Origin of the sequence: Streptomyces resistomycificus, assembly GCF_001514265.1 — a bacterium.
In the GTDB taxonomy this organism is placed as follows: Bacteria; Actinomycetota; Actinomycetes; order Streptomycetales; family Streptomycetaceae; genus Streptomyces; species Streptomyces resistomycificus.
In genome coordinates this window covers 284,426-329,369 of record NZ_KQ948995.1, presented here as the reverse complement: position 1 = coordinate 329,369, position 44,944 = coordinate 284,426, and the positions used below count along the sequence as shown (strand labels likewise).

The 44,944-nt window shown below is 69.9% G+C and carries 42 protein-coding genes (1 of these 42 only partly in view); 34 read left to right on the top strand and 8 right to left on the bottom strand.

The features are described 5' to 3' along the window. Nucleotides 1–106 precede the first annotated feature (106 nt). From AQJ84_RS26025 to AQJ84_RS26015, 3 genes are all read left to right on the top strand, one after another. On the top strand, nt 107–808 hold the full coding sequence (locus AQJ84_RS26025) for an HAD family hydrolase (RefSeq protein WP_053192766.1): 702 nt from the start codon (nt 107–109) through the stop codon (nt 806–808). Nucleotides 809–1,217: 409 nt separating this feature from the next. Continuing rightward, on the top strand, nt 1,218–2,822 hold the full coding sequence (locus AQJ84_RS26020) for an ABC transporter substrate-binding protein (RefSeq protein ID WP_053192764.1): 1,605 nt from the start codon (nt 1,218–1,220) through the stop codon (nt 2,820–2,822). Between the two features lie 66 nt (nt 2,823–2,888). After that, a complete protein-coding gene (locus AQJ84_RS26015; protein ID WP_030038366.1) occupies nt 2,889–4,466 on the top strand; it encodes an ABC transporter substrate-binding protein in 1,578 nt (525 codons plus the stop codon). A gap of 68 nt (nt 4,467–4,534) precedes the next feature. Here the strand turns inward: AQJ84_RS26015 and AQJ84_RS26010 are convergent, their stop codons facing one another. Both AQJ84_RS26010 and AQJ84_RS26005 read right to left on the bottom strand, forming a co-directional pair. After that, on the bottom strand, nt 4,535–5,206 hold the full coding sequence (locus AQJ84_RS26010) for a response regulator (protein ID WP_030038367.1): 672 nt from the start codon (nt 5,204–5,206) through the stop codon (nt 4,535–4,537). A 14-nt stretch (nt 5,207–5,220) separates the two neighbouring features. Continuing rightward, complete coding sequence (locus AQJ84_RS26005; protein ID WP_030038368.1) at nt 5,221–6,198, bottom strand: RecB family exonuclease; 978 nt, start codon at nt 6,196–6,198, stop codon at nt 5,221–5,223. Between the two features lie 173 nt (nt 6,199–6,371). On the opposite strand from AQJ84_RS26005, the gene AQJ84_RS26000 reads away from it, so the two are divergent. From AQJ84_RS26000 to AQJ84_RS25990, 3 genes are all read left to right on the top strand, one after another. After that, the gene (locus tag AQJ84_RS26000; protein WP_079022739.1) at nt 6,372–7,961 is read left to right on the top strand and encodes a site-2 protease family protein; all 1,590 of its coding nucleotides are present in this window, start codon (nt 6,372–6,374) and stop codon (nt 7,959–7,961) included. A gap of 68 nt (nt 7,962–8,029) precedes the next feature. Further along, nucleotides 8,030–8,932 (top strand): tRNA (adenine-N1)-methyltransferase, encoded by a 903-nt coding sequence (locus AQJ84_RS25995; protein WP_030038370.1) that lies wholly within the window; start codon nt 8,030–8,032, stop codon nt 8,930–8,932. A gap of 257 nt (nt 8,933–9,189) precedes the next feature. Beyond that, nucleotides 9,190–9,768, top strand: a complete 579-nt coding sequence (locus AQJ84_RS25990) for a hypothetical protein (RefSeq protein WP_030038371.1) — start codon at nt 9,190–9,192, stop codon at nt 9,766–9,768. 66 nt (nt 9,769–9,834) lie between these two features. Here the strand turns inward: AQJ84_RS25990 and AQJ84_RS25985 are convergent, their stop codons facing one another. Next, the gene (locus AQJ84_RS25985) at nt 9,835–10,140 is read right to left on the bottom strand and encodes a ferredoxin (protein ID WP_030038372.1); all 306 of its coding nucleotides are present in this window, start codon (nt 10,138–10,140) and stop codon (nt 9,835–9,837) included. Nucleotides 10,141–10,385: 245 nt separating this feature from the next. Here AQJ84_RS25985 and arc point away from each other — a divergent pair, with 245 nt between their 5' ends. From arc to prcA, 6 genes are all read left to right on the top strand, one after another. Further along, nucleotides 10,386–12,152, top strand: coding sequence for a proteasome ATPase (arc, locus tag AQJ84_RS25980; protein WP_053192762.1), 1,767 nt, complete (start codon nt 10,386–10,388; stop codon nt 12,150–12,152). Nucleotides 12,153–12,385: 233 nt separating this feature from the next. Beyond that, nucleotides 12,386–13,897, top strand: a complete 1,512-nt coding sequence (gene dop / locus AQJ84_RS25975) for a depupylase/deamidase Dop (RefSeq protein ID WP_374935432.1) — start codon at nt 12,386–12,388, stop codon at nt 13,895–13,897. Between the two features lie 156 nt (nt 13,898–14,053). Further along, nucleotides 14,054–14,269: a ubiquitin-like protein Pup gene (locus tag AQJ84_RS25970; protein ID WP_030038375.1), complete on the top strand. Its 216-nt coding sequence runs from the start codon at nt 14,054–14,056 to the stop codon at nt 14,267–14,269. 78 nt (nt 14,270–14,347) lie between these two features. After that, complete coding sequence (locus tag AQJ84_RS41280; protein WP_374935431.1) at nt 14,348–14,572, top strand: endonuclease domain-containing protein; 225 nt, start codon at nt 14,348–14,350, stop codon at nt 14,570–14,572. Further along, the gene (gene prcB, locus AQJ84_RS25965) at nt 14,553–15,398 is read left to right on the top strand and encodes a proteasome subunit beta (RefSeq protein ID WP_053192760.1); all 846 of its coding nucleotides are present in this window, start codon (nt 14,553–14,555) and stop codon (nt 15,396–15,398) included. The genes AQJ84_RS41280 and prcB overlap by 20 nt, the downstream gene beginning before the upstream one ends. Before the next feature lie 62 nt (nt 15,399–15,460). Next, the gene (gene prcA / locus AQJ84_RS25960) at nt 15,461–16,198 is read left to right on the top strand and encodes a proteasome subunit alpha (protein ID WP_030038378.1); all 738 of its coding nucleotides are present in this window, start codon (nt 15,461–15,463) and stop codon (nt 16,196–16,198) included. A gap of 68 nt (nt 16,199–16,266) precedes the next feature. On the opposite strand, the gene AQJ84_RS25955 is transcribed toward prcA, so the two are convergent. Then, nucleotides 16,267–17,283, bottom strand: coding sequence for a LacI family DNA-binding transcriptional regulator (locus AQJ84_RS25955; protein ID WP_030038379.1), 1,017 nt, complete (start codon nt 17,281–17,283; stop codon nt 16,267–16,269). Nucleotides 17,284–17,400: 117 nt separating this feature from the next. Between AQJ84_RS25955 and AQJ84_RS25950 the strand changes: the two genes are divergently transcribed. The 17 genes from AQJ84_RS25950 to AQJ84_RS25870 all read left to right on the top strand — a co-directional run bounded on the left by AQJ84_RS25950 (nt 17,401) and on the right by AQJ84_RS25870 (nt 34,865). Further along, the gene (locus AQJ84_RS25950) at nt 17,401–18,660 is read left to right on the top strand and encodes an MFS transporter (RefSeq protein WP_030038380.1); all 1,260 of its coding nucleotides are present in this window, start codon (nt 17,401–17,403) and stop codon (nt 18,658–18,660) included. Between the two features lie 9 nt (nt 18,661–18,669). Continuing rightward, nucleotides 18,670–20,031, top strand: a complete 1,362-nt coding sequence (gene pafA, locus AQJ84_RS25945) for a Pup--protein ligase (protein WP_053192758.1) — start codon at nt 18,670–18,672, stop codon at nt 20,029–20,031. 126 nt (nt 20,032–20,157) lie between these two features. Continuing rightward, nucleotides 20,158–21,159 carry an FKBP-type peptidyl-prolyl cis-trans isomerase gene (locus tag AQJ84_RS25940; protein ID WP_030038383.1) on the top strand — a complete coding sequence of 334 codons (1,002 nt, stop codon included), beginning with the start codon at nt 20,158–20,160 and terminating at the stop codon, nt 21,157–21,159. Nucleotides 21,160–21,219: 60 nt separating this feature from the next. Further along, on the top strand, nt 21,220–21,591 hold the full coding sequence (locus tag AQJ84_RS25935) for an FKBP-type peptidyl-prolyl cis-trans isomerase (RefSeq protein WP_030038384.1): 372 nt from the start codon (nt 21,220–21,222) through the stop codon (nt 21,589–21,591). Nucleotides 21,592–21,719: 128 nt separating this feature from the next. Then, nucleotides 21,720–22,697 (top strand): helix-turn-helix transcriptional regulator, encoded by a 978-nt coding sequence (locus AQJ84_RS25930; protein WP_030038385.1) that lies wholly within the window; start codon nt 21,720–21,722, stop codon nt 22,695–22,697. A 15-nt stretch (nt 22,698–22,712) separates the two neighbouring features. Further along, complete coding sequence (locus AQJ84_RS25925) at nt 22,713–23,768, top strand: helix-turn-helix transcriptional regulator (RefSeq protein ID WP_030038386.1); 1,056 nt, start codon at nt 22,713–22,715, stop codon at nt 23,766–23,768. A gap of 26 nt (nt 23,769–23,794) precedes the next feature. Beyond that, nucleotides 23,795–24,109, top strand: a complete 315-nt coding sequence (locus tag AQJ84_RS25920) for a hypothetical protein (protein WP_051869588.1) — start codon at nt 23,795–23,797, stop codon at nt 24,107–24,109. A 10-nt stretch (nt 24,110–24,119) separates the two neighbouring features. After that, complete coding sequence (locus tag AQJ84_RS25915; protein WP_030038388.1) at nt 24,120–24,314, top strand: hypothetical protein; 195 nt, start codon at nt 24,120–24,122, stop codon at nt 24,312–24,314. A gap of 261 nt (nt 24,315–24,575) precedes the next feature. Next, on the top strand, nt 24,576–24,866 hold the full coding sequence (tatA, locus tag AQJ84_RS25910; protein ID WP_030038389.1) for a Sec-independent protein translocase subunit TatA: 291 nt from the start codon (nt 24,576–24,578) through the stop codon (nt 24,864–24,866). Between the two features lie 47 nt (nt 24,867–24,913). Then, nucleotides 24,914–25,867, top strand: a complete 954-nt coding sequence (gene tatC, locus AQJ84_RS25905) for a twin-arginine translocase subunit TatC (protein WP_030038390.1) — start codon at nt 24,914–24,916, stop codon at nt 25,865–25,867. A 31-nt stretch (nt 25,868–25,898) separates the two neighbouring features. Beyond that, nucleotides 25,899–26,789, top strand: coding sequence for a diacylglycerol kinase (locus tag AQJ84_RS25900; RefSeq protein WP_030038391.1), 891 nt, complete (start codon nt 25,899–25,901; stop codon nt 26,787–26,789). A gap of 40 nt (nt 26,790–26,829) precedes the next feature. After that, complete coding sequence (locus AQJ84_RS25895; RefSeq protein WP_030038392.1) at nt 26,830–29,691, top strand: DEAD/DEAH box helicase; 2,862 nt, start codon at nt 26,830–26,832, stop codon at nt 29,689–29,691. A 611-nt stretch (nt 29,692–30,302) separates the two neighbouring features. Further along, a complete protein-coding gene (locus tag AQJ84_RS25890) occupies nt 30,303–31,889 on the top strand; it encodes a sensor histidine kinase (protein ID WP_198536390.1) in 1,587 nt (528 codons plus the stop codon). Beyond that, nucleotides 31,886–32,293, top strand: a complete 408-nt coding sequence (locus AQJ84_RS25885; protein WP_030038393.1) for a roadblock/LC7 domain-containing protein — start codon at nt 31,886–31,888, stop codon at nt 32,291–32,293. The genes AQJ84_RS25890 and AQJ84_RS25885 overlap by 4 nt, the downstream gene beginning before the upstream one ends. Beyond that, nucleotides 32,290–32,706, top strand: a complete 417-nt coding sequence (locus tag AQJ84_RS25880; protein WP_030038394.1) for a DUF742 domain-containing protein — start codon at nt 32,290–32,292, stop codon at nt 32,704–32,706. The genes AQJ84_RS25885 and AQJ84_RS25880 overlap by 4 nt, the downstream gene beginning before the upstream one ends. Then, nucleotides 32,687–33,307, top strand: coding sequence for a GTP-binding protein (locus tag AQJ84_RS25875; RefSeq protein ID WP_030038395.1), 621 nt, complete (start codon nt 32,687–32,689; stop codon nt 33,305–33,307). Before AQJ84_RS25880 ends, AQJ84_RS25875 begins: the two co-directional genes overlap by 20 nt. A 73-nt stretch (nt 33,308–33,380) precedes the next feature. Continuing rightward, the gene (locus tag AQJ84_RS25870; protein WP_053192754.1) at nt 33,381–34,865 is read left to right on the top strand and encodes a cytochrome P450; all 1,485 of its coding nucleotides are present in this window, start codon (nt 33,381–33,383) and stop codon (nt 34,863–34,865) included. Here the strand turns inward: AQJ84_RS25870 and AQJ84_RS25865 are convergent. The 3 genes from AQJ84_RS25865 to AQJ84_RS25855 all read right to left on the bottom strand — a co-directional run bounded on the left by AQJ84_RS25865 (nt 34,859) and on the right by AQJ84_RS25855 (nt 37,728). Continuing rightward, on the bottom strand, nt 34,859–35,809 hold the full coding sequence (locus tag AQJ84_RS25865; RefSeq protein WP_030038398.1) for an RluA family pseudouridine synthase: 951 nt from the start codon (nt 35,807–35,809) through the stop codon (nt 34,859–34,861). The genes AQJ84_RS25870 and AQJ84_RS25865 overlap by 7 nt on opposite strands. 21 nt (nt 35,810–35,830) lie before the next feature. Continuing rightward, nucleotides 35,831–36,676 carry a siderophore-interacting protein gene (locus AQJ84_RS25860; protein ID WP_030038399.1) on the bottom strand — a complete coding sequence of 282 codons (846 nt, stop codon included), beginning with the start codon at nt 36,674–36,676 and terminating at the stop codon, nt 35,831–35,833. Nucleotides 36,677–36,798: 122 nt separating this feature from the next. Next, nucleotides 36,799–37,728 carry a 5'-3' exonuclease gene (locus AQJ84_RS25855; RefSeq protein ID WP_225877140.1) on the bottom strand — a complete coding sequence of 310 codons (930 nt, stop codon included), beginning with the start codon at nt 37,726–37,728 and terminating at the stop codon, nt 36,799–36,801. A 194-nt stretch (nt 37,729–37,922) separates the two neighbouring features. On the opposite strand from AQJ84_RS25855, the gene AQJ84_RS25850 reads away from it, so the two are divergent. The 4 genes from AQJ84_RS25850 (at nt 37,923) to AQJ84_RS25835 (ending at nt 43,305) form a co-directional block, all read left to right on the top strand. Beyond that, a complete protein-coding gene (locus AQJ84_RS25850; RefSeq protein WP_053192752.1) occupies nt 37,923–39,023 on the top strand; it encodes a quaternary amine ABC transporter ATP-binding protein in 1,101 nt (366 codons plus the stop codon). Continuing rightward, the gene (locus AQJ84_RS25845; RefSeq protein ID WP_030038402.1) at nt 39,016–41,631 is read left to right on the top strand and encodes an ABC transporter permease/substrate binding protein; all 2,616 of its coding nucleotides are present in this window, start codon (nt 39,016–39,018) and stop codon (nt 41,629–41,631) included. Before AQJ84_RS25850 ends, AQJ84_RS25845 begins: the two co-directional genes overlap by 8 nt. A 391-nt stretch (nt 41,632–42,022) precedes the next feature. Continuing rightward, nucleotides 42,023–42,595 (top strand): helix-turn-helix domain-containing protein, encoded by a 573-nt coding sequence (locus AQJ84_RS25840; protein WP_030038403.1) that lies wholly within the window; start codon nt 42,023–42,025, stop codon nt 42,593–42,595. Beyond that, nucleotides 42,592–43,305 carry a helical backbone metal receptor gene (locus AQJ84_RS25835; protein ID WP_030038404.1) on the top strand — a complete coding sequence of 238 codons (714 nt, stop codon included), beginning with the start codon at nt 42,592–42,594 and terminating at the stop codon, nt 43,303–43,305. Before AQJ84_RS25840 ends, AQJ84_RS25835 begins: the two co-directional genes overlap by 4 nt. On the opposite strand, the gene AQJ84_RS25830 is transcribed toward AQJ84_RS25835, so the two are convergent. After that, nucleotides 43,217–44,389 (bottom strand): TDT family transporter, encoded by a 1,173-nt coding sequence (locus AQJ84_RS25830; RefSeq protein ID WP_053192750.1) that lies wholly within the window; start codon nt 44,387–44,389, stop codon nt 43,217–43,219. The two genes, AQJ84_RS25835 and AQJ84_RS25830, sit on opposite strands and share 89 nt — an antisense overlap. 70 nt (nt 44,390–44,459) lie before the next feature. Here AQJ84_RS25830 and AQJ84_RS25825 point away from each other — a divergent pair, with 70 nt between their 5' ends. Then, nucleotides 44,460–44,944 carry the 5' portion of a LysR family transcriptional regulator gene (locus AQJ84_RS25825; protein WP_030038408.1) on the top strand. Its footprint extends 451 nt past the window's final position, so only the first 485 of its 936 coding nucleotides appear in the window; it begins with the start codon at nt 44,460–44,462; its stop codon lies off the right edge, out of view.

The window sequence follows — 44,944 nt, the reverse complement described above, 5'->3', positions numbered from 1 at the left end:
GGTCGACAGGCACGCTGATCGGGCACGTCGTATACTGGTCGGTCCACCGCAGGCCGGTTCCCTTCATGGGAGCCGGCCTGATCGTCCCTCAAGGAGGTGCGCCCGGATGACCAGTACGATCCCTGCGCCAGACACCCGTACGGCCGAAGGTTCAGCGCTCCAGGCCGTGCTCCTCGACATGGACGGAACCCTGGTGGACACCGAGGGCTTCTGGTGGGACGTCGAGGTCGAGGTCTTCGCCGGACTCGGCCACACGCTCGACGACTCCTGGCGCCATGTCGTGGTCGGCGGCCCCATGAGCCGCAGCGCGGGGTTCCTGATCGAGGCCACCGGCGCCGACATCCCCCTCGCCGAGCTCACCGTCCTGCTGAACCAGGGCTTCGAGGCCCGGATCGACCGTGCCCTGCCGCTGATGCCGGGAGCGGCCCGGCTGCTCGCCGAACTGGCCGCGCACGAGATCCCCACGGCCCTGGTCTCCGCCTCGCACCGGCGCATCATCGACCGTGTGCTCACCTCGCTCGGCCCGCAGTACTTCGCCCTGTCCGTGGCCGGCGACGAGGTGGGGCGCACCAAGCCGTTCCCCGACCCGTATCTGTTCGCCGCCGCCGGGCTCGGCGCGGATCCGGCCAGGTGCGCCGTCGTCGAGGACACCTCCACCGGTGTCGCGTCGGCGGAGGCGGCGGGCTGCCACGTGGTGGCGGTGCCGTCGGTGGCGCCGATCGCCCCGGCCGCCCGGCGGACCGTCGTGACCTCGCTCGAAGAGGTCGACCTGGCATTTCTGCGCGGCCTGATGACGGAAATGCGCTAGGCGTTCACCCAGCGTGCGGAGCTGATAGGACGTTAATTCCCCGACGGTAATTCGGCCGTACCGGATGGCCGAATTCCGGCACCGAGGCGGACCGTTGAGAATGTGACGTTGCCCACTCGCTCGAGGGCTGACGGCGGCTGGGGCGCCAGGCCGTCACCCCCGCGAGGGCTGTCAGGGCGTGCCCTTGTGTCCTGATTCGTGAAACCGTGCACCAAACCTTCCGGCCTCGGGTTTTCGGTCTGTCCGCAGCCGGTTTCGCTGCGTGATGAGGTCTCAACTCCGGTGGCCGCGAACCGTCGTGCAGGTGCGGACTAATCTCCTAGCGAGAACATCGCCCTTACCCCGTGGCCCGCCGCAACACCCATGCATGCCGGGTACACGGACCCAACAGCTGTGGAGAAACTCGAGCATGAACCGCAAGACTTTGGTGCTGCCGGCCGTGATCGGTCTGCTCGCGCCGGTGCTCGCCGCCTGCGGCGGGTCCGACAGCGGGAGCGGCGGCGACGGCGCGATCGTCGTCGGCACCACGGACCGGTTCACCGCCTCGAAGGACGCCCCCGCGCCCCTCGACCCGGCGTACGCCTACGACGTCGGCAGCTGGAACATCCTGCGCCAGACCGTGCAGACCCTGATGATCCAGCCCAAGGGTGAGGGTGAGCCGGTCCCCGAGGCCGCCCAGAGCTGCGGTTTCACCGACTCCGGCAACGAGCGCTACGCCTGCAAGCTCCGTGACGGCCTGAAGTTCGCCAACGGCGACGCCATCACGGCCCAGGACGTGAAGTTCTCGATCGACCGTGCCCTCGACATCAAGTCCGACAGCGGTGTGTTCGCCCTGCTGTCGACCATCGACACCATCGAAACGCAGGGCGACAACGAAGTCATCTTCCATCTCAAGACCGCCGACGCCACCTTCCCGTTCAAGCTGTCGACCCCCGTCGCCGGCATCGTCAACCCCGACGACTACGAGAAGGGCAAGCTCCGCGAGGGCTTCGACGTGGACGGCTCGGGGCCGTACACGATGAGCGCCGAGGTCAAGGACGACGAGCTCGTCGACGCCGTGTTCACCAAGAACCCCAACTACAAGGGGACGCTCAAGGTGAACAACGAGAGGGTCGAAATGCGCTCCTTCGAGGGCGCCGACGCCATGGGCGCCGCCCTCGAGAAGGGCGACATCAACGTCATGACCCGCACCATGTCGCCGGAGCAGATCGACAAGCTGACCAGTGCCAACGGCGGAGACATCGACGTCGTGGAGACGGCCGGCCTGGAGATCCGCTACCTCGGCTTCGACACCGACGCCCCTTCGGTGAAGTCGAAGGCGGTGCGTCAGGCGATGGCCCAGATCATCAACCGCAGCGAACTCGTCTCCAAGGTGTACGGCTCCCAGGCCGAGCCGCTGTTCTCGATGGTCCCGGCCAGCATCACGGGTCACTCCAACTCGTTCTTCAACCGGTACGGCGACCCGAACGTCACCAAGGCCAAGGCCATGCTGTCCCAGGCCAACATCACCGCCCCGGTGAAGCTGACGCTGCACTACACGACCGACCACTACGGTCCGGCCACCAAGCAGGAGTTCGAGATCCTGCAGAAGCAGCTCAACGACAGCGGTCTGTTCGACGTCGACATCAAGGGCACCCCCTGGTCGACCTTCCGCTCCGCCGAGCAGAAGGGCGAGTACGACGTCTACGGCATGGGCTGGTTCCCCGACTTCCCGGACGCCGACAACTACCTGGCGCCGTTCCTGGACAAGGACAACACCATCGGCTCGCCGTACGTGAACAGCGAGATCCGCAACACCCTGATCCCGGAGTCCCGCCGTGAGGCGGACCGCCTGTCCGCGGCCACCAGCCTGACGGACATTCAGGACATCGTCGCCGACGACGTTCCGGTGCTGCCGCTGTGGCAGGGCAAGCAGTACGTGGCCGCCAGTGACGACGTCACCGGGACCGCGTACGCGCTCAACTCCTCCTCGACGCTTCAGCTGTGGGAGCTCGGCCGCGGTGTGAGCGGCTGACCCTCCCGTGCCCGGGGCCCGGGAGGGTGGCCCCGGGGTCCGAAATCGACGACAAGGCACCCGCAAGTGAACATGCGTAACCAGTGGCCGGTCCTGCCCATCGTGGCGGGGCTGGCCTCCGGCCTTCTGACCGGCTGTGGAACGGAGTCCGGCGGCTCCGGGGACAGCGGCTCCTCGGTGGTCATGGGGATGTCCGACGACGTCCTGGCCACCGACCCCGCCTCCGGCTACGACCCCGGATCCTGGCTCCTGTTCAACAACGTCTTCCAGTCGTTGCTGAGCTTCCCCAAGGGCGCCACGGAACCGCAGCCTGAGGCCGCCGAGGAGTGCTCCTTCACGGACACCCGGACCCAGGTCTACAAGTGCACCCTGAAGGACGGTCTCAAGTTCAGCAACGGTGACTCGCTGACGTCCCAGGACGTCAAGTTCTCCTTCGACCGCATGCTGAAGATCAACGACGACGCCGGTCCCGCGATCATGTTCCCGATGCTGGAGAAGGTCGAGACCCCGGACGAGAAGACGGTCGTCTTCCGTCTGAACACGCCCGACGCCACCTTCCCGAGCAAGATCGCCTCGGGAGCCGGGTCCATCGTCGACCACACCCAGTACGACGCCGACGGGCTGCGCGAGGACGGCGAGGCCGTGGGCTCCGGCCCGTACCGGCTGGACTCCTTCGGCGAGGACGAGGCCGTGTTCTCGGCCAACGAGAACTACAAGGGCACCGCCGACCCGCAGAACACCGGCGTGACGCTGAAGTTCTTCCACGGCGACCAGTCCGCCCTGAAGTCGGCCCTGCTCGACAACAAGGTCGACGTCGCCTACCGCGGTCTGTCCGCCGACGACATCGCCGACATCGAGGCCGACGACAGCTCCGGCGTGGAGATCGTCGAGGGCAGCAGCGCCGAGGTCCAGCACCTGGTCTTCAACATGGACGACCCGGTCACCGGACAGCTCGGCGTCCGCAAGGCCATCGCCCACCTGCTGGACCGCGACGCCCTCATCGAGGACGTCTACCAGGGCACCGCCACGCCGCTGTACTCGATCATCCCGGCGGGCATCTCCGGCCACAACACGGCCTTCTTCGACACCTACGGCGCCCGCCCCTCCAAAGCCAAGGCCGCCGCGGCCCTGGCGGCAGACGGCATCACCGACAAGGTGAAGCTGACCCTCTGGTCGACGCCGTCCCGCTACGGCCCCGCCACCGACGACGAACTCCAGGCCATAGCCGGACAGCTCAACGCCAGCGGCCTGTTCGACGCCGACGTGCAGTCCGTCGCCTTCGACCAGTACGAGAAGGACATCGCCGACGGCAAGTACGGCGTCTACGTGAAGGGCTGGGTCCCCGACTACCCGGACGCCGACAACTTCACAGCCCCCTTCTTCGGCAAGGGCAACGTGCTGAGCAACAACTACGCCAACAACACGATCACCGGCTCGCTCATCCCACAGACCGCCGCCCAGGGTGACCGCGGAGCGACCGACGACGCCTACGGCAAGCTCCAGGACATCGTCGCCGAGGACCTCCCCGTGCTGCCCGTCTGGCAGGCCAAGCAGTACGCCGTCACCCGTGACGACGTCTACGGCCTGGAGTACTGCCTCGACGCCTCGACCGTGTTCCGGTTCTGGGAGCTCAGCAAGGGCTGACGGACGCCGTACGAACGCCGAGGGCGCCCCCTGCTCGCAGGGGGCGCCCTCTTCTTGTCGCGGTCGTCCTACTGCGCGCCGGGGCGCACCAGCCCGCTCTCGTACGCGTACACCGCCGCCTGCACGCGGTCGCGCAGGCCCAGCTTGGTCAGGACGTGCCCGACGTGCGTCTTGACGGTGGTCTCGCTGACGAAGAGGTCGGCGGCGATCTCCGCGTTGGACAGCCCGCGCGCCACCAGCTTCAGCACCTCCACCTCGCGGTCGGTGAGCGTGTGCAACGTGTCCGGCACCGGTTCCTCGCCGGACGGCAGATGCGTGGCGTACTTGTCGAGCAGCCGGCGTGTGATACTCGGCGCGAGCATCGCCTCGCCCGAGGCCACCACCCGGATCGCCTGGACCAGTTCGTTGGCCGGGGCGTCCTTCAGCAGGAACCCGCTGGCTCCCGCACGCAGCGCCTCCACGACGTACTCGTCGAGGTCGAACGTGGTCAGCACCAGCACCTTGGCCGGACCGTCCCGGCCGGGGCCGGTGATCTGCCGGGTCGCCTCCACACCGTCCATCCGCGGCATACGGATGTCCATCAGAACCACGTCGGGCTGCAGGGCCCGCACCTGGTCGAGCGCCTGGAGGCCGTCTCCGGCCTCGCCGACGACCGCGAGGTCCTGCTCGGCCTCCAGGATCATCCGGAAGCCGGTGCGCAGCAGCGGCTGGTCGTCGACCAGTAGGACGCGGATGGCCACGTAAGTCTCCTTCGCTAGTCCGGCCCCATTCTGCCCTGTGCCGCGTCCCCCGACTCGGGCGCCCTCACCGGCAACGGATAGGGCGGGGGAGTGCCGCCGAACTCCGGGCAGTGGGCCTGGTGGTCGCACCAGCCGCACAGTTTGGTGGGCCGGGGCCGCCACTCGCCCGTCTCCGTGGCCTGCCGGATGGCCTCCCACAGCGCGTGCAGCTTGCGTTCGACCCGCTCCAGGTCGGCGAGGACGGGGTCGTACGTGAGGACGTCGCCGCTGCCGAGGTAGACGAGCTGGAGCCGGCGTGGGACCACGTTCTTCAGACGCCACACCACCAGGGCGTAGAACTTCATCTGGAACAGGGCGCCTTCGGCGTACTCGGGCCGGGGCGCCTTGCCCGTCTTGTAGTCGACGATCCGCACCTCGCCGGTGGGCGCCACGTCGACCCGGTCGATGATCCCGCGCAACTTCAGGCCGGAGTCCAGCTGGGCCTCGATGAACAGCTCGCGCTCCGCGGGTTCCAGCCGGGTCGGGTCCTCCAGCGTGAACCAGCGCTCCACCAGCCGCTCCGCCTCACCGAGCCAGCGTGCCAGCCGCTCGCCCTCCGGGTCGTCGGCGAAGAGTTCGACGACCTCGGGGCGGCTCTCCCGCAGCCGGTCCCACTGGCCCGGGATCAGCGACTTGGCGCGCGGAGCGGTCCGCTCCCCGGCGGGGGCGTCGAACAGCCGCTCCAGGACCGCGTGCACCAGCGTGCCCCGGGTCGCCGCCTCGCTCGGCTTCTCGGGCAGCCGGTCGATCACCCGGAACCGGTACAGCAGCGGACACTGCATGAAGTCACTGGCACGCGAGGGGGACAGGGAGGCCGGCGCTATGGCGGTGGCCTCGACGACGGTGCTCGTGGCAGTCGTCGGTGCCGGTTCCGGTGTCGGTGCCTCCGGCGCGGCCGACGCCACGGCGTCGTCGCCGGTGGGCTCGGCGGAGCCCTCGGTGCTTGTCTCCATGACCACAGACCATACGGCCCGCCACTGACAGTGACCCAGTCGCCTCGTGGCGGCCGTGCCGCTGTGGAAACACGGGGGGTGCCGGGGCGGGCCGCGTCGCGACGGCCGCATACCATCGACCCGAGACCCTCCCGTCCGGCAGGCGCGGGAGACGCTTCGAACGAGGGGACATCGTGGACGAGAGCGGCGGTAGCCGGCAGCCGCGGCCCGGCAACGACGAGTCGGCCGAGCAGCACGCAGCACCTGCGACCCCGGCCCCCGACCCCGCGCCCCCGATCCCCGACGAACCGACCATGGTCGTACGCCGGCCGGACCTCCCCCAAGGCGACGGCACGACGGGCGACGCCGGGACGCGAAAGACGAAGCCGGTCCAGGCGAAAGCTGCCGAGGGGCCGAAGGCTGCCGAGGGGGCCGGGGAAGGAAATCCCGAAGCGAAGACGCCCGACGCGAGGACGCCCGAAACCGAGCGACCCCGAGAAGGCGCCTCGGAGTCCCCGCAAGCTCACGGTCCTGCCGAGAACCACCCCCAAGCCCAACCCCACCCCCACGCCGGCGACCGGACCCTCGCTCACTCCGATCCCGTCAAGGGCCGTCCGCCCCGGCGTCCGAAGGACCCCGGTGGTGGGCTGCTGATGGGACGGCCGTTCGGCGTGCCGGTGTACGTCGCACCCAGCTGGTTCCTCGTGGCGGCGCTGATCACCTGGGTGTTCGGCGGCCAGCTCGACCGCGTGCTGCCGGAACTCGGCGCGGCCCGCTACCTGGTCTCCCTCTTCTTCGCGGTCGCCTTCTACGCCTCCGTCCTCGTCCACGAACTGGCTCACACGGTCGCGGCCCTGCGCTTCAAGCTGCCCGTCCGCCGCATCCAGCTCCAGTTCTTCGGCGGGGTCTCCGAGATCGAGAAGGAGGCCGAGACCCCGGGCCGGGAGTTCTGGCTGGCCTTCGTCGGACCGCTGCTCTCCCTCGTGCTCGCCGGCCTCTTCTACCTCGCCCTGCAGCCCGTCGAACCGGGCACGGTCCCCGGCGTGCTGCTGGCCGGCCTGATGATCTCCAACCTGATCGTCGCCGCCTTCAACCTCCTGCCCGGCCTGCCCCTCGACGGCGGCCGGATGCTGCGCGCGATCGTCTGGAAGATCACCGGCAGGCCCATGACCGGCACCGTCGCCGCCGCCTGGGTCGGCCGCGCCCTCGCCGTCGCCGTCCTCATCGGCCTGCCGCTGCTCACCCAGTCCGGAGCCCTCGGATCCAGCGCCGAGGACAACGTCGGCATGGACACCGTCATGGACGCCCTGCTGGCCGCGATCCTCGCCGCGATCATCTGGACCGGCGCCGGCAACAGCCTGCGCATGGCCCGCCTGCGCGAACACCTCCCCGAGCTGCGCGCCCGCAACCTCACCCGCCGCGCGGTCCCCGTGGAGTCCGACACCCCGCTCTCCGAGGCCCTGCGCCGAGCCAACGCCGCCGGCGCCCGCGCCCTGGTCGTCGTCGACCCGGACGGCCATCCCCTGTCCCTGGTCCGCGAGGCCGCCATCGTCGGCGTACCCGAACACCGCCGCCCCTGGGTCGCCGTCAGCGGTCTCGCCCAGGACCTCACCGACGGCATGCGCGTCTCCGCGGAGCTGGCCGGCGAGGACCTCCTCGACGCCCTGCGCGCCACCCCCGCCACCGAGTACCTGGTCGTCGAGGAGACCGGCGAGATCTTCGGCGTCCTGTCCGCCGCGGACGTGGAGCGGGCCTTCGTCAAGGCGATGGCCCGCCCGAACTGAACACCGCTCTCCCGAAGCGCCGCCAGGCCGTGGTCGGCGGCCCCCGTAAACGCCGGTAGGCTGTTCACATGTCCGAACCGACCGGTGCCGCCCGCAGGCGCGGGCCCTTCAAGGTCGGGGACCAGGTTCAGCTGACCGACCCCAAGGGCCGCCACTACACGTTCACGCTCGAGGCCGGGAAGAACTTCCACACCCACAAGGGTTCCTTCCCGCACGACGAACTGATCGGCGCTCCCGAGGGCAGCGTTGTCCGCACCACCGGGAACGTCGCCTACCTCGCGCTGCGCCCCCTGCTCCCCGACTACGTCCTGTCCATGCCCCGCGGGGCAGCCGTCGTCTACCCGAAGGACGCGGGGCAGATCCTCGCCTTCGCCGACATCTTCCCCGGCGCACGCGTGGTCGAGGCCGGCGTCGGCTCCGGCTCGCTCAGCAGCTTCCTGCTGCGTGCCATCGGCGACCAGGGCATGCTGCACTCCTACGAGCGCCGCGAGGACTTCGCCGAGATCGCCCAGCAGAACGTGGAGCGCTACTTCGGCGGCCCGCACCCCGCCTGGCAGCTCACCGTGGGCGACCTCCAGGACAACCTGTCCGACGCCGACGTCGACCGGGTCATCCTCGACATGCTCGCCCCCTGGGAGTGCCTGGAGGCCGTCTCCAAGGCGCTGGTCCCGGGCGGCATCCTGTGCTGCTACGTCGCGACCACCACCCAGCTCGCCCGGACCGTCGAGTCCATCCGCGAGATCGGCTGCTTCAACGAGCCGACCTCCTGGGAGTCGATGATCCGTAACTGGCACGTCGAGGGTCTGGCCGTCCGCCCGGACCACCGCATGATCGGCCACACCGGCTTCCTGCTCACCGCCCGCCGCCTCGCCGACGGCGTCGAGCCGCCCATGCGCCGCCGCCGCCCCGCCAAGGGTGCCTACGGCGACGACTACACCGGCCCCAACGCCGACGGCGGCGCCGGCCGCTAGAGCCCGCCCGAGGCGGACCGGTGCCGTCGCCCGGTGCGCCGACAACGTACAAGAGCCGTGGCCCAGTTCCCGCAGACGTCGGGGAACTGGGCCACGGCGCTTTTGTGTTGACGCAACGCCGGCAGCCGCGTCGACCGTGGCCGAAACCGCGCGGCTCCTGCCCTGGAAACCGTCACCCCGCCGTTCCGCCGCACTGTGACGTGTGGCACCATTCTGGCCACCCCCACCACCGGTACAGCCCTCGGGAGACACCCCTAGTGCAGCAATCCGCCGTCCCGGAACTGGCACACACGCACACCCGTCCGATCCACTGGCTCGCCACCGCCACCGCGCTGGCCGGCGTGGTGGCCCTGTCCTCGGTCCTGCAGCCCAACCCGGCGACGGCGGCGCAGGCGGCCGCCCCCGGGCCCGGAACCGCCCCGGCCGTCACCACGGCGCCGGACCCCGCGGGCGTGGACTTCCCGCTCGAGTGCGGCCCGGTCAAGGAGCTCGTACTGAAGAAGGTCTCAGGAGACCTCGACGGGGACGGCAGGCCCGAGACGGTGGTCGTGGTGCACTGCGACGCCCCGATGGGAACCCCGCCCGACGGCGTGTACGTCCTGACCCGGTCCGCGGACACCGGCAGACCCCGGGTCGTCGCGACCCTGGTCGAACCCAAGGACCGCATCACCGTGACCGACTTCGCCCTGCGGGACGGAGCCGTGCTCGCGACACTCCTCGGCTACTCGTCCGCCGACGTGCCCAGTTGCTGCCCGGACGTCAAGGACAGCGCGAAGTGGGCGTGGAAGAACGGCGCGTTCGTCCGCTCGACGCCCGCCGGAGCGCAGACCGTCTGAGGCGCGCCCCCGGCGTGTGTGACTCATCGGACAGCACGACAGTAGTAACACCGGGTAGCGGAAGGGTCACTCGGCGTCCGGGCCGTAGATCTCGACCCTGTCCGAAACCCGACGGACATGGATGCACTCGCCCGGACACTCCTTCGCCGAGTCCACCACATCCGTGAGGAGCGGCAGCGGCACGGGCGTTGTGGCGCCCTTGTCCTGCAGCAACTCGTCGCCGGAGCTCTTCACATAGGCCAGTCCGTCGATGTCCAGCTCGAACACCTCGGGCGCGTACTGGACGCAGATGCCGTCACCGGTACAGAGATCCTGGTCGATCCAGACCTCCAGGTCCTCGCTGCCGACCGCGGCCTCCTGCTGCACGCTCATGGTCTCCTGCCGTTTCGATGCCGAGCCTTACGGGAATCCGGCCAGCTCTGACGGGTGTTGAACGCTTCGACCCTACCTCCGGCAGCTTTCCAATCATGTTCGGTGGGTATTCCCCTGGCGTGAGGGAGAGCGCAAGGGTGAAGATCGGACACACCCCGACAGTCTTTGTGATCTAGGGGTTTCAATCGACACCCACCCAGGTAGGGTCTGGAAGCGTCCAGCTCCCCTTGGAGGAGGTGAGGACCGTGGCAGCCCACGACGACGACATGAACCGCGGCATCCGCCCGGGACGAGGGTCCGAAGACCCCGCCGGGCAGGTTGCCTACCTTGAGCAGGAGATCGCCGTCCTGCGACGTAAGCTCGCCGACTCTCCGCGACACACGAGGATTCTCGAAGAGCGGATCGTCGAGCTGCAGACCAACCTGGCCGGCGTGTCCGCCCAGAACGAGCGACTCGCCAACACGCTCCGTGAGGCCCGAGACCAGATCGTGGCCCTCAAGGAGGAAGTCGACCGGCTCGCGCAGCCGCCGGCCGGCTTCGGCGTGTTCCTCACGGCGAACGAGGACGGCACCGCCGACATCTTCACCGGCGGCCGCAAACTGCGGGTGAACGTCAGCCCGAGCGTCGAGGTCGAAGAGCTCCGACGCGGCCAGGAAGTAATGCTCAACGAGGCTCTCAACGTGGTCGAGGCCATGGAGTACGAGAGCGTCGGCGACATCGTCACCCTCAAGGAGATCCTCGAGGACGGCGAGCGCGCCCTCGTGGTGGGGCACACGGACGAGGAACGGGTGGTGCGGCTCGCCGAGCCGCTGCTGGACGTGACCATCCGTCCCGGCGACGCCCTGCTGCTCGAACCCCGCTCCGGCTATGTCTACGAGGTCGTACCGAAGAGCGAGGTCGAGGAACTCGTCCTCGAAGAGGTCCCGGACATCGGCTACGAGCAGATCGGCGGTCTGGGCGGCCAGATCGAGGCGATCCGCGACGCGGTCGAGCTGCCGTACCTCTACCCCGACCTGTTCAAGGAGCACGAACTGCGGCCGCCCAAGGGCGTCCTGCTGTACGGGCCCCCTGGATGCGGCAAGACGCTCATCGCCAAGGCCGTCGCCAACTCGCTGGCCAAGAAGGTCGCCGAGGTCACCGGTCAGGCCCAGGGCAAGAGCTTCTTCCTCAACATCAAGGGCCCCGAGCTCCTGAACAAGTACGTCGGCGAGACCGAGCGGCAGATCCGCCTGGTCTTCCAGCGTGCTCGCGAGAAGGCCAGCGAGGGCACCCCCGTCATCGTCTTCTTCGACGAGATGGAGTCCCTCTTCCGCACCCGTGGCTCCGGTGTCAGCTCGGACGTGGAGAACACCATCGTCCCGCAGCTGCTCGCCGAGATCGACGGCGTGGAGGGCCTGCAGAACGTGGTCGTGATCGGCGCCTCCAACCGCGAGGACATGATCGACCCCGCCATCCTGCGGCCCGGCCGACTCGACGTGAAGATCAAGATCGAACGTCCGGACGCCGAGGCGGCCAAGGACATCTTCGGCAAGTACCTCACCGAGCGCCTCCCGCTGCACTCCGACGACCTCGGCGAGCACGGCGGCAGCAAGGCCACCACGGTCGGCAGCATGATCCAGACAGCCGTGGAACACATGTACGCCGAATCCGAGGAAAACCGCTTCCTGGAAGTCACCTACGCCAACGGCGACAAGGAAGTCCTCTACTTCAAGGACTTCAATTCCGGCGCCATGATCGAGAACATCGTGGGCCGCGCCAAGAAAATGGCGATCAAGGACTTCCTCGAACACAACCAGAAGGGCCTCAGGGTCTCCCACCTCCTCCAGGCATGCGTGGACGAGTTCAAGGAGAACGAGGACCTGCCCAACACCACCAACCCGGACGACTGGGCCCGCATCTCCGGTAAGAAGGGCGAACGGATCGTTTACATCCGTACGCTCATCACCGGAAAGCAGGGTGCGGACACCGGCCGCTCCATCGACACGGTGGCGAACACCGGTCAGTACCTGTAAAAAGCAGGGCGGCTGCGGGTGCCCTCACCGGGTACCCGCAGCCGACTGTTTTTCGGGTGAAGCTGGAGCAAGGCAATGACGCAAATGATCTCCCCACCAGCGCAGAGCCGTTCTAGGCTCTTCGGTACCGCCGAGTCGCGCAGTGCGGGGACGGGCACCGCACACGCACCGGAGCGCCAGCGGTACTTGAGCGGCGTCCCCGACCGAGGACGCCGCCGGGCAAGGAGGGCCGCATGACCGTACGGCGAGTAATGGGCATCGAGACGGAGTACGGGATCTCCGTCCCCGGTCACCCCAACGCCAATGCCATGCTCACCTCGTCCCAGATCGTCAACGCCTACGCGGCGGCGATGCACCGGGCCCGGCGGGCCCGCTGGGACTTCGAGGAGGAGAACCCGCTGCGGGACGCGCGAGGCTTCGACCTCGCCCGCGAGGCGGCCGACTCCACCCAGCTCACCGACGAGGACATCGGCCTGGCCAACGTGATCCTCACCAACGGCGCCAGGCTCTACGTCGACCACGCACACCCCGAGTACAGCGCCCCGGAGGTCACCAACCCGCGCGACGCGGTGCTGTGGGACAAGGCCGGCGAACGCATCATGGCCGAGGCGGCGGAACGGGCGGCCCAGCTCCCCGGCGCCCAGCCGATCCACCTCTACAAGAACAACACCGACAACAAGGGCGCCTCCTACGGCACGCACGAGAACTACCTGATGAAGCGGGAGACCCCCTTCTCGGACATCGTGCGCCACCTGACGCCCTTCTTCGTCTCCCGCCAGGTCGTCACCGGAGCGGGCCGCGTCGGCATCGGCCAGGACGGCCACGAGCACGGCTTCCAGCTCAGCCAGCGCGCCGACTACTTCGAGGTCGAGGTGGGCCTGGAGACCACCCTCAAGCGCCCGATCATCAACACCCGTGACGAGCCGCACGCCGACGCCGAGAAGTACCGCCGGCTGCACGTGATCATCGGCGACGCCAACCTCTCCGAGATCTCGACCTACCTCAAGCTGGGCACGACGGCGCTCGTCCTGTCCATGATCGAAGACGGCTTCATCGCCGTCGACCTGGCCGTGGACCAGCCCGTCCGCACCCTCCACCAGGTCTCCCACGACCCGACGCTCAAGCGTCTGGTCACGCTCCGCAGCGGCCGGACACTCACCGCGGTCCAGCTGCAGATGGAGTACTTCGAGCTGTCCCGCAAGTACGTCGAGGAACGGTTCGGCGCCGACGCCGACGACCAGACCAAGGACGTCCTGGCCCGCTGGGAGGACACCCTCAACCGCCTGGAGAACGACCCGATGAGTCTGGCCGGCGAGCTGGACTGGGTAGCGAAGAGGGAACTCATGGAGGGCTACCGCCGCCGTGACAACCTCGACTGGGACGCGGCGCGACTGCACCTGGTCGACCTCCAGTACGCCGACGTACGCCCCGACAAGGGCCTCTACAACCGGCTGGCGGCCCGCGGACGCATCAAGCGCCTGCTGGACGAGAACGAGGTCGAGCGGGCGCGTACGAAGCCGCCTGAGGACACGCGCGCGTACTTCCGCGGCCGCTGCCTCGAGCAGTACGCCGACGACGTGGCCGCGGCCTCCTGGGACTCCGTGATCTTCGACCTGCCGGGCCGGGATTCGCTCCAGCGCGTCCCAACCCTCGAACCGCTTCGCGGAACGCGAAATCACGTCAAGGAGCTCCTGGACCGCTGTCGGACGGCGGAAGACCTGGTCAGGGTGCTCTCGGGCGGCTGAGTGGGTACTCGGGGCCGACTCGGCCCCACAGGGTGGAATGGTCGGCGTCCGGGAATCATCGAGGTGGTCCCCGGACGTTGAGGGAACTGCGGGGCCGATGTCGGACCCTGCTTGTAGGGTCTGATCAAGAAGGTCGAACCGAGCGGGGTGAGGGTTATGGCGACCAAGGACACCGGCGGCGGACAGCAGAAGGCGACGCGCAACACCGAGGAGGTCGAGGAGGCGCCCGAGGCGCAGGCATCCGAGGACCTCAAGGAGCGCCAGGAGAAGCTGAGCGACGACGTCGACTCGGTACTGGACGAGATCGACGACGTCCTTGAGGAGAACGCAGAGGACTTCGTGCGTTCCTTTGTGCAAAAGGGTGGCCAGTAGGCCTCTTCCGCCTTCGAACTGAAGGTGCGGGGGATGGGTCGTCTGCGTGCGGGACAGTCTTCGGCGTGACGGCCTCCGGTGCACTGCCGGGAGTGCGTGGTGGAGCACAGCACCACGCACGCCCGGTGGCCGTGTGGCGTCACCGAAGCCGAGCGCGACGAGTCGGTCGCCTCCCAAGTGGGCGTCCGTTGTTTATGTCTTGCGGCTCCCGCCGAGCATGTGGATCACTGCCGCAACACGGGTAGGGTCCGAGGCGTACTGCTGCTTACGTGGAAGGAATCGCGTGGAAGCCAACACTCGTAGCACCGGGCGTCTACCAGCTGCCTTCCTGACGCCTGGGTCGTCCTCCTTCATGGACTTCCTGTCGGATCACCAGCCGGAGATGCTGCCCGGCAACCGGCAACTGCCTCCCACGCAGGGCGTGATCGAGGCGCCGCACGGCACCACGATCGTGGCCGTGACCTTCCCCGGCGGTGTCGTGCTCGCCGGTGACCGGCGCGCCACGATGGGCAACGTGATCGCACAGCGCGACATCGAGAAGGTCTTCCCGGCCGACGAGTACTCGGCCGTCGGCATCGCCGGCACCGCCGGCCTCGCCGTCGAGATGGTCAAGCTCTTCCAGCTGGAGCTGGAGCACTTCGAGAAGGTCGAGGGTGCGCAGCTGTCGCTGGAGGGCAAGGCGAACCGGTTGTCGACCATGATCCGTTCCAACCTCGGCATGGCCATGCAGGGCCTGGCCGTGGTCCCGCTCTTCGCCGGGTTCGACGTGGACCGGGCCAAGGGGCGGATCTTCTCCTACGACGTCACGGGCGGCCGCTCCGAGGAGCACAACTACGCCGCCACGGGCTCCGGCTCGATCTTCGCGCGCGGAGCCATGAAGAAGCTCTTCCGCGAGGACCTGACCGAGGAGCAGGCCACCACCCTGGTGGTACAGGCCCTCTACGACGCGGCAGACGACGACTCGGCGACCGGCGGTCCCGATGTCGCCCGCCGGATCTACCCGATCGTCACCGTGATCACCGAGGACGGCTTCCGCCGCCTCACCGAGAGCGAGTCCTCCGAGATCGCCCGCGCGATCCTGGAGCGGCGCCTGGAGCAGCCCGACGGCCCGCGCGCCGCGCTGCTCTAGCGGCCGCCCGTTCTTCTCACCCAGGTGATCCAGTGACTTCGACAGAAAGGGACGGATAACCGGTGTCGACGCCGTTCTATGTCTCACCCCAGCAGGCCATGGCCGACCGGGCGGAGTACGCCCGCAAGGGCATCGCCCGTGGCCGCAGCCTGGTCGTGCTGCAGTACGCCGACGGCATCGTCTTCGTCGGCGAGAACCCGTCCCGCGCGCTGCACAAGTTCAGCGAGATCTACGACCGGATCGGCTTCGCCGCCGCCGGCAAGTACAACGAGTACGAGAACCTTCGCATCGGCGGGGTGCGCTACGCCGACCTGCGGGGTTACACCTACGACCGGGACGACGTGACCGCCCGCGGTCTGGCCAACGTCTACGCCCAGACGCTGGGCACCATCTTCTCCAGCGCGGCCGAGAAGCCGTACGAGGTGGAGCTGGTCGTCGCCGAGGTCGGGGAGACGCCCGAGGGTGACCAGATCTACCGGCTGCCGCACGACGGTTCGATCGTGGACGAGCACGGCTCGGTCGCGGTCGGCGGCAACGCCGAGCAGATCAGCAGCTACCTGGACCAGCGTCACCAGGACGGCATGAACCTGTCCGAGGCCCTCAAGCTCGCCGTCCAGGCCCTGTCCCGCGACACCAACGGGAGCGAGCGGGAGATCCCCGCGGAGCGCCTGGAGGTCGCGGTGCTGGACCGTACGCGCCCGCAGCAGCGCAAGTTCAAGCGCATCGTGGGCCGCCAGCTCGGCCGGCTGCTGGAGAGCGGCGGCGCGACCACCGAGGCGGAGAGCTCCGACGAGGAGTAGCGCACCTCTCGTCACTCGTCGCGCTCCTTGTGTGCCCCGGCCGATCCGTCGACCGGGGCACAGGTGCGTCAGGAGGGCCCAGGAGGCGCCGTGGAGCCCCGTACGACCAGCTCGACGGGAATGTCCCCTTCCTGCGGCACACGGCCCTCCAGAACCGCCAGCAGGGCCCGCATGCCCCGTTCGCCGAACAGCTCGGCGTCCAGTCGTACGGTCGTCAGCTCGGGGTCGAGGGCGGTGGCCAGCGCGAGGTCGTCGAGTCCGGTCACGGACACGTCGTCGGGGACGCGCAGCCCGAGGCGGCGCAGGGCCTTGTAGGCACCGGCGGCGAGTTTGTCGTCGTCGCAGACCAGTGCCGTCGGTCGCGGGCCCGGGACCTGGAGGGCGGCCTCGGCGGCGGCCACGGCGCCCTCGATGGAGATCGGTGCCCGAGCCGTGCGGATCGAGGTGCCGGGCACGGAGCCGACCCGGGCGGCCAGCTCGTCGGCGCGCACCTCGAAGGTCCAGGACGGCACATCCGCCGCGAGGTGCAGGAAGCGGCGGTGACCGAGGCCCAGCAGGTGTTCGGCGACCTGACGGACGCCGTCGGCGATGTCCAGGTTGACCGTGGCCGCGCCCAGGCTTCCCGAGGGGTCGCTGTCCAGCATCACCAGGGGGAGCTGGTCGCCGCGGATGGCGGTGAGGGCGTCGGCGGCCATCGAGGAGGCGATGACGCCGTCCAGGGCGGCCTGTGCGGACGCGAAGGGGTCCCTGGCGGGGCCGATGCCCTCGGGGGAGGGGTAGAGGACCACGCCGAAGCCGTGTTCGGCGGCGACCCGGGCGGCGCCCGTGTAGACCCCGGCGAAGAACTCCGTGGTCAGTGCGGGGACCACCAGGAGCACCGTGCGGGTGCGGCCCAGACGCAGGTTGCGGGCCGCGAGGTTGGGCCGGTAGCCCAGCTCGCGCGCGGCCTGGCGTACGCGCTCGGCCGTGGTCTCCGACACCCGTCCGCGCCACTTGTCGCCGAGGACCAGGGAGACCGCGGCCTGGGAGACGCCGGCGGCCTGGGCGACGTCACGGCTGGTGGGGCGGGTGCTGCCTCGTGCCACCGGCTGCCTGCTCTTTCGTCTGGACGCGTGAACAGCGCACATGGTACGTATGACGGAGGAAGTTATACGTACAACCTCACGCGCCACCGGCGCATCGGGCGAGCTGGAGAGCAGGACATGGCTGCGGGATACCTGGACATCCTCAGGGCGAGGCACGCCGCCCGGCTGCTCGTCGGCACGCTGGTGGGGAGGCTGCCCAACGCCACCGCCGCGATCGCGATCATGCTCTTCGTCCGGGCGGAGGGCGGCTCCTACAGCCTGGCCGGCGGACTCGTGGCCGTGTACGGCGTGGCCAACGCCGTGGGGCAGCCGGTGCTGGGGCGTCTGGTGGACCTGCACGGCCAGCCGCGCGTCCAGCTGTCGGCCGCCGTCCTGTCGGGCCTGGCGATGGCCGTCTTCGCCTTCACGGGCACCGCGCCCCTGCCGCTCGCCTACGCCGCCGTGGCCGCCGCCGGACTCTTCACACCTCCCCTGGAGGGCGGCCTGAGGGCGCTGTGGCCCTCCGTCCTCGGCAAGGAGGACAAGGTCCACACGGCGTACGCCATGGACGCGATAGCGCAGGAAGTCATGTTCGCCGTCGGGCCGTTGCTCGTGACGCTCTGTGTGTCGCTGTGGTCGGAGATGGCCGCGCTGCTCGCCCTGAACGTCGTCGGGGTGCTGGGCGCGCTCTCCGTGGTGGTGTCGCCTCCGTCGCGCGCGTGGCGTTCGGCGCCGCGCGAGGCGCACTGGCTCGGCGCGCTGCGCTCGACCGGACTCCTCGCGCTGCTCGGCGCGTTCCTGTTCGTCGGTATCGCGCTCGGTTCGATCACGGTGGCGTCGGTGGCGTACGCGGACGGCCACGGCGGCGACACGGTCTACGGCTGGCTGATGGCGGCCCTGGGGATCGGGGCCCTCGTGGGCGGCGTGTTCTACGGCGCGCGGCAGTGGACCGGTGAGCCGGCGCGGCGACTGCAGGCCCTGGTGGCGTTGCTGGCGGTGTGTTACGTGCCGCTGATGCTGCTGCCGGGCGCGCTCGCCATGACGCTCCTGACGGTTCTCGCCGGCGTGTTCCTCGCCCCCGTCATCGCCTGCGCCTTCGTTCTGGTCGACCGGCACGCGCCGCGTGGCACGGTCACCGAGGCGTTCTCCTGGCTTGTCACGACATTCACCGTCGGCGCGTCCGTCGGAACGGGCCTCACGGGGCCGGTCGTAGAGGCGGGCGGTGCGCTGTGGGGCTTCGCCGTGCCGGGTGTCGCGGGGGCCGTGTCACTGCTCGTGCTGCTGGCCACCGGGCGGGTCCTCGCGGCTTCGGCCGGGGGTGCGGTGGTTGCGTCTTCATCGGAAAATGATCCAAACCGTGCCGTCGAACCCCGTTTCAGCTCGGGGGATCGGGCGTAATGTTCACTCATGGACCGCCGCATTTTCGGGCTGGAGAACGAGTACGGCGTCACGTGTACGTTCAGGGGACAGCGCCGCCTGTCTCCCGACGAGGTGGCGCGGTACCTCTTCCGCCGTGTCGTGTCATGGGGCCGCAGCAGTAACGTCTTTCTGCGAAACGGCGCCCGCCTTTATCTCGACGTCGGGTCACATCCGGAATACGCCACACCGGAATGTGACAACGTGACCGAACTGGTCACGCACGACAAAGCAGGCGAGCGCATTCTCGAAGGACTCCTGGTGGACGCCGAACGACGCCTGCACGAGGAAGGAATCGCGGGCGACGTCTACCTCTTCAAGAACAACACCGACTCGGCGGGCAACTCCTACGGCTGCCACGAGAACTATCTCGTCGCGCGCCACGGGGAGTTCTCCCGGCTCGCGGACATCCTCATTCCGTTCCTCGTCACGAGGCAGCTGCTCTGCGGTGCCGGCAAGGTGCTGCAGACCCCGCGCGGCGCGGTGTACTGCGTCAGCCAGCGCGCCGAGCACATCTGGGAGGGCGTCTCCTCGGCGACGACCCGCTCCCGGCCGATCATCAACACCCGCGACGAACCGCACGCCGACGCCGAGCGCTACCGCCGCCTGCACGTCATCGTGGGCGACTCGAACATGTCCGAGACGACCATGCTGCTCAAGGTCGGTGCCACCGACCTGGTGCTGCGCATGATCGAGGCGGGCACCGTGATGCGCGACCTGACCCTGGAGAACCCGATCCGGGCGATCCGCGAGGTCAGCCACGACATCACCGGCCGCCGCAAGGTCCGCCTGGCCAGCGGCCGTGAGGCCTCCGCCCTGGAGGTGCAGCGCGAGTACTACGAGAAGGCCGTGGACTTCTGCGAGCGCCGAGGCATCCGCACCGGCACCGTGGAGCAGGTCCTGGAGCTGTGGGGCCGCACGCTGGACTCGATCGAGGCCGAGGACCTCGACCGGATCGGCACCGAGATCGACTGGGTCATGAAGTACAAGCTCATCGAGCGGTACCGGGCCAAGCACAACATGACCATGTCCCACCCGCGGGTCGCGCAGATAGACCTCGCCTACCACGACATCCACCGCCGTCGTGGCCTGTACTACCTGCTGGAGAAGAAGGGCCAAGCCGCCCGGATCTGCAACGACTTGAAGATCTTCGAGGGCAAGTCGGTTCCGCCGCAGACCACTCGGGCGCGCCTGCGCGGCGACTTCATCCGGCGGGCGCAGGAACAGCGCCGTGACTTCACGGTCGACTGGGTCCACCTCAAGCTCAACGACCAGGCCCAGCGCACGGTGTTGTGCAAGGACCCCTTCCGTTCAGTGGACGACCGGGTGGAGAAGCTGATCGCCGGAATGTGATCGACCGTTCCGGAGGAAGTACCGGAACGCAACACGGGCGCCGTACGTTTCACGTACGGCGCCCTTCTCACGCCGTAGAGTTGCGCGCACGCCATCACAAGATCGACCGATTACGAGGCCCCCACCGTGCGCCGACGCTCACTCATCATCGCCGTACCCACAGGACTGGTCGCTCTCGCCGGATGCGGCGACGACGAGTCCGGCTCGAGCGAGGCGAGCGACAGCGCCTCACCCTCGGCGTCGGCCTCGGCGTCCGTGCCGCCGCCGAAGATCGTCGACGGGCCCCTTCCGGCGATCACGGCGGGCACGAAGTTCGGTGAGAAGCCGACGGTCGCCAAGGGCAGCGGCGACCCGTCCAAGGACCTCGCGGTGAAGACGATCACCCCGGGCAACGGCACCACGGTCGCCGAGAACGACTACATCCAGGCGAACTACCTGGGCCAGATCTGGGACACGGCGAAGGTCTTCGACAACTCCTACGACCGCAAGACGCCCCTGCTCATCCAGCTGGCCCCCAGCAGCATCATCGACGGCTGGCGGTATGCCCTGGCCGGCAAGAAGACCGGCAGCCGCGTCCAGTTCGCCGTGCCGCCCACCTGGGGGTACGGCAAGGAGGGCTACACGCAGGGCGGCATCAAGGGCACCGACACGCTGGTGTTCGTCGTCGACCTGCTCAAGACGTTCAACGCGAAGAGCTCCGCCAAGGGCAGCGAGGTCGCCCAGGACGACGGGGACCTGCCCAAGGTCGGCACCAACACCGACGGCAAGGCGCCCTCCATCGAGGTCCCCAAGGCCGACGCGCCGACGAAGCTGGTGGCGAACTACGTCATCGAGGGTGACGGAGAGGAGGTGGCCGCCGAGAACACGGTCCTCGTCCAGTACAAGGGCGTCCTGTGGGACGGCGGCAAGGAGTTCGACTCGACGTACAGCCGCAAGGCGCTGACCTCGTTCTCGCTCCAGCAGGTCGTCAAGGGCTGGTCGCAGGGACTGACCGGCAAGAAGGTGGGTAGCCGCGTGCTCGTCGTGGTCCCGCCGAACCTGGGCTACGGCGACAGCCCGCCGGCCGGCAGCGACATCAAGAAGGACTCCACGCTGGTCTTCTCGGTCGACATCCTTGCGAAGATGTGACCGTGCCGAGATGTAAGACTGTGCCTGTTGCCTTTCCGTACACACGCAGGAGCTAGAGACGTGAGCATCGACAAGCCCGAGATCGACTTCCCGGGCGGCGAGCCCCCGGCGGACCTGGAGATCAAGGACATCTGGGAGGGCGACGGCGAGGTGGCGCAGGCGGGCCAGACCGTCACCGTCCACTACGTCGGCGTTGCCTTCAGCACCGGCGAGGAGTTCGACGCCAGCTGGAACCGCGGCAACCCGTTCCGCTTCCCGCTCGGTGGCGGCCGTGTCATCAAGGGCTGGGACCTGGGCGTCCAGGGCATGAAGGTCGGCGGCCGCCGCCAGCTGACCATCCCCGCCCACCTGGCCTACGGCAACCAGAGCCCGACCCCGGCCATCAAGCCCGGCGAGACCCTGATCTTCGTGGTCGACCTCCTCGGGGTCTGATCGTCGTACGACCGGTCTCGATCACCTGGGGCCCATGCCTGTCCGGGCATGGGCCCTCGGCTTTTGCCGCGCCACCGCGGGGCGGTACGGTCATCGTCCGTAACACCATAGGGAGGCGAAGGGCGTCGATGGCCATTGCCAAGGCCGAGCGACTGATGAACCTGGCGCTGTGTCTGCTCGGGACGCGGCGGCCGCTCAGCAAGCGCGAGCTGCGTGAGTCCATCGAGGCGTACGTCGAGGCCTTCGGGCCCGGGAACGGTGCGACGGGGAGCGACGACTCCTTCAACCGGATGTTCGAGCGGGACAAGGACGACCTGCGCGAACTCGGTCTGGTCATCGAGACCGTGGAGAACCTGGACGGCGAGGTCGGCTACCTCGCCCGCCGCGACAGCAACCGGCTCCCGCCCATCACCCTGGACGCCGAGGAGGCCGCCGCGCTGGGCCTGGTCGCCAAGGTGTGGCAGCAGGCCCGGCTCGCGGGCGCGGCCAGCGGCGCCCTGCAGAAACTGCGCGCGGCGGGACTCCCCGAGGACGTCGACCCGTACGGGTCGCACGGCGCCCTCGAGCCGCGCATCCCGGTGCACGAGGCCGCGTTCGAGCCGCTGATGCTGGCCTGCCGCGACCGCCGCCCGGTCGTCTTCGACTACCGCAAGGCCACCGCCGCCCGTCCCGAGCCCCGGCTTGTGGAGCCGTGGGCGCTGGAGTGCTGGCGTGGCCACTGGTACCTCGCGGGCTGGGACCGCGACCGCAACGCCGAGCGGGTGTTCCGGCTGTCCCGGATCACCGGCAAGGTGCGCACCCGCGGCGCCCGCTTCACCGCCCCCGTGCCCGACGTCGTCACCGTCCGCGAGACGGTCGCGAGCTGGGCCGGTGAGACCGCCGACCGCTCGGCGCTGATCCGGCTGCGCTCCGGCGCGGGATACCCCCTGCGGGCGAAGGCCGTCGCGGTGAGGGAGCTGGCGGACGGGTGGGACGAGTTGGAGATTCCGTACGGCCACGGCCTGGACGCCTGGCTGGTGGAGTTCGGGCCGGATGTGGTGGTCCTGGAGCCCGCCGAGCTGCGGGCCGACGTGGTGGACCGGCTGCGTGCCGTGGCCAAGGGCTGAGGGGGACGTAGAAAAGTGGTGGGAAAACCTGCCAGGCCGACGAACGCCATCGACCAGACCCGGCGGATGCTCTCCCTGGTGACCTATCTGCGCGAGCGCCCCGGCGCCCGGGTCGAGGACGTCGCCCGGGCCTTCGGCATCACCGAGGACGAGCTGGTCTCCGACCTCGACGTGCTGCCCATGTGCGGCACCAGCTTCCGTGGCGGCGATCTGCTCGACATCGACACCGACGGCGAGCGCATCTGGTGGCACAACCCCGATGACGTCGCCGAGCCGCTGGGACTGGCCGCCGACGAGGCCACCGCGCTGCTGGTCGCCGCCCGGGCCGTCTCCACGCTGCCCGGCCTGCGCGAGAGCGACCGGCAGGCGCTGCTGCGGGCCACCGCCAAGGTGGAGGCCGCGGCCGGCGAGCAGGCGGGGGCCAGCTCCCGGCTGTCGGTGACCTTCGAGTCCGAGGGCGGCGTCTTCGCGGACGTCGACCGGGCCATCTCCGAGCGGCGCCGGCTGTGGATCCGTTACTACTCGCCGGCCCGCGACGAGGTCACCGAGCGCGAGATCGACCCGATCCGCCTGGTCAGCGTCGGTCACACCTATGTCGAGGCCTGGTGCCGCCGCTCCGAGGCGCGCCGCACCTTCCGGCTCGACCGGGTCGCCGAGATCAAGATCCTCGACGAGCCGTCGGCGCCGCCCGAGGTCGAGCTGCGGGACCTGTCCGAGGGGCTGGTGCAGCCCGCCGCCGAGGACCCGGAGGTCGTCGTCGAGGTCGGGCCCGGCGGCCGATGGGTCGCCGAGTACTACCCGCACGACAGTGCGGATGAGCTTCCGGACGGCGGACTGCGTATCACCCTGCGGACCCCGGATCCGGCGTCCCTGCGGCGGCTGGCGCTGCGGCTGGGGCGCGACGGCCGGATCGTCTCGCCGCACGACCTCGCCGCGAGCGCCCGCGACGCGGCGCGCGAGGCGCTGGCGGCGTACGACGGGGTCGAGGCGCACGGCGCTCACGGAGCGCACGCGGTTCACGACAGCGAGCGGTACGAGGGGCAGCACGACAGGCGGGAGCAGGGGCTTTGAGCGAGTCGTCGACGTCTGGCGCGGACATGACGGTGGACGCGGAGAGGCCGATCGGCGCGGGAGCGACCGCGGGGCCGGGGGTGACGGTGGCCTCCGCGTTCGCCGGGATGAGAAGCGTGACCCCGGTGACGTTCAAGGCGGGCTGCCCGGACTGCCGGGGCCGCTTCGAGCTCGCCGCGAGTGCCCTGCGCCTGGCCATCGGCGCCTCGAGCCGCACCACCTTCTACTCCTTCACCTGCCCCGACTGCGGAACGGCCGTCCGCAAGCCGGCCGGCGAGCGGATCGTCGAGCTGCTGACCGGCGGCGGGGTCAGCACGCTGCGGCTCCACTCCACCCTCTAGGCTCGGCTCCATGTTCTGGCCGATGTTCGCGGTAGCTGTGGGTTTCCTGGGTCTCGCCGTTCTCGGTGTGCTCGCCGTACGGGTCTTCCTGGAGGCGCAGCGGCTGGGCAGGCAGGTCACGGACTCGGCGCGGCGCATCAACCGGGCCGCCGAGGAGCTGGAACGCGCCTCCATGAGCGCGGCCCGCTCTGTGGACTCCCTGTGAGCTGACCAGGGTGCTCCCTGTGAGTTGCGGGTGTGATGCGCTTTGGGTCACTTCGGCCTGTCAACTTGGTGGTCCCGGCAGGTACGCTGCTGGTCGCGGCCCGGAGAACGAGGCCCGAGCCGCTGACCGGGAGTACGCACAGGGATTGCCAGGCGTTTACCCCTGAGCGTTACGATCGCTGTCAGCACGATCGTTCGGACACATGTCCGACCGGTCGGACAGCACCCCACCCCAGCCGCCTCGGTGAGAAGGTAAAGACTTATGTTCGGAAGGCTCGGCGCCCCCGAGATCATTCTCATCCTCGTCGTCATCATCCTGCTGTTCGGCGCCAAGAAGCTTCCCGACATGGCGCGTTCGCTCGGCAAGTCGGCCCGCATCCTCAAGAGCGAGGCCAAGGCGATGAAGTCCGAGGGTCAGGACAACGCGTCCACTGCCGCGGCGCCTCCCCACGACGACCAGCAGCCCCCCGCCCAGCGCACCATCCAGGCCGCCCCCGGTGACGTGACGAGCTCGCGCCCGGTCACCGAGCCGACGGACACCACCAAGCGCTGACGCAGGGCCGGTGACCTCCGGCCCGCCGCACGAGATGGGAACGTGGGTTGCTGAAGTCTGCCCGCAATGAGGAGAAGGATCCCGAGGGGCGGATGCCCCTCGCGGAGCACCTTCGTGAGCTCCGCAACCGGCTCGCGAAGGCGATGCTGGCCATCGTCGCCGTCACCATCGTCGCCGCCTTCTTCTACAACGACATCATCGACTTCTTCACGAAGCCGGTACTGGACTCGGTCGGATGCCCGTCATCCTTCACCGAGCTCGCGCAGCAGGCCAAGAGCGGCGACGAACCCTGCGCTCAGATCACCATCAACGGTCTGCTCGCCCCCTTCACGCTCGCCCTGAAGGTGTCGCTGATGGCCGGCGTCGTGCTGGCGTCGCCGGTCTGGCTCTACCAGCTCTGGGCGTTCGTCGCTCCGGGACTGCACAAGAACGAGAAGAAGTACGCGTACGCGTTCGTCGGCTCGGGCGTTCCGCTCTTCCTGGGCGGCGCCTACTTCGCCTACAAGGTGCTGCCGACCACCGCGAAGGTCCTGATCGAGTTCACGCCGTTCGGCGTCGACAACCTGCTGCCGCTCGACGACCTGCTCGATCTCGTCACGCGCATGGTCGTCGTCTTCGGCCTCTCGTTCGAGCTGCCGCTGCTGCTGGTCATGCTCAATCTCACCGGGGTCATCACCGGCAAGCGGATGCTCGGCTGGTGGCGCGGCATGATCATGGGCATCACCGTCTTCGCGGCCCTCGCCACGCCCAGCACCGACCCGCTGACCATGATGGCGCTCGCCGGACCGATCTGGCTGCTGTACTTCACCGCGGTCGGCATCTCCCTGTTCAACGACCGGCGCAAGCGGCGCCGTGAGGCCCTGGAGCCCGACGACGACGAGGCCTCCGAGCTCGACCTCACCCCCGAGGAGATCGGCGAGGTGGAGACCGTCTCGGCCAGCCGGGCGCTGCCCGAGCAGGCGAGCGCGGAGCGGGTCAACGGTTATGACGACGTGACCTGATCGAGCCGGTCGCCCTTGTAACGTCCGGGGCGTGACCAGCGAGATCACCCTTTTCGTCAACCCCACCGCGGGGCGCGGCCGGGGCGCCCACGCGGCGCAGCCGGCCGCTTCCGCTGTGCGGGCGGCCGGTTTCTCCGTGCGTACGATCCTGGGCGCCGACGCCGAGGACGCCCTCACGCGCGCGCGTGCCGCGGTCGCCGACGGCACCGGCGCCCTGGTCGCCGTCGGCGGCGACGGCATGGCGAACCTCGCCCTCCAGGCGGTCGCCGGCACCGGCACCCCCTTCGGCCTGGTCGCGGTCGGCACCGGCAACGACCTCGCCCGCGCCCTCGGTCTGCCGGTGCGCGACCCCGCAGCCGCGGGCCGGGTGATCGCCGACGCCCTCAAGGGCGGCCGACTGCGCGACATCGACCTCGGGCGGGTGGACGACCGCTGGTTCGGCACGGTCCTCGCCTCCGGCTTCGACTCCCGGGTCAACGACCGCGGCAACCGCATGCGATGGCCGTCGGGGCGGCTCAAGTACGACCTGGCGATGCTCGCCGAACTGGCCTCCTTCCGCCCGTTCCCCTACCGCGTCACGCTGGACGACGGCGAGGCCATGGAGGTCGAGGCGACTCTCGTCGCGGTCGGCAACGGGTCGTCGTACGGCGGCGGCATGCGGATCTGTCCGGGCGCCGACCTCACCGACGGGCTGTTCGACGTCACGCTGGTCGGGGACTGCAGTCGCAGGACGTTGCTCAGGGTGTTCCCGGCCGTGTACCGGGGTCGGCACGTCGACCACCCCAAGGTCACCGTGGTGCGGGCCGCCAAGGTAGAGGTCGACGCGGCGGGCATCACGGGGTACGCGGACGGGGAACCACTCGGGCCGCTGCCGTTGACCGCGCGCTGTGTACGGGGTGCGGTGCGTGTCGTAGGGCCGTGAGCTGCGGGGATTCGATGTTTATCGGAATCGGATCCGGATAATGATCGTCCTGTTGTCAGTGGGGCCCGGTAGTCTCGAAAGCACGATGACAGAGGACCTCTCACCGGCCGAGCGGTACTCGGCAGCACGTAGGCGCGCTGCCGAGCAGGCCACCGCGCTCGCCACCTTCCGCGAGATGTACGACTTCGGCCTCGACCCCTTCCAGATCGAGTCCTGTCAGGCGCTCGAGGCGGGCAAGGGCGTCCTGGTCGCCGCGCCCACCGGCTCCGGCAAGACGATCGTCGGCGAGTTCGCCGTCCATCTCGCCCTCCAGCAGGGCAAGAAGTGCTTCTACACGACACCCATCAAGGCGCTGTCGAACCAGAAGTACGCTGACCTGTGCCGCCGTTACGGCGCGGACAAGGTCGGGCTGCTCACCGGCGACAACAGCGTCAACTCCGACGCCCCGGTGGTCGTGATGACCACCGAGGTGCTGCGGAACATGCTGTACGCGGGCTCGCAGACCCTCCTCGGTCTCGGGTACGTGGTCATGGACGAGGTGCACTACCTCTCCGACCGCTTCCGTGGCGCCGTATGGGAAGAGGTGATCATCCATCTTCCCGAGTCCGTCACCCTGGTCTCGCTCTCGGCGACCGTGTCGAACGCCGAGGAGTTCGGCGACTGGCTCGACACCGTCCGAGGCGACACCGAGGTGATCGTCTCCGAGCACCGGCCCGTCCCGTTGTTCCAGCACGTGCTGGCCGGGCGCCGGATGTACGACCTGTTCGAGGAGGGCGAGGGCCACAAGAAGGCCGTCAACCCCGACCTCACGCGGCTGGCCCGCATGGAGGCGCAGCGTCCGTCGTACCAGGACCGCAGGCGTGGCCGTGCCATGCGCGAGGCCGACCGTGAGCGTGAGCGCCGTCAGCGCTCCCGCGTCTGGACGCCGAGCCGGCCCGAGGTCATCGAACGCCTCGACGCCGAGGGCCTGTTGCCCGCCATCACCTTCATCTTCAGCCGCGCCGCCTGCGAGGCCGCCGTCCAGCAGTGCCTGCACGCGGGCCTGCGGCTCAACGACGACGAGGCGCGGGAGAAGGTGCGTGCCCTGGTGGAGGAGCGCACCGCGTCCATCCCGACGGAGGACCTGCACGTCCTCGGGTACTACGAGTGGCTGGAGGGCCTCGAGCGCGGCATCGCGGCCCATCACGCGGGCATGCTGCCGACGTTCAAGGAAGTCGTCGAGGAGCTCTTCGTGCGCGGCCTGGTGAAGGCCGTGTTCGCCACCGAGACGCTCGCCCTGGGCATCAACATGCCCGCGAGGTCGGTGGTGCTGGAGAAGCTCGTCAAGTGGAACGGCGAGCAGCACGCCGACATCACGCCGGGCGAGTACACCCAGCTGACGGGGCGTGCGGGGCGGCGGGGCATCGACGTCGAGGGCCACGCGGTGGTGCTGTGGCAGCGGGGCACGAGTCCCGACCATCTCGCGGGGCTCGCCGGCACGCGTACGTATCCGCTGCGGTCCAGCTTCAAGCCGTCGTACAACATGGCGGTCAACCTCGTCGAGCAGTTCGGGCGGCACCGCTCGCGCGAGCTCCTCGAGACGTCCTTCGCGCAGTTCCAGGCCGACAAGTCGGTCGTCGGGATCTCGCGCCAAGTGCAGCGCAACGAGGAGGGGCTGGACGGCTACAAGGCCTCCATGACCTGCCATCTCGGCGACTTCGAGGACTACGCGCGGCTGCGCCGCGAGCTCAAGGACCGTGAGACCGAGCTGGCCCGGCAGGGTGCCAGCGAGCGGCGTGCCGAGGCCGCCGTCGCGCTGGAGAAGCTCAAGCCGGGCGACGTCATCCACGTCCCCACCGGCAAGTACGCCGGTCTGGCGCTGGTGTTGGACCCGGGCCTTCCGGCCGGACGGTCGAACGGGCACCGCGGGTTCGAGCAGCACGACGGGCCGCGGCCACTGGTGCTGACCGCCGAACGGCAGGTCAAGCGGCTTGCGTCGATGGACTTCCCGGTGCCGGTCGAGGCGTTGGAGCGGATGCGGATTCCCAAGTCCTTCAACCCGCGGTCGCCGCAGTCCCGTCGGGATCTGGCGTCGGCGCTGCGTACCAAGGCCGGGCACATTCCGCCGGAGCGGGCGCGCAAGAAGCGGTCCCAGGCCGCCGACGACCGGGAGATCGCGCGGCTGCGCACGGCGATCCGGGCGCATCCGTGCCACGGGTGCAACGACCGTGAGGATCATGCGCGTTGGGCCGAGCGGTACCACCGGCTGCTGCGGGACACCTCGCAGTTGGAGCGGCGTATCGAGGGCCGGACCAACACGATCGCGCGGACGTTCGACCGGATCGTGGCGTTGCTGACCGAGCTGGACTATCTGCGCGGTGACGAGGTCACCGAGCACGGGAAGCGGCTCGCGCGGCTGTACGGCGAGCTGGACCTGCTGGCGAGCGAATGCCTGCGGGCGGGAGTGTGGGAAGGGCTCAGCCCCGCCGAACTGGCCGCCTGCGTCTCGGCGTTGGTGTACGAGTCCCGGGTGGCCGACGACGCGATGGCACCCAAGGTGCCGTCGGGCAAGGCGAAGGCCGCGCTGGGCGAGATGGTGCGGATCTGGGGGCGGCTGGACGCCCTCGAGGAGGATTTCCGGATCACGCAGACCGAAGGCGTGGGGCAGCGTGAGCCCGACCTGGGGTTTGCCTGGGCCGCGTACATGTGGGCCTCCGGGAAGGGGCTCGACGAGGTGCTGCGCGAGGCGGAGATGCCGGCGGGGGACTTCGTGCGGTGGTGCAAGCAGGTCATCGATGTCCTGGGGCAGATCTCGGCGGCGGCTCCTGTCTCCGGTGGGGAGGGCTCTACTGTCGCCAAGAACGCTCGCAAGGCTGTGGGGGAGCTGCTGCGGGGTGTGGTGGCTTACTCGTCCGTGGGCTGAGCCTTGCGCGGTTGAGCCACGGTGTCGCGGCTCGGCTGTCGCCTCTGGGGTGAGCTGCGTTGTGGGGGTGCCTGTGGCGGCCCGCGGGTGTGGAAAGGGGTGCGCGTAGCGCCCTGGGTTCGGGGGTGGGCTGGGGCCGTGTCGGGGGTCTCCGTCCTCGGAACGTCGCGGAATCGGTCTGCCATCGAGGTGCCCGTGTTGACGCGACAGCCGCTGCGGGCGGACACCCTCGACACGGCCCCTTGCCGCCGTGCGCGGGTTCCGCTCCGTGGCGGCGTCGCGCGCGACTTCGTCAAGATCGCCTCTGTGGCGGGGGCACTTCACTCGTCACGGTGAGTGTTTTCGCATGTCTGTACGCCGTTACTCAGCGTGTGTGAATGAAATCGCTGCGTGTAAATGGGGTTGAGCGTACTCCTCTCGTTGCTGCCGTTTCAGGCGCTTGCTGAATATGACACGGCGATGATCCGGTCGGACTAAGCTCGCCCGCAGCGCACCGAGTTGAGATGTATTCGGGCGCTTGTTCCCAAAAATACCGAAGATCCCGACAGATCCATGACAAACCCCCCTGCAAGCTCCCCCGATCCCCAGCCGATTTGTTTCAGAGGGCCCACATGGTGAGTGTTCAATCTCCTCCAGGTCGCCGTGAACTTCCGTACGCGCGCGTGCTGTTGCTGCCGGCCATACTGATGGCCGCGGTGACCGGGGCCGCCGTCGCCGTGGTGACGGAGCCGGCCCGGGTGGCCGTCGGCTTGTGCGGAGCCGTCGCCACGTTGCTGGTGATCGCGACGGCGGCCGAAGCGACGCGGCGGCGCCGCGAAGTACGAGACCTGCGCACGGACCACGTCCGTCACACCGCGTATCTGGAGCGGCGGATCGCCGCCCACGACGAGGAGATGACCCGCCTCGCCCAGGAGATCGCGCCGGCCGCGCTCGACCGGCTGCGTCGCGGAAATACCCCCGGAGAGGTGATTCGCGACCTCGGCGACATGGACCCCGCCTGGCGTCACCTCCCCGACGCGCAAGTGTCGTTGATCATGACGGTGCTCAAGATCGTCGACCAGGAAGAGATCCTGCGCGACTCCACGCAGCGCTCCTTCGTCAACATCGCCCGCCGCGTCCAGGCGATCGTCCACCAGCAGGCCAGTGAACTCCGCGAGATGGAGGAGGACCACGGCCGCAACCCCGAGGTCTTCGACGACCTGCTGCGCATCGACCACGGCACCGCGCTGATCGGCCGGCTCGCCGACTCCATCTCCGTCCTCGGCGGCGGTCGGCCCGGCCGCCAGTGGCCCGAGCCGGTCGCGCTCTACAGCGTGCTGCGCGGCGCCATGTCCCGCATCCTGGAGTACGGGCGCATCGACCTGTCGTCGATCGCCAAGGTCAACGTCAAGGGCACCGCCGTCGAGCCCGTCATCCACGCCGCGGCCGAACTCCTCGACAACGCCACCCGCTACTCCCCGCCGCAGACCAAGGTGCACGTCACCGCCACCGAGGTGCAGACCGGCGTCGCCATCGAGATCGAGGACGCCGGCGTCAGCCTCAGCGAGGAGACCCGCGCCCGGGTCGAGGGCATGCTGGAGCGTGCCAAGGCGGGCGTCGACTTCCAGGACCTCGGCGAGTCGCCGCGCCTGGGTCTCGCCGTCGTCGGCCGGCTCTGCAAGACGTACGACATGCAGGTGTCGCTGCGCGCCTCCGCGTACGGCGGCGTCCGCGCCATCCTCGTGGTGCCCAGCGACATGCTCACCTCCGAGCCCGGCGTCGGGCTCGCCCACGGCATCGGCGCGACCGCCGTGCCGCAGGCCGAACTCGGTGCCCTCCCGGGCCCCAAGCGCACGATCAAGAAGCGCCGCCCCACCAGCCCGAAGTTCATCGCCGCGCTCTCCACGGAGGACGACGTCCCCGAGGTCACCGAGTGGACGGCCAACGGACTCCCGCAGCGGCGCAGCCGGGTCAAGACCTCGCTCACTCAGCGGTACGCCGAACAGGCGGCCATCGAGCAGGCGGAGCGGGAGGGGCGGCCGACCATCTGGTCGACCTCCCAGCCCGAACCCGAGCCCGAGCCCGAGAAGGCGCCCGAACCGCCGCCCGGCCTGTGGGTCCAGGCGTTCATGGACGGACTCAAGCGCCCGAGCCGTACCACCCAGCCGACCAACGAACCGGCCCATGTCGAGGCCGACGACGAGGGGAACCTCAAGTGATCCAGCAGCGAGGCAACTTCGACTGGATGCTCCAGGACCTCGCCAAAGGCGTCCCCGGCATCCAGATGATCGTGGTGCTCTCCGCCGACGGCCTGCGCATCGCCCGACACGGCGACGACCCGGACGCCGCCGACCGCGTCGCCGCGGCTTGCGCGGGTCTGCAGAGTCTGGCGACCGCCGTCGCCCAGGAGATCCCGGGCAGCGACGGCGAGATGAAGATGGTCCTCATCGAGATCAACGGGGGTTACTTCTACCTGATGGCCGCCGGACCCAACGCCTATCTCGCGGTGCTCTCCGACGTGCGCGCCGAACCCGGCTTCATGAGCTCCCGCATGAGTGACCTGGTCATCCGGATCGGCGAGCACCTCACCAGCAGGCCCAGGCGCAACGGCCAGACCGTATGACTGCTCCGCGACGCCAGAGGCGCTTCCCCCAGCAAGAACACGTGCCGGAGCCTCCGCAGGAGGAACAGCAGCCCCCGGAAGGGCAGAAGAAGAACCCCGAGCGGCTGTACGTGATCACGGGTCCGGACGGCGTCGAGCGCGTCGAACTCGACCTGGTCACCTTAATCGTGGCGCACGCCGACCCACCGCCCTCCGCCTCGCCCGAGCAGGCGGCGCTGCTCCGGCTGTGCACGGCACCCCTGTCCGTGGCCGAGCTGTCGGCCTACCTCAGTCTGCCGTTCAGCGTGGTGACGGTCCTGCTCACCGAGCTGCTGACGGCCGAACAGGTGACGGCGCGCGCCCCGATCATCCGCCAGGCGCTGGCCGACCGTTCCCTCCTCGAAGCGGTGATGCATGGACTTCAAAAGCTCTGACACCATCCCGGGTCCACGGACCGAGGACCAACTCCCGCACACCGCCCAGGCCGCGGTCAAGATCGTCATCGTCGGCGGCTTCGGCGTCGGCAAGACGACCATGGTCGGCTCGGTCAGCGAGATCAAACCGCTGACCACCGAGGAGACCATGACGCAGGCCGGCGTCGGCGTCGACGACAACTACGGGTCCGACACCAAGACGGCCACCACCGTGGCCATGGACTTCGGCCGTATCAGCATCACCGACCAACTGGTCCTGTACCTCTTCGGCACTCCCGGCCAGGAACGCTTCTGGTTCCTGTGGAACGGCCTCTTCGAGGGCGCGCTCGGTGCGGTCGTGCTGATCGACACCCGCCGCCTGGAGGTCAGCTTCGACGTGATGGGACGCCTGGAGGAGCGCGGCGTCCCGTTCGTCGTCGCCGTGAACTCCTTCCCGGACGCGCCTCATTACCCCGTCGAGGAACTGCGTACCGCGCTCGACCTGAGCGAGGACATCCCCATCATCGAGTGCGACGCACGCCGCCGCGCCTCCAGCCGGGACACGCTGATGACCCTCATGCGGTTCCTGCACTCCCTCGCGATGACGGGCGCGCTGCGGTGACCTCCCGCCCGCTCGTCCCCGCGGACCACTGCCCGCCAGACACAGACACCGGATCCACTTCGGAGCGACCACTGTGACGCCTGAATCCCACTCCCTGACGGGTGCGGACCCCTCCCTCGCCCCGCCGCCCGGCTGCCCCGCCCACGGCCGCGGACCCGGCGGACTGCACCGGCTCTACGGTCCCGAGGCGGAGGACCTCGGCTCCGTGTACGAGCAACTCCGGGAGGAGCACGGCCCGGTGGCGCCGGTGCTCCTCCACGACGACGTCCCGATGTGGGTGGTGCTCGGCCACACCGAGAACCTCCACATGGTGCGTACGCCCTCGCAGTTCTGCCGGGACAGCCGCATCTGGACCCCGCTCCAGGAGGGCATGGTCAAGCCCGACCACCCGCTCATGCCGCACATCGCCTGGCAGCCCATCGCCTCGCACGCCGAGGGCGACGAGCACCTGAGGCTGCGTGGCGCGGTCACCGGGGCCATGTCGACCATCGACCACCGTGGTGTCCGCCGCCACATCAACCGCCACACCCAGCGGCTCGTCAACCGCTTCTGCGAGGAGGGCACGGCCGACCTCGTCAGCGAGTTCGCCGAGCACCTGCCGATGGCCGTGATGTGCGAGATCCTCGGCATGCCCGACGAGTACAGCGACCGCCTGGTGCTGGCGGCCCGCGACGCGCTCAAGGGCACCGAGACGGCGATCGCCAGCCACGGCTACGTCATGGACGCGCTGAGCCGGCTCACCGCCCGCCGCCGCGCCCGGCCCGAGGAGGACTTCACCAGCCATCTCATCACCCACCCGGCCCGGCTGACCGACGACGAGGTCAGGGAGCACCTGCGCCTCGTGCTCTTCGCGGCCTACGAGGCCACGGTCAACCTCCTGTCCAACGCGCTGCGCATGGTCATCACCGACCCGCGCTTCCGCGCCCAGCTCAGCGGCGGACAGATGACGGTGCCGGAGGCGGTCGAGCAGTCCCTGTGGGACGAGCCGCCGTTCAGCTCGGTCTTCGCCTACTTCGCCAAGCAGGACACGGAGTTGGGCGGCCAGCGCATCCGCAAGGGCGACGGACTGCTCCTCGGCATCGCGCCGGGCAACATCGACCCCCGGGTCCGGCCGGACCTGGCCGCCAACATGCAGGGCAACCGTTCCCACCTCGCCTTCGGCGGCGGGCCGCACGAGTGCCCCGGCCAGGACATCGGCCGTGCCATCGCCGACACCGGCGTCGACGCCCTGCTGATGCGCCTGCCGGACGTGGAACTCGACTGCGACGAGGAGGAGTTGAACTGGGCCGAGTCGATCTCCTCACGCCACCTGGTGGAGCTGCCGGTGAGGTTCGCGCCGAAGCCGCAGCAGGACGTGATGGCCAAGCCCGGCCATGCCGCGGTCCCGCAGCAGCGGTCCACCTGGCAGGTCGGCACCCACCCGGACCCCGCCCCCGTGACCGCACCCGAGCCCCAGCCGGCCCCGGCCCCGCCGCAGGCCCCGACGGTGCAGACGCCCCAGCCGGCCCGCCCCATGGGCGCCTGGCGGCGCTTCGTGCGCTGGTGGCGCGGTTACTGACCTGCCCACGCGTCGTACGAGGACCACGCCTCGAGCGTCCTCGGACTGCGGAACCGGTGGGCGGCCCCCGTGACCGGATCGGTGAACTCCAGGCTCCGCGCCAGCAGTTGGAGCGGGCGCCGGAAGTCACCGGCCGGTACGGGGTCGGCCACCACCGGGTAGAGCGGGTCTCCGAGGATGGGCACCCCGAGGGCGTTCATATGGACCCGCAGCTGGTGGGTCTGCCCGGTGGCGGGCGTCAGCCGGTAGCGGCCCAGGCCGTTCTCGCCCCGCTCGGACAGCTCAACCAGGCTCACCGCGTTCGGCTCGCCCTCGACCTCGTACGCGGCCAGCACCCCGCGTTCCTTCACGATCCGGCTGCGTACGGTACGGGGGAGCGCGAGCGAGGGAACGTACGGCGCCACGGCCTCGTACTCCTTGCGCACCAGCCGGTCGCCGAACAGCGACTGGTACGCGCCGCGCTCCTCGGGCCGTACGGTGAACAGCACCAGACCGGCGGTGATCCGGTCGAGCCGGTGTGCGGCGCCCAGCGTGGGGATGCCCAGTTCGCGGCGCAGCCGGGCCAGCGCGGTCTCGGTGACATGGCTGCCGCGCGGGGTGGTGGCCAGGAAGTGCGGCTTGTCGGCGACGACGATGTGCTCGTCGCGGTACACGACCTCGATCGGGAACGGCACCGGCACCTCGGGCGGCAGGTCGCGGTGGAACCAGACGAACATCCCCGGCACGTACGCCGCGTCGGGCGCCACCGCCTGTCCGTCCGCCCCGACGATCCGCCCCGCGTCGAACATCGCCTCGACGACACCGGCACCCGCTCCGGAGAGCCGCTGTGTCAGGTAATCGCGCACGGTGGCCCACGGACCCTCGACGGGCAGCCGCACCCGCACCGGGTCCACCCCTTCGCGTTGCGGGAGGGGGGAGGGCGGCACCCGGTGGTTGCGTGTCATCACCGGCAAGCGTATGCCGTACTAGGCGGCGGGTGCCGCGCCCTCCTGCTCCGCCTCGATGCGGGCGTTCCACTCCTGCTTCGACGCCTGCCAGCCGTCCTCGTTGTGGCCGAGCCGCCAGTAGCCGGAGATCGACAGGTCCTCGCGCGCGATGGAGCGCTCGACCCGCAGCAGATGGCGCAGTTGCTTCACGAAGTGCGCCTCGCCGTGGACGAAGGCGTGCACGCGGCCCTCCGGGAACCGAAGCGCCCGTACGGCCTCGGTGAGCGCCTCGCCGACGCGGCGGTCACCGCGGTGCAGCCAGACCACCTCCACGTCGGAGTCGATCTTCTGCTCCTCCTCCGGACCGGCGACCTCGATGAAGGCGTGCGCACGGGCGCCGTCGGGCAGCGACTCCAGGGAGCGGGCGATGGCGGGCAGCGCGCTCTCGTCACCGGCGAGCAGGTGCCAGTCGGCACCCGGGTCGGGCGCGTAGGCGCCGCCGGGGCCCATGAAGTGCACGGTTTCACCCGGTTGGGCGCGCAGGGCCCACGGTCCGGCCAGGCCCTCGTCGCCGTGGATCACGAAGTCCAGCGTCAGTTCCAGGTGCTGGGGATCCCAGTAGCGAACCGTGTAGGTACGGGTCACGGGCCACTGCGCGCGCGGGAAGTCCTCACGGATCCGCTGCACGTCGAAGGGCTCGGGATAGGTCACGCCCTGGGGCGGGAACAGGAGTTTCACGTAGTGGTCGGTGCAGGTGTCGGCAGTGAAGTCGGCCAGGCCCTCGCCGCCGAGCACCACGCGCTGCATGTGCGGGGTCAGCCGTTCGGTGCGGACGACCTGCGCCGAGCGGGACTTCCTCGGCTGTCGTCCCGGTCGTTCTGCCATGGCGGCCTCCCTGTTCCCTATGCTTAGGCTAACCTAAGTTAACATCTCCCCCCATTGAACACCCCCCACATGAGAGGTCTCTGAACCTCTCCCGGGGACTTCGGACCCCTCCGGCACATCTCCTACGCCCCGAGCGTCGCCAGCAGCCGATGCAGCGAACCGCCCAGTCCCCACCGCGCCGCCAGCTCGTCCAGCGCCACGGAGTCGCGCGGCACGCGCGGCAGGACCGTCTCGACGTCCGGCAGGGGAACGTCGTCCGCCACCTTCACCACCTTCGGCGCCACCGCCAGATACGGCCGTGACTCGTCGAGGCGCTTGCGCTGCGTCGGTGTGAGCTTCGCCCTCGGATCGTCGACCGCGGCGATGATGCCGGCCAGGTCACCGAACTCGGCAAGCAGCTTGGCCGCCGTCTTCTCGCCGACGCCGGGCACCCCCGGCAGGCCGTCGCTCGGGTCGCCGCGCAGCAGCGCGAGATCCGCGTACCCCCGGCCGTCGACCCCATACTTCTCGCGCAGCCAGGCCTCGTCCGTCAGTTGCAGGGTGCCCACGCCCTTGAGCGGGTACAGCACGCGCACCCCGCGCCCGTCGTCCACCAGCTGGTAGAGGTCCCGGTCGCCGGTGACGATGTCGACCGGACCCCTGGCCCGCGCGGTGAACGTCCCGATCACGTCGTCCGCCTCGTAGTGCGCCACGCCGACGCGGGCGATGCCGAGCGCGTCGAGCACGGCCTCGATGACGGGTACCTGCGGCGAGAGGGTGTCCGGCACCTCCTCCTCGTCGGGGCCCGCCTCGCGCTCCTCGGCGACGCGGTGCGCCTTGTAGGAGGGGATGAGATCGACCCGCCACTGAGGCCGCCAGTCGGCGTCCATGCAGGCCACCAGGTGGTCCGGGCGGTGGTCCTTGACCAGACGGTCGATGAATTCCAGCAGCCCGCGCACGGCGTTCACCGGCGTGCCGTCCGGGGCCTTCACGGACTCCGGCACCCCGAAGTAGGCGCGGAAGTAGAGCGAGGCGGTGTCGAGGAGCATCAGTCGTCCGGTCACGCCACGCATCATGCCGTACGCCACCGACAGAGACGTGTCGGCAACGCTGCGCGCGACCTGCGTGAACGTCCTGTGAAGTCGCCCACCTGCGCGTTTGGCCTCGAGGGGTCAGGGCAGGCGCCGCCTCGGAGCGACGCCGGTTGCACATTCAACTGCTCGTGGCCTCTCGTCTCCCCTTCCCGGTTGTCAGACGAGAGGTACACGTGTCATCCAGACTTGAGGCCGAAGCGCTTTACAAGGTGTTCGGCAGACGACCGGACGCGGCGGTCGAACGCCTCCGGCAGGGAGCCGACCGGGAGGAGCTGCGTGCCGACGGCGCCACGGCGGCGGTGATCGACGCCTCCTTCACCGTGGAACCGGGACAGATCTTCGTGGTGATGGGCCTGTCCGGGTCCGGCAAGTCCACCCTGCTGCGCATGCTCAACGGCCTCCTGGAGCCGACCGCGGGCAGCGTCCGCTTCGACGGCGACGACCTGACCGCACTGTCCGACCGGGACCTGCGGGTGGTCCGGGCCCGGAAGATCAGCATGGTCTTCCAGCACTTCGCGCTCTTCCCGCACCGCAGCGTGCTGGAGAACGCCGCCTACGGCCTGGCCGTCCAGGGGGTGCCCCGGCGCGAGCGCGAGGCCAGGGCCGCCGAGGCGCTCTCCCTGTGCGGTCTGGCCGGCTGGGAGAAGTCCTGGCCGGACGAGCTGTCCGGTGGCATGCAGCAGCGCGTGGGCCTGGCCCGCGCCCTCGCCACCGACGCCGACCTGCTCCTCATGGACGAGTCCTTCAGCGCCCTCGACCCGCTGATCCGCCGTGACATGCAGGACCAGCTCCTCCAGCTCCAGCAGACCCTGAAGAAGACGATCGTCTTCATCACCCACGACCTCAACGAGGCCATGCGCCTGGGCGACCGCATCGCCGTCATGCGCGACGGCCGCATCGTCCAGACCGGTACGGCCGAGGACATCCTCCTCCGCCCCGAGAACGACTACGTGGCCTCGTTCACCCAGGACGTCGACCGCTCCCGAGTCCTGACGGCCTCCGCCGTGATGGACGGCGACGTACGCGGAGACGAGGCCGACTGCGGCTGCGAGACGGCGGCGCCCGACACGCCGTTCGGTGAACTCTGCGCGATCAGCGCCCGCCTGACGCATCCGGTGGCCGTGCTCGACAAGAAGGGGAAACTCGTCGGCGTCGTACCGAGACAACGCCTCGTCGGGTTCCTGGGCGACGAGCAGAGCGCCCCCTCGGTCTGCGCGTCCCCGCGCGACAGGGGCGGCGACAAGGGCGGCGACAAGGTGGTGACCCGTGCCTAGGATTCCGCTCGGCGACTGGGTCAACAGCGCCGTCGACTGGCTGCTCGGCCACATGGCCTGGCTCTTCGACTTCCTCAAGGCCGTCTTCACCGGCACCTACGACGGCATCAACGCCGTCCTGCAGGCGCCCGAACCGCTGATCCTCGCGGGCATCTTCGCCGTGCTCGCCTTCTGGCTGCGCGGCACGCTCGCCGGTCTGCTCACCTTCGTGGGATTCGCCTTCGTCGACTCCCTCGAACTGTGGGAGGACGCGATGGTGACCCTGTCGCTCGTCCTCGTCGCCACGATCATCGCCCTGCTCATATCGGTGCCCGTCGGCATCTGGGCCGCCCGCTCGAACCGGGTCAGCGGCCTGGTGCGGCCGGTCCTGGACTTCATGCAGACACTGCCCGCGATGGTCTACCTCATCCCGGCGATCCTGTTCTTCGGCAGCGGCGCCTCCGCGGGCATCGTCGCCACCCTGATCTTCGCGCTCGCCCCCGGTGTGCGCATGACCGAGCTGGGCATCCGGCAGGTCGACAGGGAACTGGTCGAGGCAGCCGAGGCGTTCGGCACCTCACCCCGCGACACCCTGCTGCGCGTCCAGCTGCCGCTCGCCCTGCCCACCGTGATGGCCGGCGTCAACCAGGTCATCATGCTCGGCCTTTCCATGGCCGCGATCGCCGGCATGGTCGGCACCGGAGGTCTCGGCGGCCGCGTCAACGAGGCCATCGGCCAGCTCGACGTCGGCCTCGGCTCCGAGGCGGGCGTCGCCATCGTGATCCTCGCGATCTACCTCGACCGTATGACCGGCGCCCTGGGCACGCAGGTCTCCCCGCTGGGCCGCCGGGCCGCCGCCCGTGCGCGTGCCGCACAGGGCGTGAAGCTCTGGTCGTACCGGCCCCGCCCGCAGATCGCCGTGGTCGGCGTCGTCGCCCTCGCCCTGGTGGCGGGCGGCATGAACGTCTTCGGCGGGACCGGCGCCCCCGCCGCCGTCGCCGACGGCAACGACGTGGGCCAGGGCAAGAAGGTCAGCATCGGCTACATCCCCTGGGACGAGGGCGTGGCCTCCACCTACCTGTGGAAGGAGATCCTGGAGGAGCGTGGGTTCCAGGTGGACGCCAAGCAGTTCGACGCCGGCCCGCTCTACACCTCCCTCGCGCAGGGCACCGTCGACTTCCAGACCGACGCGTGGCTGCCCACCACACACGAGCAGTACTGGAAGAAGTACGGCGGCAAGCTCGACGACCTCGGCGCCTGGTACGGCCAGACCTCGCTGGAGCTGAGCGTCCCCTCGTACATGAAGGGCGTCGACTCCCTGGAGGACCTCAAGGGCAAGGCCGCCACCTTCGGCGGGAAGATCACCGGCATCGAGTCCAGCGCCGGAATGATGTCCCTGCTGAAGAGCAAGGTCCTCGGCGAGTACGGCCTCGACAAGGAGTACAAGGTCGTCGACAGCTCCACGCAGGCCATGCTGGCCGAGCTCAAGCGCGCCTACAGCAAGAAGGAACCGATCGTCGTCACGCTCTGGTCGCCGCACTGGGCGTACAGCGACTACGACCTGAAGAAGCTGAAGGACCCCAAGGGTGCCTGGGGCAAGGGCGACGGAGTGCACACCATCGCCCGCAAGGGTTTCGCCGACGAGAACCCGGTGGTCGGCGAGTGGCTGAAGAGGTTCCGGATGAGCGAGCAGCAGCTCACCGGCCTGGAAGCCGAGATCAACAAGGCGGGCAAGGGTGAGCAGCAGGACGCCGTGCGCGCCTGGCTGAAGAAGAACCCCGGCGTCGTCGACAAGCTGGCCCCGGTCCCCGGCGGCTCGGGCGCCACCGCCGCGGAGGCCGAGCGGCCCATCGACGTGGCCTGGTTCCCCTGGGACGAGGACATCGCGGTCACCTACCTCTGGAAGAACGTCCTCGAGCGGCGCGGCTACAAGCTGAACCTCAAGCAGATGGACGTCGGCCCGGTCTACACCGGACTCGCCTCCGGAGACCTCGATCTCAACTTCGACGCGTGGCTGCCGTACGCGCAGAAGAACTACTGGGACCGGAGCAAGGACAGACTCGCGGACCTGGGCACCTGGTACGAGCCGACCTCGCTGGAGATCGCCGTGCCGTCCTACGTCAAGAACGTCAAGTCCTACGAGGACCTCAAGGGCAAGGCCGACCTCTTCGACGGGAGGATCATCGGCATCGAGCCGGGCACCGGCGAGATGAACCTGCTCAAGACGAAGGTGCTGCCCGGCTACGGGCTGGACGACGAGTACGAGGTCGTCGACGGCTCCACCCCGGCGATGCTGGCCGAGCTCAAGCGGGCCTACGCCAAGAAGGAGCCCGTCGCGGTCGTCCTGTGGTCGCCGCACTGGGCGTACAGCCAGTACGACCTCACCAAGCTGAAGGACGACAAGAAGCTCTTCGGCGAGGGCAACACGATCCGGACGATCTCCAACGAGAAGTTCCCCGAGCAGTACCCGCGACTGACGAAGTGGATCAAGAACTTCAGGATGAGCGAGGACGAGCTCGGCAGCCTGGAGGCCGAGATCAACAAGCGGGGCCACGGCCACGAGGAGGCGGCGGTCGCCGCGTGGCTGAAGGAGCACCCGGACATGGTCGACCGGATGACACCGCGGTAGCCGCCGCACCGAAAGCCGCCTGAGGGGTGGGCCTTCCCACGCGACCTGACAGCGCGTGGCGGGGCCCGCCCCTCGGGCATGTCCGGGCCCCTTTCGTCCACGGGATGGATCCGGCCAATCACACAGCGCTACGCTGCTCTGGCCTCGACCGCGGCCCGGCCTGCTGGTCGGTCCCGGGGCACGCACGGCACACGTCTGCCCTCCGGGTCCCGGGAGGCCGATCCACTGGCGCGATCCGTGAGGTCCGTCGAGACCCGGTGTGACGTGGATGTGACAGGCGCATGAAACGGTTTGCCGAACATGCGTAGGGTGCAGAGACCCATCATGGGAAGTGTGCGGAACGCGTCGCGCACGGGAGGCGCACCCACGAGCGAAGGAGGGAGCCGGAGCGATGGGCGACCACAAAGAACAGCCCCTTCGGGTGGGCGCCGCCGTGCGGCGCCGGCGCCGGGCCCTCGATCTCACGCTCGCCGCCGTGGCCGAGCGCAGCGGCCTGTCGGTGCCCTTCCTGAGCCAGATCGAGAACGAACGTGCGCGGCCCAGCCGAAGCTCCCTGGAGAAGGTCGCCGACGCGCTGCGCACCACCGCCGTCGAACTCCTCGCCGCCGCCGACCCGGCGTGCAGTGTCGACGTGGTCCGCGCCGAGGAGACCGAGGATCCGCCGCTCGTACCGCGGACGCGTTCCCTGGTGCGCGGGCATCATCAGATGCATGCCTCGGAGTTCGTCGGCGACCATGACGCGGGCCGTGAGTTCCAGCACCGCAACGACCAGTTGATGTACGTCGCGGACGGCGCGGTGGAGATCGAGGCGGAGGGCCGCGCCTACCGGCTGGGCCGCGGCGACACGCTCTACCTCACCGGCGGCGTACGCCACCGCTGGCGGGCCACGGTGGCCGACACCCGCGTGGTCGTCGTCGCCGTGGCCGAGCACATCGAGGCGGTCCGGGACCGGCCGCGCCGGTGAGGGTCGTCTCGCTCGTCCCGTCCTTGACGGAGGCCGTGGCCGCGACCGGCACCCTGGTCGGCGCCACCGACTGGTGCACGCACCCGGCCGGCCTCGACGTCGCCCGCGTCGGCGGCACCAAGAACCCGAAGACCGACCGGATCGCCGCCCTCGCCCCCGACCTGGTCATCGCCAACGAGGAGGAGAACCGCGCCCCCGACCTGGCCGCTCTGCGCGAGGCGGGCCTCGAGGTGCTGGTGACCGAGGTGCGGGACGTGCCGCAGGCCTTCCGGGAGCTGGCGAGGGTGCTGGACGCGTGTGGGGAGCCCACCCGACCCCGCTGGCTGGACGAGGCCGAGCAGGCCTGGACGGTGCTACGGCCGCCCGAACGCCGGACGACAGCGGCCGTACCGGTCTGGCGGCGCCCGTGGATGGTGCTGGGCCGCGACACCTTCGCCGGTGACGTGCTGAGCCGTCTCGGCGTCGACCACCTCTACGCGGGCCACGCCGAGCGCTACCCGACGATCCCGGTGGAGGAACTGCGGGCCGCCGCCCCGGACGTCGTCGTGCTCCCCGACGAGCCCTACCGCTTCACGGCCAACGACGGCCCGGAGGCATTCCCGGGCCTGCCCTGCGCTCTGGTCAGCGGGCGGCACCTGACGTGGTACGGACCGTCGCTGGCCGAGGCGCCAAGGGTGCTGGGCGAGGCGCTGCGAGCAGCTCGCCGCTGAGCAGGCCCCGTGCCGTGAGCGCGGCGGCGGTGACCCAGGCGGCGACGAGCACGCCGTACAGGCCTACCGCGAGCCAGTCGTACACGAGCAGTCCGGTGTGCCGGGCCAGCGCCTCCGCACCGGTGACGCAGGTGCCCACCGGGAAGGTGAACGCCCACCAGGTCATCGCGAAGCCCATGCCGTGCCGGCGGGCGCGCAGCACGTGGGCGGTGGCGAGCCCGGACCACAGCAGGGCGAAGCCCATGACGGGAACGCCGTACAGGACCGCGAAGACGGCGAAGCCCTCGCTGTACGGCGCCGCCACGACCCCGGGCGCCACGTCCGCGAACGTGCCGACGGCGGTGGTGGACTGGCCGAGCGGACCCAGCACCAGGAACAGCGTCGGGGTGAGCGCGAGCGGCAGCGGACCGCCGGTGAGCAGCCGGGTGAAGATCACCGGCAGCATCGTCAGGGTCGCCAGCAGGCTCAGGCCGAACATCGCGAAGCACGCCAAGAGCAGGGTCTCCCGCGGCTGGCCGGGCGGCAGGTGCGGTACGAGCAGAGGCCCCAGCGCGGCGGACACCATGGGTGCGACCACGGGCAACAGCCAGACGGGCGTGGCCTGCCCGGGCTCCACCCGATGGCGTACGGCCATCAGGTACGGCACGGCGACGGCCGCGGCCAGTCCCAGGGCCGTGCCGGCCGTGAACAGCACGGCGTCCAGGACGACCGCGGCCTCGGTGCCGATCCAGGCCTGGCCGACCGTGAGGGCGCCGCCGCCGACCGCGAGCAGGGCCATGGCCAGGCAGCCGTAGAAGGGGGCCGTCGCCGGATCGAGGAGGTGGGCGCGGGCCTGGTCGCGGTGGTGGTGCCAGTGCAGGGCGCGGGCGCCCAGCAGGGCGAGGAGCAGTGCCAGGGAGAGGGCCCAGACGGCGAGGCGGAACGTGTGCAGGCCCGGGACCTGGGAGGGAAGGGTGGCGCCGGCGGTCGCGACGATGGCGGTGCCCATGACGGAGGCGTACCAGTTCGGTCCGAGGTGACGGACGGCGAGGGCGCGCCGGGGGTGTGCGGTCGCACGGGGGAGGGGCCGGGCTGCGGTGACCATGTGTCCACCGTCTCGCCGCGGGAGCGCTGCTACCAGGGAGTATGTCTCTATGAGGGCATAAGCTGCCTTTATGAGCGGCGATGGGGAACAGGAGAACTCCCGGTTCGAGGTGGGCGGCTCGCTGTCCCACCGGGTGCCGGATCTCGGGGCGCTGGAGCTGCTGCTGGCGGTGGCCCGGCTCGGGAGCCTGGGCGGGGCGGCGCGTGAGCTGGGCATCACCCAGCCGGCGGCCAGCAGCCGGGTCCGCTCGATGGAACGCCAGCTGGGGGTGGCGCTGGTGGACCGTTCGCCGCGCGGCTCCCGGCTCACCGACGCCGGGGCACTGGTCACCGACTGGGCGCGGCGCATCGTGGAGGCGGCGGCCGCCTTCGACGCCGGGGCGCAGGCGCTGCGGGACCGGCGGGACTCCCGGCTGCGGGTGGCGGCGAGCATGACGATCGCCGAGTACCTGCTGCCGGGCTGGCTGCTCGCACTGCGCGCCGGACGGCCGGACACCGCGGTGTCGCTGCTCGCGGGCAACTCGGCGGCGGTCGCGGAGCGGTTGCTGGCCGACGA

Bases quoted from the DNA above. Each gene is read 5' to 3' on its own strand.
- AQJ84_RS25865 (WP_030038398.1), bottom strand. From the start codon at position 35,809: ATGACACGCAACCACCGGGTGCCGCCCTCCCCCCTCCCGCAACGCGAA.
- AQJ84_RS26025 (WP_053192766.1), top strand. From the start codon at position 107: ATGACCAGTACGATCCCTGCGCCAGACACCCGTACGGCCGAAGGTTCA.
- AQJ84_RS25950 (WP_030038380.1), top strand. From the start codon at position 17,401: ATGGCTGCGGGATACCTGGACATCCTCAGGGCGAGGCACGCCGCCCGG.
- AQJ84_RS25860 (WP_030038399.1), bottom strand. From the start codon at position 36,676: ATGGCAGAACGACCGGGACGACAGCCGAGGAAGTCCCGCTCGGCGCAG.
- AQJ84_RS25915 (WP_030038388.1), top strand. From the start codon at position 24,120: ATGTTCTGGCCGATGTTCGCGGTAGCTGTGGGTTTCCTGGGTCTCGCC.
- AQJ84_RS25985 (WP_030038372.1), bottom strand. From the start codon at position 10,140: ATGAGCGTGCAGCAGGAGGCCGCGGTCGGCAGCGAGGACCTGGAGGTC.
- tatA (WP_030038389.1), top strand. From the start codon at position 24,576: ATGTTCGGAAGGCTCGGCGCCCCCGAGATCATTCTCATCCTCGTCGTC.
- AQJ84_RS25855 (WP_225877140.1), bottom strand. From the start codon at position 37,728: ATGCGTGGCGTGACCGGACGACTGATGCTCCTCGACACCGCCTCGCTC.
- AQJ84_RS26020 (WP_053192764.1), top strand. From the start codon at position 1,218: ATGAACCGCAAGACTTTGGTGCTGCCGGCCGTGATCGGTCTGCTCGCG.
- AQJ84_RS25890 (WP_198536390.1), top strand. From the start codon at position 30,303: ATGGTGAGTGTTCAATCTCCTCCAGGTCGCCGTGAACTTCCGTACGCG.
- AQJ84_RS25880 (WP_030038394.1), top strand. From the start codon at position 32,290: ATGACTGCTCCGCGACGCCAGAGGCGCTTCCCCCAGCAAGAACACGTG.
- AQJ84_RS25840 (WP_030038403.1), top strand. From the start codon at position 42,023: ATGGGCGACCACAAAGAACAGCCCCTTCGGGTGGGCGCCGCCGTGCGG.
- AQJ84_RS26005 (WP_030038368.1), bottom strand. From the start codon at position 6,198: ATGGAGACAAGCACCGAGGGCTCCGCCGAGCCCACCGGCGACGACGCC.
- pafA (WP_053192758.1), top strand. From the start codon at position 18,670: ATGGACCGCCGCATTTTCGGGCTGGAGAACGAGTACGGCGTCACGTGT.
- AQJ84_RS25920 (WP_051869588.1), top strand. From the start codon at position 23,795: ATGACGGTGGACGCGGAGAGGCCGATCGGCGCGGGAGCGACCGCGGGG.
- AQJ84_RS25875 (WP_030038395.1), top strand. From the start codon at position 32,687: ATGGACTTCAAAAGCTCTGACACCATCCCGGGTCCACGGACCGAGGAC.
- dop (WP_374935432.1), top strand. From the start codon at position 12,386: ATGACCGTACGGCGAGTAATGGGCATCGAGACGGAGTACGGGATCTCC.
- AQJ84_RS25830 (WP_053192750.1), bottom strand. From the start codon at position 44,389: ATGGTCACCGCAGCCCGGCCCCTCCCCCGTGCGACCGCACACCCCCGG.
- AQJ84_RS25930 (WP_030038385.1), top strand. From the start codon at position 21,720: ATGGCCATTGCCAAGGCCGAGCGACTGATGAACCTGGCGCTGTGTCTG.
- AQJ84_RS25970 (WP_030038375.1), top strand. From the start codon at position 14,054: ATGGCGACCAAGGACACCGGCGGCGGACAGCAGAAGGCGACGCGCAAC.
- AQJ84_RS25895 (WP_030038392.1), top strand. From the start codon at position 26,830: ATGATCGTCCTGTTGTCAGTGGGGCCCGGTAGTCTCGAAAGCACGATG.
- AQJ84_RS25995 (WP_030038370.1), top strand. From the start codon at position 8,030: ATGTCCGAACCGACCGGTGCCGCCCGCAGGCGCGGGCCCTTCAAGGTC.